General features: G+C 69.5%; 56 protein-coding genes and 1 pseudogene (1 of these 57 running past the window's edge). 24 read left to right on the top strand and 33 right to left on the bottom strand.

Annotation, left to right across the window (positions count from 1 at the left end; genetic code table 11):
* From ACWEMY_RS14260 to ACWEMY_RS14225, 8 genes are all read left to right on the top strand, one after another.
* On the top strand, positions 1 to 1,140 hold the 3' portion of the coding sequence (locus tag ACWEMY_RS14260; RefSeq protein ID WP_452390371.1) for a FadD3 family acyl-CoA ligase. Its footprint begins 501 nt before the window's first position; only the last 1,140 of its 1,641 coding nucleotides appear in the window; the start codon falls outside the window, past its left edge; the stop codon is at positions 1,138 to 1,140.
* Positions 1,137 to 1,985: an enoyl-CoA hydratase gene (locus ACWEMY_RS14255; RefSeq protein WP_452390370.1), complete on the top strand. Its 849-nt coding sequence runs from the start codon at positions 1,137 to 1,139 to the stop codon at positions 1,983 to 1,985. The genes ACWEMY_RS14260 and ACWEMY_RS14255 overlap by 4 nt, the downstream gene beginning before the upstream one ends.
* Positions 1,982 to 3,124: an acyl-CoA dehydrogenase family protein gene (locus tag ACWEMY_RS14250; protein WP_452390369.1), complete on the top strand. Its 1,143-nt coding sequence runs from the start codon at positions 1,982 to 1,984 to the stop codon at positions 3,122 to 3,124. Before ACWEMY_RS14255 ends, ACWEMY_RS14250 begins: the two co-directional genes overlap by 4 nt.
* A gap of 97 nt (positions 3,125 to 3,221) precedes the next feature.
* Positions 3,222 to 4,229, top strand: a complete 1,008-nt coding sequence (locus ACWEMY_RS14245) for an acyl-CoA dehydrogenase family protein (protein WP_452390368.1) — start codon at positions 3,222 to 3,224, stop codon at positions 4,227 to 4,229.
* A 54-nt stretch (positions 4,230 to 4,283) separates the two neighbouring features.
* The gene (locus tag ACWEMY_RS14240) at positions 4,284 to 5,333 is read left to right on the top strand and encodes an acyl-CoA dehydrogenase family protein (RefSeq protein ID WP_452390367.1); all 1,050 of its coding nucleotides are present in this window, start codon (positions 4,284 to 4,286) and stop codon (positions 5,331 to 5,333) included.
* Positions 5,334 to 5,447: 114 nt separating this feature from the next.
* Positions 5,448 to 5,900 carry a MarR family winged helix-turn-helix transcriptional regulator gene (locus ACWEMY_RS14235; RefSeq protein ID WP_375933304.1) on the top strand — a complete coding sequence of 151 codons (453 nt, stop codon included), beginning with the start codon at positions 5,448 to 5,450 and terminating at the stop codon, positions 5,898 to 5,900.
* A gap of 18 nt (positions 5,901 to 5,918) precedes the next feature.
* Positions 5,919 to 7,172, top strand: coding sequence for an MFS transporter (locus ACWEMY_RS14230; RefSeq protein ID WP_452390366.1), 1,254 nt, complete (start codon positions 5,919 to 5,921; stop codon positions 7,170 to 7,172).
* A gap of 229 nt (positions 7,173 to 7,401) precedes the next feature.
* Entirely contained in the window at positions 7,402 to 8,151 is a 750-nt protein-coding gene (locus tag ACWEMY_RS14225; protein WP_452390365.1) for a DUF427 domain-containing protein, read from the top strand.
* Here ACWEMY_RS14225 and ACWEMY_RS14220 read toward each other — a convergent pair whose 3' ends face one another.
* A complete protein-coding gene (locus ACWEMY_RS14220; RefSeq protein WP_452390364.1) occupies positions 8,152 to 8,424 on the bottom strand; it encodes a hypothetical protein in 273 nt (90 codons plus the stop codon). It lies immediately after the preceding gene.
* Between the two features lie 119 nt (positions 8,425 to 8,543).
* Positions 8,544 to 9,719 (bottom strand): Rieske 2Fe-2S domain-containing protein, encoded by a 1,176-nt coding sequence (locus ACWEMY_RS14215; protein WP_375933284.1) that lies wholly within the window; start codon positions 9,717 to 9,719, stop codon positions 8,544 to 8,546.
* A gap of 194 nt (positions 9,720 to 9,913) precedes the next feature.
* Between ACWEMY_RS14215 and hsaA the strand changes: the two genes are divergently transcribed.
* The 4 genes from hsaA to hsaB are packed head-to-tail and all read left to right on the top strand — an operon-like array spanning position 9,914 to position 13,424.
* Positions 9,914 to 11,077 (top strand): 3-hydroxy-9,10-secoandrosta-1,3,5(10)-triene-9,17-dione monooxygenase oxygenase subunit, encoded by a 1,164-nt coding sequence (gene hsaA, locus ACWEMY_RS14210; protein ID WP_452390363.1) that lies wholly within the window; start codon positions 9,914 to 9,916, stop codon positions 11,075 to 11,077.
* Positions 11,078 to 11,080: 3 nt separating this feature from the next.
* Positions 11,081 to 11,950, top strand: a complete 870-nt coding sequence (hsaD, locus tag ACWEMY_RS14205; RefSeq protein WP_452390362.1) for a 4,5:9,10-diseco-3-hydroxy-5,9,17-trioxoandrosta-1(10),2-diene-4-oate hydrolase — start codon at positions 11,081 to 11,083, stop codon at positions 11,948 to 11,950.
* A complete protein-coding gene (gene hsaC / locus ACWEMY_RS14200) occupies positions 11,947 to 12,852 on the top strand; it encodes an iron-dependent extradiol dioxygenase HsaC (RefSeq protein WP_375935654.1) in 906 nt (301 codons plus the stop codon). The genes hsaD and hsaC overlap by 4 nt, the downstream gene beginning before the upstream one ends.
* On the top strand, positions 12,849 to 13,424 hold the full coding sequence (gene hsaB / locus ACWEMY_RS14195; protein WP_375933276.1) for a 3-hydroxy-9,10-secoandrosta-1,3,5(10)-triene-9,17-dione monooxygenase reductase subunit: 576 nt from the start codon (positions 12,849 to 12,851) through the stop codon (positions 13,422 to 13,424). The genes hsaC and hsaB overlap by 4 nt, the downstream gene beginning before the upstream one ends.
* A gap of 54 nt (positions 13,425 to 13,478) precedes the next feature.
* Here hsaB and ACWEMY_RS14190 read toward each other — a convergent pair whose 3' ends face one another.
* Entirely contained in the window at positions 13,479 to 14,561 is a 1,083-nt protein-coding gene (locus ACWEMY_RS14190; RefSeq protein WP_452390361.1) for a saccharopine dehydrogenase NADP-binding domain-containing protein, read from the bottom strand.
* A gap of 38 nt (positions 14,562 to 14,599) precedes the next feature.
* Between ACWEMY_RS14190 and ACWEMY_RS14185 the strand changes: the two genes are divergently transcribed.
* Both ACWEMY_RS14185 and ACWEMY_RS14180 read left to right on the top strand, forming a co-directional pair.
* On the top strand, positions 14,600 to 15,193 hold the full coding sequence (locus tag ACWEMY_RS14185) for a TetR/AcrR family transcriptional regulator (protein WP_452390360.1): 594 nt from the start codon (positions 14,600 to 14,602) through the stop codon (positions 15,191 to 15,193).
* Positions 15,194 to 15,247: 54 nt separating this feature from the next.
* The gene (locus tag ACWEMY_RS14180) at positions 15,248 to 15,817 is read left to right on the top strand and encodes a YdeI/OmpD-associated family protein (protein ID WP_452390359.1); all 570 of its coding nucleotides are present in this window, start codon (positions 15,248 to 15,250) and stop codon (positions 15,815 to 15,817) included.
* On the opposite strand, the gene ACWEMY_RS14175 is transcribed toward ACWEMY_RS14180, so the two are convergent.
* From ACWEMY_RS14175 to ACWEMY_RS14150, 6 genes are all read right to left on the bottom strand, one after another.
* Entirely contained in the window at positions 15,804 to 16,625 is an 822-nt protein-coding gene (locus tag ACWEMY_RS14175) for a GNAT family N-acetyltransferase (protein ID WP_452390392.1), read from the bottom strand. The two genes, ACWEMY_RS14180 and ACWEMY_RS14175, sit on opposite strands and share 14 nt — an antisense overlap.
* Before the next feature lie 63 nt (positions 16,626 to 16,688).
* On the bottom strand, positions 16,689 to 16,982 hold the full coding sequence (locus ACWEMY_RS14170) for a helix-turn-helix domain-containing protein (RefSeq protein WP_452390358.1): 294 nt from the start codon (positions 16,980 to 16,982) through the stop codon (positions 16,689 to 16,691).
* A complete protein-coding gene (locus ACWEMY_RS14165) occupies positions 16,969 to 17,292 on the bottom strand; it encodes a type II toxin-antitoxin system RelE/ParE family toxin (protein ID WP_452390357.1) in 324 nt (107 codons plus the stop codon). Before ACWEMY_RS14165 ends, ACWEMY_RS14170 begins: the two co-directional genes overlap by 14 nt.
* Positions 17,293 to 17,377: 85 nt before the next feature.
* A complete protein-coding gene (gene dmpG, locus ACWEMY_RS14160; protein ID WP_452390356.1) occupies positions 17,378 to 18,424 on the bottom strand; it encodes a 4-hydroxy-2-oxovalerate aldolase in 1,047 nt (348 codons plus the stop codon).
* A gap of 12 nt (positions 18,425 to 18,436) precedes the next feature.
* Positions 18,437 to 19,342, bottom strand: a complete 906-nt coding sequence (locus ACWEMY_RS14155; protein ID WP_375933259.1) for an acetaldehyde dehydrogenase (acetylating) — start codon at positions 19,340 to 19,342, stop codon at positions 18,437 to 18,439.
* Positions 19,343 to 19,365: 23 nt separating this feature from the next.
* Positions 19,366 to 20,151, bottom strand: a complete 786-nt coding sequence (locus ACWEMY_RS14150; RefSeq protein WP_452390355.1) for a 2-keto-4-pentenoate hydratase — start codon at positions 20,149 to 20,151, stop codon at positions 19,366 to 19,368.
* 129 nt (positions 20,152 to 20,280) lie between these two features.
* Between ACWEMY_RS14150 and kstD the strand changes: the two genes are divergently transcribed.
* From kstD to ACWEMY_RS14135, 3 genes are all read left to right on the top strand, one after another.
* Positions 20,281 to 21,969, top strand: coding sequence for a 3-oxosteroid 1-dehydrogenase (kstD, locus tag ACWEMY_RS14145; RefSeq protein ID WP_375933253.1), 1,689 nt, complete (start codon positions 20,281 to 20,283; stop codon positions 21,967 to 21,969).
* A 10-nt stretch (positions 21,970 to 21,979) separates the two neighbouring features.
* On the top strand, positions 21,980 to 22,840 hold the full coding sequence (locus tag ACWEMY_RS14140; protein WP_452390354.1) for a MaoC/PaaZ C-terminal domain-containing protein: 861 nt from the start codon (positions 21,980 to 21,982) through the stop codon (positions 22,838 to 22,840).
* 100 nt (positions 22,841 to 22,940) lie between these two features.
* On the top strand, positions 22,941 to 23,357 hold the full coding sequence (locus ACWEMY_RS14135) for a pyridoxamine 5'-phosphate oxidase family protein (RefSeq protein WP_375933247.1): 417 nt from the start codon (positions 22,941 to 22,943) through the stop codon (positions 23,355 to 23,357).
* Here ACWEMY_RS14135 and ACWEMY_RS14130 read toward each other — a convergent pair.
* From ACWEMY_RS14130 to zapE, 6 genes are all read right to left on the bottom strand, one after another.
* Positions 23,347 to 23,793: a hypothetical protein gene (locus ACWEMY_RS14130; protein WP_452390353.1), complete on the bottom strand. Its 447-nt coding sequence runs from the start codon at positions 23,791 to 23,793 to the stop codon at positions 23,347 to 23,349. The genes ACWEMY_RS14135 and ACWEMY_RS14130 overlap by 11 nt on opposite strands.
* The gene (locus tag ACWEMY_RS14125; protein ID WP_452390352.1) at positions 23,790 to 25,064 is read right to left on the bottom strand and encodes a DUF58 domain-containing protein; all 1,275 of its coding nucleotides are present in this window, start codon (positions 25,062 to 25,064) and stop codon (positions 23,790 to 23,792) included. The genes ACWEMY_RS14130 and ACWEMY_RS14125 overlap by 4 nt, the downstream gene beginning before the upstream one ends.
* The gene (locus ACWEMY_RS14120; RefSeq protein WP_278260457.1) at positions 25,061 to 26,023 is read right to left on the bottom strand and encodes an AAA family ATPase; all 963 of its coding nucleotides are present in this window, start codon (positions 26,021 to 26,023) and stop codon (positions 25,061 to 25,063) included. The genes ACWEMY_RS14125 and ACWEMY_RS14120 overlap by 4 nt, the downstream gene beginning before the upstream one ends.
* Positions 26,024 to 26,040: 17 nt before the next feature.
* A complete protein-coding gene (locus ACWEMY_RS14115) occupies positions 26,041 to 26,535 on the bottom strand; it encodes a hypothetical protein (protein WP_375933238.1) in 495 nt (164 codons plus the stop codon).
* 23 nt (positions 26,536 to 26,558) lie between these two features.
* Complete coding sequence (locus tag ACWEMY_RS14110) at positions 26,559 to 27,464, bottom strand: DUF4129 domain-containing protein (protein ID WP_375933235.1); 906 nt, start codon at positions 27,462 to 27,464, stop codon at positions 26,559 to 26,561.
* A gap of 156 nt (positions 27,465 to 27,620) precedes the next feature.
* On the bottom strand, positions 27,621 to 28,592 hold the full coding sequence (gene zapE, locus ACWEMY_RS14105; RefSeq protein ID WP_452390351.1) for a cell division protein ZapE: 972 nt from the start codon (positions 28,590 to 28,592) through the stop codon (positions 27,621 to 27,623).
* Positions 28,593 to 28,655: 63 nt separating this feature from the next.
* Here zapE and ACWEMY_RS14100 point away from each other — a divergent pair, with 63 nt between their 5' ends.
* Complete coding sequence (locus tag ACWEMY_RS14100) at positions 28,656 to 29,267, top strand: TetR/AcrR family transcriptional regulator (RefSeq protein WP_452390350.1); 612 nt, start codon at positions 28,656 to 28,658, stop codon at positions 29,265 to 29,267.
* Here the strand turns inward: ACWEMY_RS14100 and ACWEMY_RS14095 are convergent.
* A complete protein-coding gene (locus tag ACWEMY_RS14095; protein ID WP_452390349.1) occupies positions 29,243 to 29,677 on the bottom strand; it encodes an NUDIX hydrolase in 435 nt (144 codons plus the stop codon). The two genes, ACWEMY_RS14100 and ACWEMY_RS14095, sit on opposite strands and share 25 nt — an antisense overlap.
* 50 nt (positions 29,678 to 29,727) lie before the next feature.
* On the opposite strand from ACWEMY_RS14095, the gene ACWEMY_RS14090 reads away from it, so the two are divergent.
* Positions 29,728 to 30,306, top strand: coding sequence for a DapH/DapD/GlmU-related protein (locus ACWEMY_RS14090; RefSeq protein ID WP_452390348.1), 579 nt, complete (start codon positions 29,728 to 29,730; stop codon positions 30,304 to 30,306).
* Positions 30,307 to 30,316: 10 nt separating this feature from the next.
* Here ACWEMY_RS14090 and ACWEMY_RS14085 read toward each other — a convergent pair whose 3' ends face one another.
* The 6 genes from ACWEMY_RS14085 to ACWEMY_RS14060 all read right to left on the bottom strand — a co-directional run bounded on the left by ACWEMY_RS14085 (position 30,317) and on the right by ACWEMY_RS14060 (position 37,371).
* Positions 30,317 to 31,498, bottom strand: coding sequence for a lipid-transfer protein (locus tag ACWEMY_RS14085; RefSeq protein ID WP_375933220.1), 1,182 nt, complete (start codon positions 31,496 to 31,498; stop codon positions 30,317 to 30,319).
* Positions 31,495 to 31,917, bottom strand: a complete 423-nt coding sequence (locus tag ACWEMY_RS14080) for a MaoC family dehydratase (RefSeq protein ID WP_452390347.1) — start codon at positions 31,915 to 31,917, stop codon at positions 31,495 to 31,497. The genes ACWEMY_RS14085 and ACWEMY_RS14080 overlap by 4 nt, the downstream gene beginning before the upstream one ends.
* Before the next feature lie 127 nt (positions 31,918 to 32,044).
* On the bottom strand, positions 32,045 to 33,016 hold the full coding sequence (locus tag ACWEMY_RS14075; RefSeq protein ID WP_452390346.1) for a bifunctional MaoC family dehydratase N-terminal/OB-fold nucleic acid binding domain-containing protein: 972 nt from the start codon (positions 33,014 to 33,016) through the stop codon (positions 32,045 to 32,047).
* Entirely contained in the window at positions 33,013 to 34,176 is a 1,164-nt protein-coding gene (locus ACWEMY_RS14070) for an acyl-CoA dehydrogenase family protein (protein ID WP_452390345.1), read from the bottom strand. Before ACWEMY_RS14070 ends, ACWEMY_RS14075 begins: the two co-directional genes overlap by 4 nt.
* Positions 34,161 to 35,240: an acyl-CoA dehydrogenase family protein gene (locus ACWEMY_RS14065; protein WP_452390344.1), complete on the bottom strand. Its 1,080-nt coding sequence runs from the start codon at positions 35,238 to 35,240 to the stop codon at positions 34,161 to 34,163. Before ACWEMY_RS14065 ends, ACWEMY_RS14070 begins: the two co-directional genes overlap by 16 nt.
* A gap of 4 nt (positions 35,241 to 35,244) precedes the next feature.
* Positions 35,245 to 37,371, bottom strand: coding sequence for an acyl-CoA dehydrogenase family protein (locus ACWEMY_RS14060; protein WP_452390343.1), 2,127 nt, complete (start codon positions 37,369 to 37,371; stop codon positions 35,245 to 35,247).
* Positions 37,372 to 37,526: 155 nt separating this feature from the next.
* Here ACWEMY_RS14060 and kstR point away from each other — a divergent pair, with 155 nt between their 5' ends.
* The 5 genes from kstR to ACWEMY_RS14035 all read left to right on the top strand — a co-directional run bounded on the left by kstR (position 37,527) and on the right by ACWEMY_RS14035 (position 43,787).
* Positions 37,527 to 38,141 carry a cholesterol catabolism transcriptional regulator KstR gene (gene kstR, locus ACWEMY_RS14055; RefSeq protein WP_278260470.1) on the top strand — a complete coding sequence of 205 codons (615 nt, stop codon included), beginning with the start codon at positions 37,527 to 37,529 and terminating at the stop codon, positions 38,139 to 38,141.
* 309 nt (positions 38,142 to 38,450) lie between these two features.
* Positions 38,451 to 41,021, top strand: coding sequence for a trehalose-phosphatase (otsB, locus tag ACWEMY_RS14050; protein WP_452390342.1), 2,571 nt, complete (start codon positions 38,451 to 38,453; stop codon positions 41,019 to 41,021).
* A gap of 158 nt (positions 41,022 to 41,179) precedes the next feature.
* Complete coding sequence (locus ACWEMY_RS14045) at positions 41,180 to 42,064, top strand: metal ABC transporter solute-binding protein, Zn/Mn family (protein WP_452390341.1); 885 nt, start codon at positions 41,180 to 41,182, stop codon at positions 42,062 to 42,064.
* An 11-nt stretch (positions 42,065 to 42,075) separates the two neighbouring features.
* Positions 42,076 to 42,921 (top strand): metal ABC transporter ATP-binding protein, encoded by an 846-nt coding sequence (locus tag ACWEMY_RS14040; protein WP_452390340.1) that lies wholly within the window; start codon positions 42,076 to 42,078, stop codon positions 42,919 to 42,921.
* Positions 42,921 to 43,787, top strand: coding sequence for a metal ABC transporter permease (locus ACWEMY_RS14035; protein WP_452390339.1), 867 nt, complete (start codon positions 42,921 to 42,923; stop codon positions 43,785 to 43,787). Before ACWEMY_RS14040 ends, ACWEMY_RS14035 begins: the two co-directional genes overlap by 1 nt.
* 25 nt (positions 43,788 to 43,812) lie before the next feature.
* Here the strand turns inward: ACWEMY_RS14035 and ACWEMY_RS14030 are convergent, their stop codons facing one another.
* The 11 genes and pseudogenes from ACWEMY_RS14030 to ACWEMY_RS13980 all read right to left on the bottom strand — a co-directional run bounded on the left by ACWEMY_RS14030 (position 43,813) and on the right by ACWEMY_RS13980 (position 55,651).
* A complete protein-coding gene (locus tag ACWEMY_RS14030) occupies positions 43,813 to 44,817 on the bottom strand; it encodes an Rpn family recombination-promoting nuclease/putative transposase (protein ID WP_452390338.1) in 1,005 nt (334 codons plus the stop codon).
* 127 nt (positions 44,818 to 44,944) lie between these two features.
* The gene (locus ACWEMY_RS14025) at positions 44,945 to 46,408 is read right to left on the bottom strand and encodes an MFS transporter (RefSeq protein ID WP_452390337.1); all 1,464 of its coding nucleotides are present in this window, start codon (positions 46,406 to 46,408) and stop codon (positions 44,945 to 44,947) included.
* Between the two features lie 19 nt (positions 46,409 to 46,427).
* The gene (locus tag ACWEMY_RS14020; protein ID WP_452390336.1) at positions 46,428 to 47,357 is read right to left on the bottom strand and encodes a 3-oxoacyl-ACP synthase III family protein; all 930 of its coding nucleotides are present in this window, start codon (positions 47,355 to 47,357) and stop codon (positions 46,428 to 46,430) included.
* The gene (locus ACWEMY_RS14015) at positions 47,354 to 47,515 is read right to left on the bottom strand and encodes a hypothetical protein (protein WP_452390335.1); all 162 of its coding nucleotides are present in this window, start codon (positions 47,513 to 47,515) and stop codon (positions 47,354 to 47,356) included. Before ACWEMY_RS14015 ends, ACWEMY_RS14020 begins: the two co-directional genes overlap by 4 nt.
* Positions 47,516 to 47,530: 15 nt before the next feature.
* Positions 47,531 to 48,040, bottom strand: a complete 510-nt coding sequence (locus tag ACWEMY_RS14010) for a nitroreductase/quinone reductase family protein (RefSeq protein ID WP_452390391.1) — start codon at positions 48,038 to 48,040, stop codon at positions 47,531 to 47,533.
* A gap of 105 nt (positions 48,041 to 48,145) precedes the next feature.
* Positions 48,146 to 48,499, bottom strand: a pseudogene (locus ACWEMY_RS14005) (SRPBCC family protein); the annotation flags it as partial.
* A gap of 33 nt (positions 48,500 to 48,532) precedes the next feature.
* A complete protein-coding gene (gene fgd, locus ACWEMY_RS14000; RefSeq protein WP_452390334.1) occupies positions 48,533 to 49,543 on the bottom strand; it encodes a glucose-6-phosphate dehydrogenase (coenzyme-F420) in 1,011 nt (336 codons plus the stop codon).
* 31 nt (positions 49,544 to 49,574) lie between these two features.
* Entirely contained in the window at positions 49,575 to 51,080 is a 1,506-nt protein-coding gene (locus ACWEMY_RS13995; RefSeq protein ID WP_452390333.1) for a prenyltransferase/squalene oxidase repeat-containing protein, read from the bottom strand.
* Positions 51,081 to 51,104: 24 nt separating this feature from the next.
* Entirely contained in the window at positions 51,105 to 52,172 is a 1,068-nt protein-coding gene (locus ACWEMY_RS13990; protein ID WP_452390332.1) for a polyprenyl synthetase family protein, read from the bottom strand.
* Between the two features lie 96 nt (positions 52,173 to 52,268).
* Positions 52,269 to 54,533, bottom strand: a complete 2,265-nt coding sequence (locus ACWEMY_RS13985; RefSeq protein ID WP_452390331.1) for an ATP-binding protein — start codon at positions 54,531 to 54,533, stop codon at positions 52,269 to 52,271.
* On the bottom strand, positions 54,530 to 55,651 hold the full coding sequence (locus ACWEMY_RS13980) for a 3-deoxy-7-phosphoheptulonate synthase (RefSeq protein WP_452390330.1): 1,122 nt from the start codon (positions 55,649 to 55,651) through the stop codon (positions 54,530 to 54,532). Before ACWEMY_RS13980 ends, ACWEMY_RS13985 begins: the two co-directional genes overlap by 4 nt.
* Positions 55,652 to 55,979: the final 328 nt, after the last annotated feature.

The raw sequence follows: 55,979 nt of genomic DNA, 5'->3' as shown, positions 1-55,979 counted from the left end.
GGCCGCGACGCCGATCCACGAACGCCCCAGGTGACGCTGAGCTGGGAAGAACTGCTCGCCCAGGCCGCGACCGTGCCCGAGGCGGTCGGCGAACAGCGGGCCGACGAGGTCTCCCCCGACGACATCGCCGACATCCTGTTCACCTCCGGCACCACCGGCCGCAGCAAGGGCACCCTGGTCGCGCACCGGCAGGCGCTGGGTGTGGTGCGCGGCTGGGTCGAGTGCTCCACCCTGCGCGCCGACGACCGCTACCTGATCATCCCGCCGTTCTTCCACAACTTCGGGTACAAGGCGGGCATCCTCGCCTGCCTGGTCACCGGGGCCGCGATCGTTCCCCAGGCGACCTTCGACGTGCCTGCCGCGCTCGCGCTCATCGAGTCCGAGCGCATCACCGTGCTCACCGGTCCGCCGACCATCTACCAGACCATCCTCGAGCATCCCCAGCGCGCCGAACGCGATCTGAGCTCGCTGCGGGTGGCGGTGACCGGCGCGGCGACCGTGCCGGTGGTGCTGATCGAGCGGATGCGCGACGACCTCGACTTCGAGGTGGTCATCACCGCCTACGGCCTGTCCGAGTCGGCCGGTTTCGGCACCATGTGCCGCCCCGAGGACGACGCGAAGACCATCGCCAACACCTGCGGCGGCCCGATCGCCGATTTCGAACTGCGCCTGTCCGAGGCCGGCGAGGTGCTGCTGCGCGGTCCCAATGTCATGCTCGGCTACCTCGACGATCCGGAGGCCACCGCCGAGGCCATCGACGCCGAGGGCTGGCTGCACACCGGCGATATCGGTGTCGTCGACGAGCGCGGCTATCTGAAGATCACCGACCGGCTCAAGGACATGTACATCACCGGCGGATTCAACGTCTATCCCGCCGAGATCGAACAGACCCTGGCCCGCCTCGACGGCGTCGCCGAATCGGCGGTGATCGGGGTGCCCGACGAGCGGATGGGTGAGGTCGGCAAGGCCGTCGTGGTCCGCAAGGCCGGATCGAGTCTGACCGAAGCCGACGTGATCGCCTTCGCCACCGGTGAATTGGCCAATTTCAAAGTGCCCCGGCTCGTGGAGTTCCGCGACCAGCTGCCCTACAGCGCGGCGGGCAAGGTGCTCAAGCGTGAGCTACGTGAGGAGAAGTCGTGAGTCCCGAATCCGAAACCGACGTCGTCACCTATGAGGTGCGCGGGCCGGTCGCCGTCGTCACCATGAACCGGCCCGATTTCCGCAATGCGCAGAACTCGAAGATGACCTACGCCCTCGACGCCGCCTTCGTGCGCGCGGTCGAGGACCCGGAGGTCAAGGTGATCGTGCTGGCGGGCAACGGGAAACACTTCAGCGCGGGCCACGATATCGGCACCCCGGGCCGCGACCACCATGTGCGCTACGAGAACAAGGCCGCGCTGTGGTGGGACCATGTGGACCGCCCCGGCGGCGATCAGCGTTTCGCCCGCGAGACCGAGGTCTACCTGGGCATGTGCAGGCGCTGGCGGGAGATCCCCAAGCCCACCATCGCCATGGTGCAGGGCGCGTGCATCGCGGGCGGGCTGATGCTGGCCTGGGTGTGCGATCTGATCGTCTGCTCCGACGACGCGTTCTTCTCCGATCCCGTTGTCCGGATGGGCATTCCGGGTGTGGAGTATTTCGCGCATCCGTGGGTGATGGGTCCGCGCGCGGCCAAGGAATTCCTGTTCACCGGTGACCGGTTCGGCGCCGCCCAGGCCAAGGAATGGGGCATGGTCAACCGGGTCGTGCCGCGTGACGATCTCGAATCCGAGGTGCTGGCCCTCGCCGAAAAGATCTCGGCCATGCCGCAATTCGGGCTCGCGCTCACCAAGAAGGCGGTCAACCAGGCCGAAGACCTGATGGGAATGCGCAGCGGCATGGATTCGGTCTTCGGGCTGCACCATTTCGCACACGCCCACAATGCCGAAGTCGGCGCCGATTCGCTGGGCGGAATGAACGCCCGCTCGATGAAGGACAAAGCGTGAATCTCGAGATCGACCCGGCAGCCCAGGCTTTCCAGCTGGAGGTGCGCGAATTCCTCGCGACCCACGTTCCGCGAAAGCCGTTGCCGTCCATGGACACCGCCGAGGGTTTCGAGGCGCACCGCGAATGGGAGGCGACCCTGGCGGGCGCGCGCCTGTCGGCGGTGTCGTGGCCGCGGGAATACGGTGGCCGCGACGCTTCCATCCTGGAGTGGGTGCTCTTCGAGCAGGAGTACTACGCGGCGGGCGCGCCCGGCCGCGTCGCCCAGAACGGCATCTTCCTGCTCGCACCGACCCTGTTCGAGCACGGCACCGAAGAACAGCTCGCGCGCATCCTGCCGCGCATGGCCCGCGGTGCCGACATCTGGGCGCAAGCCTGGTCCGAGCCCGAGGCGGGCAGCGATCTGGCGAGCCTGCGCTCGACCGCGCGCCGCACCGAGGGCGGCTGGATTCTCAACGGCCAGAAGACCTGGAGCTCGCGCGCGTCCTTCGCCGACTGGGCCTTCGGCCTGTTCCGCAGCGACCCCGACGCCCAGCGTCACCACGGCCTCACCTACGTGATGTTCCCGCTCACCGCCGAGGGAGTGAGCGTGCGCCCGATCCCGCAGCTCGACGGCGAACCCGGCTTCGCCGAGATCTTCCTCGACGACGTCTTCGTCCCCGACACCGACGTGATCGGCGCCCCCAACGAGGGCTGGCGCGTGGCCATGGCCACCTCGAGCAACGAACGCGGCCTGTCGCTGCGCAGCCCCGGCCGCTTCAGCGCCACCGCCCAGCGGCTGATCGACCTGTGGCAGGAGTCCACCGACCCGGCCGACACCGCCGCCCGCAACGCCGTGGTGGACGCCTGGCTCGGCGCCGAGGCCTACCGCCTGCACACCTTCGGCACCGTCACCCGGCTCACCGACGGTGGCCAGCTCGGCGCGGAGTCCTCGATCACCAAGGTGTTCTGGTCCGAACTCGACATCGCCATGCACGAGACCGCCCTGGATCTGCTCGGGTCGGCCGCCGAACAGCAGAGCAGGTGGACCGACGGCTATCTGTTCTCGCTGTCGGGCCCGATCTACGCCGGTACCAACGAGATCCAGCGCAACATCATCGCCGAGCGCATCCTCGGCCTGCCCCGTGAGAGCAAGCGGTGAGCGCGCCGTCGCGCGTGCGTGCGACCGCCATGGCACTGCCCGACCGGGCGGACACGGCCGCGCGCCGCACCGCCCGTCCCAGCACAGGAGGTCAGCGATGAGATTCGCCCTCAGCACCGAACAACTCGATTTCGCCGCCGAGTTGCGCAAGATCCTCGACGCCGGTCAGGTGCCCGCCGCCGTGCGGGCCTGGTCCGACGGTGACACCGTCAAGGGTCGGGCGCTGCTGCGGCAGCTCGCCGAGATGGGTGTCTTCGGGTTGATCGTCGACGAGCGGTACGACGGTGCCGACGCGACGCCGGTCGACCTGGTGGTCGCGTTGATCGAGGCGGGGCGCGCGGCGCTGCCCGGTCCGGTGATCGAGTCGGCGGCGGTGATTCCCACGCTGCTGCAACGTCTTCCGGATTCCACGGTCGCCCAGCGGTTCCTGCCCGCGCTCGCGTCCGGAGAACAGCTCGGCACCATCGCCTTCGACGACCCGCAGCGTGGGATCGCGCTCGACGCGGACACCGCCGATCTGGTGCTGGTCGCTGCCGGGAGTCGCGTCACCACCGGCACGAAGTCCACGGGGGTGGCGGCTTCGGTCGACCCGGCCCGCAAGCTCTCTCAGCTCGCCGCCGATGCCCTGATCGCCGAGGGACCCGAGGTCGAGGCCGCCATCGCCTACGCCTTCGACCTCGGTGTCCTCGCCTGCGCCGCACAGCTGCTCGGCGCCGGGCGCGCGATTCTCGAGCAGACCACGGCCTATGCCAAGCAGCGCAAGCAGTTCGGTCGCGCGATCGGCGAATTCCAGGCGGTGAAGCAGCAACTCGCCGATGTGCTGATCGCCCTGGACCTGGCCGAACCGCTGCTCTACCGCGCGGCGCTGACGCTGGACTCCGACGATCGCGCCCGCGACGTGTCGGCCGCCCTGGTGACCTGCGCCGACGCCGCCCACCGCGCCGCCCGCGCGGGCCTGCAGGTGCACGGCGCCATCGGCTACACCGCCGAATGCGACCTGTCGCTGTGGCTCACCAAGGTCACCGCGCTGCGCACCGCCTGGGGCACCGCCGATTTCCACCGTGCCCGCATCGCCGCGGCGCTACGCACGGAAGCAGCGAGCTGATGGGCTCGCAGCGCACCGCAACGGTGCCGATCCCTGACCATCGCGAGGAGTCCCATGTCGTCGAATGAACTCATCGAATTCCGTGATTCGGTGCGCGCCCTGCTGGACAAGCACGCGAACTCCGCCGCCCTGCGCACCGCCATCGACACCGATCTCGGCTACGACCCGAAGCTGTGGGCGATGCTGTGCGAGCAGGTCGGCGTCGCCGCGCTGGCCGTCCCCGAGGAGTGGGGCGGCGCGGGGGCCGGGCTGGTCGAATCACTGATGGTGGTGGGCGAATTGGGCCGGGTACTCGGGTCGGTGCCGATGCTCGGGTCGGCGGTGCTCGGCGTGCAGGCCATCCTCCTCGCCGAGGACGACCGGGCCGGCGCGCGACTCCTCCCCGACCTTGCCGACGGATCGCGCACAGCCGCACTGTGCTGGGCCGACGCCGAGGGATGGGATCATCCGGGCGTCACCGCCACCGACGGAAAGCTCCATGGCACAGCGCATTACGTGCTGCACGGCGCTCAGGCCGACCTGCTGCTGGTACTCACCGACGCGGGACTGTTCGAGACCACCGTTGACGCGTCCGGCGTCACCGTCACCCCGACGCCCGCGCTCGACCCCACCCGCCGACTCGCCACCATCACCTTCAGCGGCACCCCCGCCACCCGCATCGGCAGCGGCGACCCGGCGGCCCTGCGTGCCCGGCTGCGCGATATCGCCTGGGCCGCCCTCGCGGCCGAGCAGGTCGGCGCGGCGCGCCGGTGTCTGGAACTGACCGTCGACTACACCGCCTCGCGCGTGCAGTTCGGTCGTCCCATCGGCAGTTTCCAGGCCCTCAAGCACCGCATGGCCGACATGTACGTGCTGGTGGAGTCAGCGGATTCGGCCGCGCAGGCCGCCGTGCAGGCGGTCGCCGAGAACGCGCCGTCGGCCGCCGAGGACGTCTGGGTCGCCCGCGAGCACTGCACCGAGACCTTCTCCACCGTGGCTGCTGAGACCATCCAGCTGCACGGCGGCATCGCCATCACCTGGGAGCACGACGCGCACCTCTACTTCAAGCGCGCCCACGCCACGAGCGAACTCTTCGGCACCGGCAAACGCCCGACAGCCGCCTGACCGCGCCGCGAAAGCCCTGGCTGCCCGCCCGCAGCCAGGGCTTTCCGCTGTCGTGCGCCATCTCACCGCTACACCCCTCGATTTAGATAGTTAGCTTATGTAATAATGTGAGGCGTGCAGCAGAACGAGCAGCCCTCCGCAGACGACATCGTGGTCGACCTGTTGGTCACTGCCGGTCGGCTCACCCGGTTGGCCGGGGCGATCAGCGAGGACGAGGTGCCCCGGGCGGTCCTGCGGGCCCTCGCCGTGCTCGACGAGCACGGGGGAATCCGCGTCAGCGAATTCGCCCGGATCGATCGATGTTCACAACCGGCGGCAACGGCGCTGCTGGGACGACTCGTCACCGACGGACTCGCCACCCGCACCAAGGACCCGCACGATTCGCGGGCGGTGCTGGTGGAGCTCACCCCGGCCGGCCGGACCCGCCTGGCCACCGCGCGGCGCGCCTTCGCCGCCGCCATGGCACCCGGACTCGCCGACTTCCCGCTGGATCGGCTGATCCGGCTCGACACCGACATGAACGACCTGCTGACAGCCCTGCGCGCGGTTGCCCGCGGTCGACAGTGAAGCAACCAGGAGCTCTGTATGAGTAGCAGCCCCGTGTTGACTCGCGACGACAACGCCGCGGCCACCACCCCGTCGACCGGGCAGCCCAAGGCTGTCTGGGCCGTCGCCTTCGCCAGCGTGATCGCGTTCATGGGCATCGGCCTGGTCGACCCCATTCTCAAGCCGATCGGCGAACAACTGCACGCGAGCCCGTCGCAGGTTTCGCTGTTGTTCACCAGCTATATGGCCGTCACCGGCGTCGCGATGCTGATCACCGGTGTCATTTCCAGCCGGTTCGGAGCGAAGAAGACGCTGCTGTCGGGTCTTGCGATCATCGTGGTGTTCGCGGCGCTGGCGGGGATGTCGTCCACGATCGGCGAGATCATCGGCTTCCGCGCGGGCTGGGGTCTGGGCAACGCGCTGTTCATCGCGACGGCGCTGGCCACCATCGTCGGCGCGGCCACCGGCGGCGTCGCCAAGGCGATCATCCTCTACGAGGCCGCGCTCGGCATCGGCATCGCGACCGGACCGCTGCTGGGCGGGCTGCTCGGCGGCATCAGCTGGCGCGGACCGTTCTTCGGCGTGTCGGTGCTGATGGCCATCGCCTTCATCGCCATCGTCGTGCTCCTGCCCGACATGCCCAAGCCCGCCAAGCCGACCTCGATCACCGCACCCTTCAAGGCGCTGCGCCACCGCGGGCTGCTCACCGTCAGCATCACCGCGCTGCTCTACAACTTCGGCTTCTTCACCTTGCTCGCCTACACCCCGTTCCCGCTGGACATGGGCACCTACGCGATCGGCTTCATCTTCTGCGGCTGGGGCATCCTGCTCGCCCTGGCCTCGGTCTTCCTGGCCCCGAAACTCCAGGCCCGCTTCGGCACCCTGCCGATGATGGCGCTGTCACTGGGCCTGTTCGCCGCCGATCTGGCCGTCATGGCCCTGTTCACCGAACACAAGATCGTGCTGATCGTCGGTGTCGTCATCGCCGGCCTGTTCCTCGGCGTGAACAACACCCTGATCACCGAGGCCGTCATGATCTCGGCCCCCGTCGAACGCTCCACCGCCTCCGCCGCCTACAGCTTCGTCCGCTTCGCCGGCGGCGCGGCCGCCCCCTGGGTAGCGGGCAAGCTCGGCGAACACAGCATCTCCCTCCCCTTCTGGCTGGGCGCCACCTTCACCGCCGCCGCCGTAGCCGTCCTACTCCTCGGCCGCTCCGCCCTCTCCCACATCGACGCCCACGACCCCGCACCCCACAGCGTGGAAGAAGCCCAAGCCCTCACCGTCGCCGACTGACCCGCAGCGCAGCCGAGCTTTCACCGCTCGGCTGCGCTGTCCACGAAGGCCACTGCGCCATACTCGTATTCCGCTTGCCTGATCGCAGAAGCGACATCGTCGTGATAGGTGTCGGTGATGCAGCCGTCGAACCGGCTCCCGATGCCTATGTGTGGGGGCAGTAGGTCCGCCCCTCGGGGGACGCGCCGCGAGCGGCGGGACCGGTGATCGCGGGCGTACCGTCGAGAAGGTGACTGATACCCAGCGGTGGCGGGGGCGGATTGCGGGGAGTTCCAAGCGGGTGCGGGTGTATCTGCGGGGGCGGTTGGTGGGTGATACTTTGCGGCCGTTGTTGGTGTGGGAGGTTCCGTACTATCCGACGTATTACGTGCCGTTGGTCGATATCTGTGCGGATCTGGAGCCGAACGGGGGTAGTGAGCATCATGACGGGCGGGGTACCGCTACGGGGTACGACGTGGTCGTGGATGGGTTGCGGGCCGAGGGGGCGGCGGTGCGGTATGCGGATTCGCCGTATCCGGATCTGAAAGACGCTGTGCGGCTGGAGTTCGGCGCGTTCGACTGGTTCGAGGAGGACGAGCCGATCTTCGTGCATCCGCGTGATCCGTATTCGCGGGTCGATATTCTCGCCAGTTCGCGGAATGTGCGGGTGGAGGTCGACGGGGTGACCGTGGCCGATTCCTCTTCGCCGCGGATTCTGTACGAAACCGGGCTGCCCGCACGGTATTACCTGCCGCTGCCCGATGTGCGGATGGATCTGCTGACGCCCTCCGACACCCACAGCAGCTGCCCGTACAAGGGGACCGCCGACTACTGGCATGTGGAGGTGGAGGGCGCCGAGCATCGCGACATCGTGTGGATCTACCGGACGCCGCTGCCGGAGAGCCAGAAGATCGCGGGGCTGGCCTGCTTCTACAACGAGAAGGTCGACATCTTCGTCGACGGGGTGTTGCAGGAGCGGCCGGACACACCGTTCAGCTGATCACTCGGGGATCTCGAGCACGCCCTCGTCGACCGCCCATTTGATGGACTTCTCCAGCGACGGGCACGATTCCGGCCTGCCGGGACGGGCGCCGTGCGCGCTGAGCTGGGCGAAGACGGGGCAGTGCGTGTCGGGTCGTTCGGTCCACTGCACCGAGGTCTGGTGCGCGCTGGATTTGCGCACCAAGACCTGGGCCTGGCAGGCCTGACACCGCAGCGGTGTCAGGCCGTTGTCCAGGTAATGCTGCTTGTCGACTGTGGTCTGGGCACGCACCGCCGCTTGCCGCGCGGGCTGATCGGCGAAGTCGGGCGCTTTGGCCCAGGTCGGTGAAATCGACGCGCGGTGCGTCGAATCCGGTGCACGATGCGGACTGCCAGACCCCGGGGACATACCTACACGCCCGCCTCTTCGGACTCGGCCTTGCGGCGCAGGTTCTCCGCCACCTCGGCCTCCCAGGCCTGGTTGGCCTTGGTGGTGTCGACCTCGAACTCGAAGCGCTGGGTCATCTTCTCGGTGACGTCGGCGGCATCGACATAGAACTGCTCGTACCAGCGGCGCAGCTGATAGACCGGGCCGTCCTCCTCGCACAGCAGCGGATTCTCGACCTTGGACTTGTGCTTCCAGATCTCCACGTCCTGCAGGAAGCCGTCGCCGAAGAACTCGGTCATCGAGGCGGCCAGCTTCTCTGCGGTGGCGTCGTCGATGCCCTTGGGCTTCTCCACGGCCAGGCCGTACTGCAGCACGAAGGCGTCCTGGCTGACCGGGTAGTGGCAGTTGATCAGCACGACCTTGATCTCGTATCCGCCGTAGATGTTGATCAGCGGATTGACCATGTACGACGGCCCGAAGTACGAGGCCTCCGACTTCAGCAGCGTCTCGCCGCCGTACTTGGCGGCCATGCCGATGTCGGGGCGGCCCTTGGTCTCGAGGAACTGCGTGGCCACATGCCCTTCGAAGACGTTCTTGAAGTACGTCGGGAAGGCATAGTGGATGTAGAAGAAGTGCGCCATGTCCACGACGTTGTCGATGATCTCGCGGCAGTTGGAGCCCTCGATGTGCATCGTGTTCCAGGTCCACGGCGTCCAGCCGCTGTCATGAACCTCGCTGGGGTTGCCCTCGGTGTCGGTGTAGGGGCCCTCGATGTGCGGGATCGTGACGTCGGCGGGCGGCTCGTTGCCCTCGTGGTCGTGCCAGATGAACAGCTGACCGTTACGTTCGAGCGTGGTCCACTTCCTGGTGCGGGCCAGCGGCGGAACGCGGCGCGCGTACGGAATCGAGGTGCACTTGCCGCTGGCGCCCCAGCGCCAGTCGTGGAACGGGCAGGCGATGTCGTCGCCCTTGACCGTGCCCATGCTCAGGTCGCCGCCCATGTGCCTGCAGTAGGCGTCGAGCACGCGGATCTCGTCGTTGGTGTCGGTCCACACCACGAGCTTGGTGCCGAAGATCTCGATCGCGTGCGGCTTGCCGTCGCGGTAGGTCTTCGCGAGACCGACACAGTGCCAGCCGCGCGCGAACCTGGTCGGCGTGGTGCCGACGTCGAGTTCCCTCACCTTGGGGTTGACTGCCATCCCGAACCCTCCTTGTTCACTAGAACACGTTACAAAATGAGGGCGCTTCACGCCAGTTGTCCAGCGAACTTCGCTCCACGCCCCTGTTATATCCGAGGTAGGGCCATCTTCTCGACAGAAATGAGAACCTGTTCTAATCTCAGAGTCGAACAAGAACCGGTTGTCGATCCGACAAGGCAGGAGCGGGCTCCGAAATGACGCAAGAAGTGACCGAACGGGTCGAGGCACTGCTGCCGACACTGCGTGAACGCGCGCAGGAGGCCGAGGACCTGCGCCGCATTCCCGAGGAATCCATGAAGGCGCTGCAGGAGACCGGCTTCTTCCGGCTGCTCCAGCCCACCCAGTGGGGCGGGCACGCCGCCGACCCGGTCGTCTTCTACGACACCGTGCGCCGCATCGCCAGCGCCTGCGGGTCCACCGGCTGGGTGGCGGGCATCATCGGCGTGCACAACTGGCACCTCGCGCTGTTCGATCAGCAGGCCCAGCAGGACGTCTGGGGCGAGGACACCGACGTGCGGATCTCCTCCTCCTACGCCCCGATGGGCGCCGGTCAGGCGGTCGAGGGCGGCTACATCGTGCGCGGCTCGTGGGCCTGGTCCTCGGGCTCGGATCACGCCACCTGGGCGGTGCTGGGCGGTCCGGTGATCAAGAACGGCAAGCCGGTCGACTTCGGCTCGTTCCTCATCCCGCGCTCGGATTACCGCATCGACGACGTGTGGAATGTCGTCGGCCTGCGCGGCACCGGTTCCAACACCGTGGTGGTCGAGGACATCTTCGTCCCCACCCATCGCTTTCTGAGCTTCCGCGCGATGAGCGAGGGCCGCGCGCCCGGCCTCGCGCAGAACCCCGACGCGGTCTACAAGATGCCGTGGGGCACCATCCACCCCACCACCATCTCCGCGCCGATCGTCGGCATGGGCTACGGCGCCTACGAGGCGCACGTCGAGCACCAGGGCAAGCGCGTGCGCGCGGCCTACGCCGGCGAGAACGCCAAGGACGACCCGTTCGCCAAGGTCCGCGTGGCCGAGGCGGCCAGCGATATCGACGCCGCCTGGCGGCAGCTCTCGGGCAATGTGGCCGAGGAGTACGCACTGTTGCAGGCGGGTCAGGAAGTGCCCTTCGACCTGCGCGTGCGCGCCCGCCGCGACCAGGTGCGCGCCACCGGCCGGGTGATCGCCTCGATCGACAAGCTCTTCGAGTCCTCCGGTGCCACCGCCCTGGCCAACGGCACCCCGCTGCAGCGTTTCTGGCGTGACGCGCACGCCGGGCGTGTGCACGCGGCCAACGATCCCGAGCGCGCCTACGTCATGTACGGCACGCACGAGTTCGGTCTGCCCGTCACCGACGCCATGGTGTAGCCGATGACCCAGACCGCTGAACTCACCTACGAATCGACCTCCCGGTTCGCGCAGGTCACCCCCGACCTGAAGCTGCACTATCACGAGGCGGGCGTCGGCAACGGCCCCACGATCGTGCTGCTGCACGGCGGCGGGCCCGGCGCCTCGGCGTGGTCGAACTTCGCCCGCAACATCCCGGTGCTGGCGCAGCACTATCACGTGATCGCGCCCGACCAGCCCGGCTACGGCAAGTCCGACAAGCCGGTGGACCACCCGCAGTACTTCGTGCACAGCTCGAACGCGCTGCTGGCCCTGCTCGATCACCTCGACATCACCGAGCGCGTGCACCTGCTCGGCAATTCCCTCGGCGGCGGCGCCTCGGTGCGTTTCGCCCTGGATCACCCCACCCGCGCGGGCAAACTCGTGCTGATGGGTCCCGGCGGGCTGAGCACCAACCTGTTCGCGCCCGACCCGACCGAGGGCGTCAAGCTGCTCTCGAAGTTCACCTACGAACCGACCAGGGACAACCTGGAGAAGTTCCTGCGGATCATGGTGTTCGATCAGTCGCTGGTCACCGAGGAGCTCATCGACGAGCGCTTCGCCCTGGCCAACACCCCCGAGTCGCTGGCGGCCATGAAGGCGATGGGCAAGTCCTTCGCCAGTGCCGACTTCGAGAAGGGCATGCTGTGGCGTGACGCCTACAAACTGCGTCAGCCGGTGCTGCTCATCTGGGGCCGGGAAGACCGGGTGAACCCGCTCGACGGCGCGCTCGTGGCCACCAAGGTGATCCCGCGCGTGCAGCTGCACGTGTTCGGCGGCTGCGGGCACTGGGCGCAGCTGGAGAAGTTCGACGAGTTCAACCGGCTCACCATCGATTTCCTCGGAGACAAGTGATGAGTATCCGCGCACTCGGCTACATGCGCATCGAGGCCACCGACATGGCGGCCTGGCGCGAATACGGCCTCAAGGTCCTCGGCATGATGGAGGGCACCGGACCGAACCCCGACGCCCTCTACCTGCGCATGGACGATTTCGCCGCCCGCCTGGTGATCGTGCCCGGCGAGCGCGACCGGCTGCTCGTCTCGGGCTGGGAGGTCGCCGACGCCCGCGGACTCCAGCAGCTGCGCGAGACCCTCGACAAGGCCGGGGTCTCCTTCACCGAGGGCACCAAGGAAGAACTCGACGAGCGGCGCGTCGAGGGCATGATCCGGTTCCAGGACCCCTCCGACAACACCCTCGAGGCGTTCTACGGCGCGCAGTACCTGGGCCGCCGCTTCGTGAGCCCGTACGGCCACAAGTTCGTCACGGCCGAACAGGGGCTGGGTCACGTGGTGCTCACCTGCACCGACGACGCCGCCGCCCAGGCGTTCTACCAGGACATCCTCGGTTTCCGGTTGCGCGACTCCATGCGGCTGCCCCCGCAGATGGTGGGTCGTCCCGCCGACGGCGACCCCGCCTGGCTGCGCTTCTACGGCTGCAACCCGCGTCATCACGCGCTGGCGTTCCTGCCGCTGCCCAACCCCACCGGCATCGTGCACCTCATGGTCGAGGTGGAGAACTCCGACGACGTCGGCCTCTGCCTCGACCGCGCGCTGCGCAAGAAGGTGAAGATGTCGGCCACGCTCGGGCGGCACATCAACGACAAGATGCTGTCGTTCTACATGAAGACGCCCGGCGGGTTCGACATCGAATTCGGCTGTGAGGGACTGGAAGTCGACGACCACGACTGGATCGCCCGCGAATCCACCGCGGTGAGCCTGTGGGGTCACGACTTCAGCGTCGGGTTCCGGCCATGACCGAACAGACCCCGGCGATCGACGGCCGGCAATTCCGTAATGTGCTGGGGCAGTTCTGCACCGGCATCACCGTGATCACCGCGCTCGACCCCGACGGTGCCCCGATCGGTTTCGCCTGCCAGTCCTTCGCCGCGCTGTCGCTCGATCCGCCGCTGGTGCTGTTCTGCCCGACCAAGGGCTCGCGGTCCTGGGCGGCGATCGAGGCGGCGGGCCGGTTCTGTGTGAACGTGCTGGCCGAGGAGCAGCAGCCGACCTGCGCGCGCTTCGGCTCCCGCGAGACCGACAAGTTCGCCGGAGTCGACTGGCGCACTTCCGAATTCGGGGTGCCGGTGCTGGCCGACTCGCTGGCCACCATCGAGTGCACGGTCGATTCCGTGGTCGACGGCGGTGACCATTACATCGTCATCGGCCGGGTCCACGCACTGGCCGAATCGGAGACCACCGGTGGGCGGCCGCTGCTGTTCTACCGGGGTCAGTACACCGGCATCGAGCCGGACAAGACCACGCCCGCACCGTGGCGCGCGGATCTGGATCACTTCCTCACCACCACCAGTCTCGACACCTGGTTGTGAATGTCGCTGCCGCCCCGCTCATCACGCGATGAGCGGGGCGGTTCGCATGTGCACTCAGCGTGCGGCGACCAGCGCGGTGAGCAGCGTCGCGGACAGTGCCGCGGCATTGGTCTCGGGTCCGTCCCAGTCGCGGGTGGTGACCGTCATCGCCGCGGGGTCCGGTGCGCCGATGCAGTGCCGCGCGAACGCGGCGAAGAAGCGGTCCGGGTCGAGCAGGGTCTCGGGGGCGTGGACACCCGGCCTCGGCTCCTCGGCCAGGAGCAGGGCGCCGACGGCGAGTGGTACGCCGGTGTTCTCGGCCATGGACAGGCCGGGGACCTGGGACAGCGCGGTGGCCACCGTCGCGGGTGAGTCGTGACGCAGGCCGGTCGCGATCGCGAACAGCGGCGGGAGGCCACCTGCCGCGACGAGGGTGGCCGGGTCGGCGGGGAGCAGGTGTTCGGCGCGGGCGGCGAGGCGGGCGGCGAGGCGGGCGGCGCGGGCGAGGGTCAGCAGGCGGCGGTCGATGGCCCAGCGCAGGGCCTGGAGGGCGGTCGTGGTCGTCCGGTCGCCGACGACCACCGAGGTGGCGGCGCGGAGGCCGGGGAAGGCCAGCGGCAAGGTGATGGCCTCCGGGTGGCCGAAGCTGCGGCCCTCGCCGGTGCCGAGTCCGGGATAGTCGAGGCGGAAGCGTTCCAGCGCGGGGCGTTCGGTGCGGGGCCCGGCCCGGGTGACCGGAATGTCGCCGCTGATCTGGCGCATGCCGTGGACCACAGCCGCGGTCGGTCCGGCTGCCCGCCCAGCGCGCTGCCCGGCTGCCTCGGTGGCGGGTTCGGTATGGGCCGAGTGGATGTTCCAGCCGGTGACCACCTCATCGACCCGGTCGAGTGCGGCGGCCGCGCGCACCGCGAGCAGATTGGCGACGCCGGGGCTGGCCCCCATGCCGAGTAGCGCGGTGACGCCGGCGGCCTTCGCCCGTGCGTCCAGTTCCAGCATCTCGATGGTGGGCTGTGGGTCGTCGCAGATGTCGATGTAGTCGCAGCCCGCGGCGATGGCGGCGGCCAGGATCGGCGGGCCGAAACGGAAGTACGGGCCGACGGTGTTCACAACGAGATCGGCCGCGCGCAGGGCCGAGTCCAGCGCCGGACCGTCGGTCACATCCAGACCCAGGGCCTCGACGCCCAGTTCCGCGGCGAATGCCCTGGCCGCCGCCTCATCCCCGCCCGAGCAAGGCCAAGGAGCGGATCGCCGAGATCCTGCGGGCGGCGCGTTCGGTGGTGGCCGCGGAGGGTTTCTCCGCGACGACGCTGTCGCGGGTGGCCACGGCGGCGGGCGTGCAGCGCACCCTGGTCCTGCACTATTTCGGCAATCGCGACGGGCTCATGCAGGCGTTCATCACCGATGCGGTGGCGGCCTACGGCGATGCGATGCTGCGGCTGGGTGCCGACGAGCCGATCGAGCGGCGGGTGAGGCTCATGTTCGAGCCGGGCGCGTACGAGAGTCGCGACGATCTGGTGGTGTGGTGCGAGCTGGTCGCGCTCTCGGCCAGGGAAAGCGTTGTGCGCGAACGTCTTCGAGAGCTCTGGAGCGAGCGGTGGCTGCCCGGGCTCGAGCAGCAGCTCGCCGTCGCCTATCCGGCCGCGTCACCGGACCAGGTGGCCACCACGGCGTACGCCCTGGCCTGCCTGTTCGAGGCGCACTGGGCATTCCACCTGCAAGGTGTGGACAGTCCGGAGCGCACCGCTCAGGCGCAGCGGGCCGCGCGAACCCTCCTCACCGCACTGGCCTAGATCGCCGGTAAAACTGCTCATTCGGTGAGCACTTTGTGGAGCAGGATGGTTCTCATGAACCGGATCGAATTCCTCACCTGCGCCGACGCCGACGAATGGGATGCCTGGCTGGCGGCCAATCACGCGACCGTGAACGAGGTCTGGGTCCGCATCGCCAAGAAGGGCGCCCCCGAACCCTCGGTGACGATCACCGAAACCCTCGACGGCGCCCTCTGCTACGGCTGGATCGACAGTCACCGCCGCCGCCTCGACGACCACCACTACCTCCAGCGCTACTCGCCCCGGCGCGCCCGCAGCCCGTGGTCGCAGGTCAATGTGGCCAAGACCGAGGCGCTCATCGCCGCGGGCCGGATGCGGCCTGCCGGTCTCGCCACCATCGAGGAGGCCGTCGCCGACGGCCGCTGGTCCCGCGCCTACGAACGCCAGAGCACGGCCGATACCCCCGCCGACCTGCTCACCGCCCTCGCAGCGCATCCCACAGCCCACACCGCCTACGCCGCCCTCGGCCGCTCCGACCGGTACCGACTGTTCCTGCCGGTCCTCAAAGCGACGAGTCCCACCGCCCGGGCGAGCCGAATCGCCCAGGTCGTCGAGGCACTCACAGCCTCGGTCAGACCTCTTTGACCAGCACCGCACGCGTGTAGAGCAGCGAGAATCCCCGACCCTGCGCATTCCGCTGGGAGGTGGACCCGGGCTGGGTGGTGATCACCGCCAGCTCACACCCCGCCGCTTCGGCCTCGGCCAGCCGCGCGGACAGCAGTGCCGTCTGCACGCCGCGCCGCCGATGCGCGGGCAATGTCGCCGCCCCCGCGAGCGCCGCCACCCCGCCCCCGGTCCGCATACTCGCCCCACCGGCGGGCACACCATCGCGAAACGCGAGATACCGACGAGTGTTGTTGGTGGAAGCCATATCCCGCATCACTGCCGCGATCGCCTCGCGCGGAAACTCCTCGTGCGAAGCGACACCCTCGTCATCGGCCTGCGCGAACCCCTCCACCACCACATCCAGCCACGTCCCCATCTCCGCACCCTCGTCCCTGCGCACCTCCACCCCGCCCGGCGCCACCCAACTCCGCCCACCGAGCTCCACCCCGAGCACATCCTCGAACGACACCAACCGATACCCCCGCCCGGTCAGCTCCGCCCCGATCCGCGGATCCGCCAGATGCGCCAACTCCACCTGCACCGGCACCCCCACCGCCGCATACGCCCGCTCGACTTCCTCCCACTCCCCCACCGAAGGCACCCCACCGAACCCCACCCCCACCACCTTGTTCAACGGCGACCCCACCCCCGCGAAACAAGCAGCCCCACCCCCGAACCCCCGCACAAACCGCGCCCCCTCCCGCCCCGCGGCCACCTCCGCCGCCCCGGCAATAGCCGCAGCCTCCAACCCCTCGACCCGAGCCGCCAACTCCACCCCACAGAACAATGTCCCGACAGATTCGCCCATGAGCCAGTTATAAACACCCTGTCCAGCGAGTTTCGTAGGGAATCAGGCGACGCGCGGGCGCACCTGTACGACCAGGTCCGCATCGAGGGCGCGAGCCAGCCGCTCGAGCACCGGCAGACTGGGAACGGTCCCACCGGCTTCGAACCGCGCGACCGCCGACTGCGTCATATCCGCCGCGGCCGCGAGTGTGGACTGACTCCAGCCACGATCTTCCCGCATCCCGCGAATGGTTCGACCCAGCTCGAACGCCAGCCGCGCGGCATCATAGGCCTCAGCGGCCCCCGGCTCCTTCATCCGCTGATCTCGCAGGTCATCCCACCCGCTACGCTCTGCCATCGCCATCCTCCTCCAGCACATGCCGCTCGGCTTCGCATCGACGCATCGCACCGCGCGCTCGAGCGACCTCACGCCGCTCGACCATCCGCGTCTTGACGAAGACCGTCAACAGAACGATCTTGCGCCCCGACGCTATCCAGTACGTGACACGCACGGCTTCCGATCCCAGATAGAAACGAAGCTCTCGCAACTTCCTGTCGAGTTGCCGCGTGTACGGCTCGCCCAGCAACGGCCCGTTGTCCTGAAGCAGGTCGAACGCTACCCCAACCCATAGCGTTGATGCTATAGACGTGCACGAGTTGTCATGCATGAATCGAATAAGTCGCTTCGGACGCGGGTGCGCGAACGGCGTGGCCCGGGGGTGCCGGGTCACGCCGTTCGGTTGAGGTGGTGGGTCAGGCTTTGGTGGATTCGCGTTGGAGTTCGAGGGCGATGTCGATGAGTTGGTCTTCCTGGCCGCCGACGAGTTTGCGTTGGCCTGCGCGGACGAGCATTTCGGCGGCGGAGACGCCGTAGCGTTCGGCCTGGCGTTCGGCGTGGCGCAGGAAGCTGGAGTAGACGCCGGCGTAGCCCATCATGAGGGCCTGGCGGTCGAGGAGGCATTCGGTGGGCATGGCGGGGCGGACGACGTCTTCGGCGGCGTCGGTGACGGCGAAGAAGTCGACGCCGGTCTTGATGCCGAGTTTGTCGCAGACGCCGATGAAGGCTTCGACCGGCAGGTTGCCCGCGCCGGCACCGAAACGGCGGGCGGAGCCGTCGATCTGGGTGGCGCCCGCGCGCACGGCGTAGACGGAGTTGGCGACGGCGAGGCCGAGGTTCTCGTGGCCGTGGAAGCCGACCTGGGCGTCGTCGCCGAGCTCGGCGACCAGCGCTGAGACGCGGTCGGAGACCTGCTCGAGCACGAGGGCGCCCGCGGAATCGACGACGTAGACGCACTGGCAACCCGCGTCGGCCATGATGCGGGCCTGCTTCGCCAGCTTCTCCGGGGTGGTGGAGTGGGCCATCATGAGGAACCCGACGGTCTCCAGGCCGAGTTCGCGCGCCAGGCCGAAATGCTGGATGGAGACATCGGCCTCGGTGCAGTGGGTGGCGATGCGGCAGATGGAGGCGCCGTTGTCCTGGGAGATCTTGATGTCTTCCTTGACCCCGACACCCGGCAGCATCAGGAAGGCGATCTTGGCCTGCCTGGCGGTCTCGGCGGCGGCCTTGATGAGTTCCTGCTCAGGGGTTTTCGAGAATCCGTAGTTGAACGAGGAGCCGCCGAGGCCGTCGCCGTGGGTCACCTCGATGACGGGCACACCCGAACTGTCCAGGGCAGCGACGATATTACGCACCTCGTCGACGGTGAACTGGTGGCGCTTGTGGTGCGAGCCGTCACGCAGCGAGGTGTCGGTGACGCGGACGTCGAGTTCACCCGAGAAGGGCTTCAGGATATTGCTCATGGTCGAATCTCCTTACACCCGAGCCGAGATGATCTGGTCGGCCAGCACATCGCCCACGCGGGTCGCGGCGGCGGTCATGATGTCGAGGTTGCCCGCGTACGGCGGTAGGAAGTCGCCCGCGCCCTCGACCTCGACGAAGATCGAGACCTTCGCCATGCCACCGGAGATCACCGAGGGATCGTCGAACTGCGGGTCGTTGAGCAGGCGGTAGCCGGGCACGTACTCCTGGATCGACTTCTCCATGCCGAAGATGCTCTCGGCGATGGCGTCCCGGTCGGCGTCCTCGGGGATGGCACAGAAGATGGTGTCGCGCATGATCATCGGCGGTTCGGCGGGGTTCAGGATGATGATGGCCTTGCCGCGCTGCGCGCCACCGATGGTCTCCACACCCTTGGAGGTGGTCTTGGTGAACTCGTCGATATTGGCGCGCGTGCCCGGCCCGGCCGACACCGAGGACACCGACGCCACGATCTCGGCGTAGGCGACCGGCACGACGCGGGACACGGCCGCCACCATGGGGATCGTGGCCTGACCACCGCAGGTGATCATGTTGACGTTCGGGGCGTCGCGCAGCGAGTCCAGGTTCACCGGCGGGATCACCGCGGGGCCGACCGCGGCCGGGGTGAGGTCGACCGAACGGATTCCCGCGGCCTCGTATTTCGGCGCGTAGGCGCGGTGCACATAGGCGGAGGTGGCCTCGAACAGCAGGTCCGGCTTCTCGTCGAGGGCCAGCAGCCAGTCGGCGCCCTCGGCGGAGGTTTCCAGACCCAGCCCGCGCGCCCGCTTCAGCCCCTCCGACTCCGGGTCGATGCCGATCATCCAGCGCGGCTCGATCTTGTCCGAGCGCAGCAGCTTGTACAGCAGATCGGTGCTGATATTGCCGGACCCCACGATCGCGGCGGTGACTTTGCTGGTCACGGTGTACTCCTAGGAAAGTCTGGTCAGCTGAAACGCAAACGGACAGAACCGAGTCCGGTGAACTCGGCGAGGAAGTCGTCACCGGGACGGGCGTCGATGGCGCGGGTGCAGGAACCGGGCAGCACGATGTCGCCGGCCTTCAACCGCACCCCGAAGCTCGCGACCTTGCGGGCCAGCCAGGCGACCGCGATCAGCGGATCACCGAGCACCGCGTCGGAGCGGCCCTCGGCCACGACCTCGCCGTTGCGGGTGAGCACGGCGTCGATGGCGGTGATGTCGATGTCGCCGGGCGCGACGCGTTCGCGGCCGAGCACGAAACCGGCCGAGGAGGCGTTGTCGGAGATGGTGTCGGCCAGGCCGATCTTCCAGTCCTCGATGCGCGAATCGATCAGCTCGATCGCGGGGGCGAAGGCGACGGTCGCGGCGAGCACGTCGGCCTCGGTGCAGTCGGCGCCGGGCAGGTCGGCGCCGAGCACGAAACCGACCTCGACCTCGACGCGCGGCAGCAGGTACTTCGAAGTGTCGACGGGGACGTCCTCGAAGACCTCCATCTCACCGAGCAGGTGCCCGTAGTCGGGCTCGTCGACGCCCATCATCTGCTGCATGGCCTTGGACGACAGGCCGACCTTGTGGCCGACGACCTTGGCGCCGGACTTGAGCCGGCGTTGGATATTGAGCAGCTGGATCTCGTAGGCGTCGACGACGTCGATCTCGGGGAACCGGCCGACCAGCGGCGAGACGGCGACCCGCTCGTCCTCGGCACGGGCCAGTTCGTCGGCGAGTCGGGTTCGTACCGCGTCGGGCAGCACGCGGACCTCCTTGGCAGCACGGGCGGAAGCTTGTGGACTTGAAAACTGTAACCGGTTTCCCGGACAACCATCAGCCCTTCTTCCAGACAACATAGCGGAAATAGGGTCTCATTCTATAACGTGTTCTACATGAGTGAGGAATATGATGTGGTGGTCGTGGGTAGCGGCGCCGCTGGGATGACCGCCGCCCTCGCCGCGGCTCACAAGGGACTGAGCGTCGTGCTGCTGGAGAAGGCCGCGCACTACGGCGGGTCCACGGCCCGATCCGGCGGTGGCGTCTGGATTCCGGGCAACAAGGCGCTGAAAGCCTCGGGCCGTCCCGACGACCGCGACGACGCGCGGACCTACCTGCACAGCATCATCGGCGATGCGGTGCCCGCCGAGAAGATCGACACCTACCTCGATCGCGGTGCCGAGGCCTTCGACTTCGTCCTCGACCACACGCCGCTGAAGATGAAGTGGGTTCCCGGCTATTCCGACTACTACCCGGAGGCGCCGGGCGGGCTGGGCGAGGGCCGCTCGTGCGAGCCGACACCGTTCAACGGCAAGGTCCTGGGCGCCGAGCTGGCCAATCTGGAGCCGCCCTATGCCAAGGCGCCGCTGAACGTGGTCGTCATGCAGGCCGACTTCGTGCGGCTCAACCTGATCAAGCGTCATCCCAAGGGCATGATGCGGGCCATGCGGGTCGGCGCGCGCACCTACTGGGCCAAGGCCACCGGCAAGCACCTGCTGGGGATGGGTCAGGCGATCATCGCCGCCATGCGCAAGGGCCTGCTCGACGCGGGTGTTCCGGTGCTGCTCGACACCCCGCTCACCGATCTGGTGGTCACCGACGGCCGGGTCACCGGCGTGCAGGCCACCGTCGACGGGAAGCCGACGACCTTCACCGCCCGCTACGGCGTGGTGCTGGGCACCGGCGGTTTCGAGCACAACGCCGACATGCGGGCCAAGTACCAGCGTCAGCCGATAACCACTGAGTGGACAACCGGTGCCGCGGCCAACACCGGCGATGGCATCGTCGCGGGTATGGCAGCGGGTGGCACGGTGGATCTCATGGAGGACGCGTGGTGGGGTCCGACGATCTTCAAGGGCGGCAAGCCCTGGTTCGCGCTGGCCGAGCGCAATCTGCCGGGCACCATCATGGTCAACGACCGGGGTGAGCGCTTCGGCAACGAGTCCGCGCCCTATGTCGAGGCGGTGCACACCATGTACGGCGGCGAGTACGGGCAGGGGCCGGGGCCCGGCGCGAACATCCCGGCCTGGCTGGTGTTCGACCAGCGCTACCGCAACCGCTACATCTTCGCCGGGTTGCAGCCGGGGCAGCGTTTCCCGTCGCGCTGGCTGGAGAACGACTACATCGTCAAGGCCGACAGCATCGCCGAGCTGGCCGAACGCATCGGTGTGCCCGCCGACAGCCTCACCACCACGGTCGAACGGTTCAACGGCTTCGCCATCACCGGCAAGGACGTGGACTTCGGCCGCGGCAACAGCCACTACGACCGCTACTACGGCGATCCCACCGTCAAGCCCAATCCGTGCCTGGCCGAGATCTCGCAGGGCCCGTTCTACGCGGCCAAGATCGTGCCGGGCGACCTGGGCACCAAGGGTGGCCTGGTCACCGACACCTCCGGACGCGTGCTGCGCGAGGACGATTCGGTGATCGAGGGCCTCTACGCCTCGGGCAACACCAGCGCGCCCGTGATGGGCCACACCTACGCGGGCCCCGGCGCCACCATCGGTCCCGCGATCACCTTCGCCTACCTCGCGGTGCTCGATATCGCCGCCGCCAAGGCGGCCGCGGCCGCCCCGACCTCCTAGGAGTCAGTCGATGCCGATCGATCTGCAGACCGCGCTCGGCGCGGAGCTGCCCGCCAGGGAGTTCAGCTGGACCTCCACCGACGTGCAGCTCTACCACCTGGGCCTGGGCGCGGGCGCGCGCTACACCGAGCCCGCCGAACTGCGCTACCTCACCGACGGCACCCCACAGGTGCTGCCCACCTTCGCCACCGTCGCGCCCACCCTGGGCGAGACCGATCCGCCGCGGGTGAGTTTCCCCGGCATCGAGATCGACCTGGCCAAGGTGGTGCACGGGCATCAGGAAATCGAGGTGCACCGGCCGATCCCCGCCACGGGCAAGGCGACCAGCACCGGCCGGATCAGCGAGATCTGGGACAAGGGCGCCAACGCGGTGATCGTGCAGGAACACACCGTGACCGGCTCCGACGGCGCGCCGCTGTGGACGGCGCGCTCGTCGATCTTCGCCAGGGGCGAGGGCGGTTTCGGTGGCGAGCGTGGACCGGGCGCCAAGACCGCGCTGCCGGAACGCGCACCCGACGCGGAGCTGCTGACGCCGACGCTGCCACAACAGGCCCTGCTCTACCGGCTCTGCGGTGACCGCAATCCGCTGCACTCGGACCCCGAATTCGCCAAGGGCGCCGGGTTTCCCGCACCGATCCTGCACGGGCTCTGCACCTACGGCACGGTCTGCAAGGCCATCACCGACGCGCTGCTCGACAGCGACGCGGCGCGGGTGGCCGGTTTCCGCGCCAAGTTCGCCGGCGTGCTCTATCCCGGCGAGACGCTGCGCATCAAGGTCTGGCGCGAGGACGATCAGCTCATCGGAGTGGTCACCGTCGCCGAACGCGACGACGCGCCCGTGCTGAGCGACGTCGCCCTGCGCATCGCCTGAGCCGAACACCCCGGTGGCGGTGCGGGATTCGCCGTCACCGTCACCGGGGTGCCCGCCGCGGGGCGGGTCGGGTGTCGGTGGGTGGTGCGATCATCCGGAGATGGCACTCACACAGACGGAAAAGCAAGAGTTTCTCGCGCGACCGCATGTGGCCGCGCTGTCGGTCGGGCTCCCCGATCGCGGACCGTTGACCGTTCCCATCTGGTATGCCTACGAGCCCGGTGGACGGCCCTGGATCACCACCCTGCCGGGGTCGACGAAGATGGCGGCGATCACCGCCGCCGGGCGCTTCGGGCTCATGGTCGACACGGTGGAACCCGAGGTGAAGTACGTCTCGGTGGAGGGCCCGGTCGCACGGGTCCAGACCTCCACCCCCGCTCAGGTGGAGGAGATGGCCGCCCGCTATCTGAGCGGCGACGCGCTCACGCAGTACCTGGCGTTCGCGCACGACCAGCTGGGCGAACACGTCACGGTGTGGCTGGAGCCCGAGCACTGGCTGGGCGCGCTCATCGGGTAGCGGACGTCCCGGCGTGCGGTCGTGCGGTGACGCCACCGACGAGCAGGGCGTAGATCAGCACGATGAGAATCGGCGCGGCCAGCGGCGCCCAGACGAGCTGGACCGGCACCAGCGCGGCGGTGGCCGCGGCGATGGTGAACAGGATGGCCCCGCCCACCGAGGGGATGGTGGTCGGCACCACGCCATCGGGGGCGTGCAGCACGGCCGCGTTCAGCAGGTATGTCGTGGCGACCAGGCCGGTGGCGGCCGCCGCGATGACACCGATGTCGGCGAAGGCCAGCACGCCGATCACCACCAGGACCGCGCCGATCGAGGCCGGGCGCCACCACCAGCTCGCGATGACCAGCGCCAGCGCGGCCAGCCCGGCCGGTGGATTGATCAGCGCGACGGCGGCCACGAGCAGCAGGCCGGCGAGCAGGGCGAGGAAACGGGTCATCGGCGCACCCGGACCGTGCGGCGGTGCTGGGGCAGCAGGCGCATGGCCTGGTCGAGCCGGGTCTCCTCCGGCCAGGCGATGATGTCGACACCGATGGTGCCCATGTCGCGATACATCGAGGTGCGCTCGAGCTGCCACATCTTGGCCATGGTCGGGTCGAGTCCCTCCTCGAACGGGGTGCCGCGCAACACGTCCACCGCGACGACGACGTGGCCGCGCTTGCGCAGGTCGATCAGCGCGAGCGCGAACTGGGTGTCGAGCAGGGTGGAGAACGCGACGACGATCGCGCCGATCGGCACCGCGGCGTGCGGGGCCAGGGTGCCGGTGGTGTCGACGTGTTCGTCGCCGACGCCCAGAACGGTGTCGACGATGCGATAGAACTGCCTGCGGCCGATATCGGGCCGCAGCCAGCGCGGCGAATCACCCAGGCACACCACGGCGGTACGGTCACCGGCCTGCAAGGTGGACTGCACGACCTGGGCCGCGCCGCGCACCGACAGTTCCAGCGAGGCGCTGGCCGGGCCGGGTGCCTGCTGGGAGGTGTCGACCAGCACCACCACATCGGCGGAACGGTTGGTGAACCGTTCGGTGACGTAGAGCCTGCCGCGTCGCGCGCTCACCGGCCAGTTCACCGTGCGCAGCTGATCACCCGGCGCGTAGGCGCGAATGTCGGCGTATTCCACGCCGGGACCGTGCTTGCGGGTCAGGTGGGTGCCGATGCGGTCGGGAAGTTCGGTGCGCGGCAAGCGCATCCGCTGCGGGTCGGCGATCGGGTACACGTACAGATTCGCGGCGGGCAACTCGGCGGTGGCGACCGCTAGCCCGGCCGGGCTCAGCGCGGAGACCTTGACCTGCACCGGATACCGGCCCCAGCGCGCGGCCGAGAGCGACAGTTCCAGACCGGCGGGCGCCCCACCGGAGTCGTGGGCTTCCTCCACCTCGAGGTTCAGGCCGTCCAGCGGCAGCGGGGTCATCCGCAGCAGCGCGTGCCCGCTCTCGACGAAAGCCGCCGCGTTGCAGCCGATCACCTCGTTCTCGAAGCAGCGCACGGTGCCGCTGCCGTCGACCTGGATGCGGGTGCGGCCCTGCTGCCAGGGCGCGGTCGCGAGCACGCCGAGCATCGGCGCGGCGAAGACCACGAGTTGCCACTGGCCGCGCAGCACCGCGACGACCAGCGCCGCGGCGGCACAACCCGCCAGGATGAACACCAGCGGCGCGGGCCGCCAGCGCAGGTCGACCTCGACGGTCCTGGATTCGTCGCGGTGCTTCATGTGCTGGTGGCGCGGGGCACCGGTAGCCGGCGCAGCAGCTCGGTGATGACGTCCTCACCCCTGATCCGGCGCACCCACATCTCCGGGCGCAGCGTGATCCGGTGCGCCATCGCGGGCACCGCCAGCGCCTTCACATCCTCGGGGATCACATAGTCGCGCCCGAGCAGCAGCGCCCTGGCCCGCGACATCTGCACCAGATCGAGTTCGGCGCGCGGGCTGGCCCCGACCTCCACCTGCGGATGACTGCGGGTGGCCGAGGCCAGCGCGACCACATAGTTCACGACATCGGGATGCACGGTGACGAACTCGACCGACTGACGCATCTCCATCAGCCCGTGCGCGTCGACCACCTGGCCCACCTGCGGTGGGGTGGAACCGCGTTCGAGCCTGCGCCGGATCATCTGGGTCTCGTCCTGCTCGGACAGGTACCCCAGCCGCAGCTGGATGGCGAAGCGGTCGAGCTGGGCCTCGGGCAGCGGGTAGGTGCCCTCGTACTCGATCGGGTTGTCGGTGGCCAGCACGATGAACGGCTGTGGCAACAGGAAGGTCTCGCCGTCGATGCTGACCTGGCCCTCGGCCATGGCCTCGAGCAGCGCGGCCTGGGTCTTGGGCGGGGTGCGGTTGATCTCGTCGGCGAGCAGGACATTGGTGAAGACCGGACCGCGACGGAAGTTGAATCGGCCCGAGGACATGTCGTAGATCGTCGAACCGAGCAGGTCGGCGGGCAGTAAATCGGGCGTGAACTGCACGCGGGTGAAATCCAGGCCGAGCGCGGCCGCGAAGGACCGCGCGATCAGCGTCTTGCCCAGACCTGGCAGGTCCTCGATGAGGATGTGTCCTCCGGACAGCACGGCGATCATGATGAGCTGCATCTCATCTCGCTTGCCGACCACGACTCGGCCCAGCTCACGCAGTACGGCGTCGGAGCGCTGGACGGTCACGTTCAACGGCATTGTCATCGGTGGCCTCTAACCCCTCACATCGTCTGCAATCGGCGCAGGATCTCGTCCAGCGCCTCCCTACCCGGTGCGCGACCGGTCTGGTCGCGCAATGCCGAGTTCGCCGGATCGACCCAGCGCCACAGTTCAGGACCGAACTGCAGCTGACCGGCGGCTTCGGTGGCTCTGCGGTTCTTGGCGACACGCAGGCCGGTGGACAGTTCGAACTCCTTGGCCAGCAGGGGGCGCAGGTGGCGGTCCCAGTCGGCGCGGGTGCCGTCGGCGCGGGCGGTGAGCATCTCCGCGCGCGCGTGCCAACGGCCCAGCATCTCGGCCGGGCCGTTGTCGATGTACTCGGTCAGCGGTTCCTCGCGCACCACGCGATGTCGCAGCGACCAGACCAGCATGCCCAGCGCGACGGCCACCGGCAGGGCCACGGCCAGCAGCACGAAGTCGCGTTCCAGTCGCACGAGCGCGATCTCGATCACCACCACGGCCACCACGGCGGTGGCGATCACCGAAGAACGCCCCATCCCCTGACTTCCCTGCTCGAGCGTCATGCCGGCACCAGCCTTCGCTGTAGATCGGTGAGCACGATGCGCAGCAGCTGCTCGGCGCGCATGCGCTGCCATTCGAGCATCGAGTGCGGGCTGAAGCGCGCCTCCTCGAACAGGGCGACCAGCTCGCGGGCCGAAGCGTCGTGCAGCACACCGCTTTCGAAGGCGCGGGCGAGCACTTCCATCGGGGTGTCGGAGGCTTTCGGCCGGGCGGCGAGGTCGCTGGACAGGCCGCGTTCCATCGCCACGTAACAGGCGATGATGGCGGTGCGCGGGTCCTGACCGGGCGCGTTCATCGCGGCCAGGCCCATCTCGGCGGCGCGGGTGAGCGAATCCACCTCGCTGGGCGTGGGTTCGGGCGCGGCGGCGGTGGGCGGCGGGATCTCCCGGCGCGCGGCCACCGCGACGACCACCAGACCGACCAGCGCGACCCCGATCAGCACCACGGCCAGCACGATCGCGATCAGCATCGCGGTGCCGGTGAGGTCGTGGGCGCCGGTGGTCGGGTCGGGCGCGGGCGCGTCGGTGGGGGTGGGAACCGGGCCGGAACCCTCGGGCAGGGTCTCGGAGGCGGGCCGCATCGGGCGTGCGCCCGGCAGCAGGAACAGCGCGGTGACGCCCCCGGCGAACACCAGCGCCACCACCGCGATGGCGATCGGCGCGAGCACCGCCATCCGGCGCCACCGGAAGCGGGGCAGGGCCTCGCGTTCGTGTTGCGGCATGGCCAGCGGCAGACGATGCTGACTGGCGATCACCCCGGCGACCAGGATGACGATGGACACCAGCAACAGCACCGGCATCACCGCGACCAGCAGCGGATTCGGCGGGCCGGACGTGCTGTCGCCGCCCGCCTCCGGCAGATAGCCCTGTAGTGCGATGGTCGCGCCGGCTACCAGTGCGATCACGACGATCGCCCGCGGTATGGGCTGATTCACCCCGATCACAGCTGTACCACCAAACCCCAGTGCCTGCACAAAACAGCCACATAGTTACATGCCGAGTGGTTCGCTCGGGAGGAAATCGGTTCTTTTGGATTACCTCCCCTTTATTGTCCTCCCGCACTAGGGCGTTTGGTGAGCGGAACAAACGACCCTCGGCAACTGCCCGAGCCTGCTCGCCGTGCGCGCGAGCTCCGTGACACCGGGTACACCCGATGTCAATTCGTCCGCTGGTTCAGCGGCGTGCACGGTGCACGGGATATCGGCGTCGTAGAGCACGTCGACGAGGTTCACCAGCCGCATGGCCCAGTCCGCGGGGACCTCCCGCAGCGGGGGGACCGCGCACAGTGTCCACCGCCGGAAGCACCTGGTCAGGGCGAGATAGTCGGCAGCGCCGGTCGGGACGCCGCACAGCTGCGTGAATCCGAAGGTCACCGCGTCGCCGTCGACGGCCCGCGCGCGGACCGTGCGGCCGTTCCCCAGCTCGATGACGACACCGTCCGCTCCACGGTCGACGAACTCCGTGTCGAGGACATAGGCGCCCGCTACGAATCCGGTGTCGCCGTGGCCGCCGAGAGTGCGGTAGTCGAGCGGGCCGTCGAGGGTGACGACGTCGAGATTGTCGAGGATGCGCGCGATGGTGGGCACGAACCGGTCGTGGAACAGCGGATTGGGCAGCAGCTCGCCGGGCGCGTAGTTCGAGGTGACCACCAGGGTGCGGCACTGGGCGAACAGGGTGTCGAGCAGTCGCGTGACCAGCATGGCGTCGCCGATGTCGTTGACGTGGAACTCGTCGAAGCACACCAGATCCGCGTCGGCCAGCAGGGCCGCGACGGCGCGTTCGATCGACCCGAGTTCGTGGTTGGCCGCGTGCAGGGCGGCGAAGAAGCTGTGGAAGTGGAAGCGGCGGGTGCGCTCGGAGCGCACGCCGGCGAGGAAGCGGTCCATCATCATCGTCTTGCCACGCCCCGGCCTGCCGTGCAGGTAGAGGCCCCGATGCCGCTTGCGCGGCCTGCCGTGGCGGTCGAGCAGGGCGGCGAGCGCGTCGCCCACCGCCACCTGGGCCGGATCGAGAATCACCGTGTCGGTACCCATTGCCACCTCCTGGTCCTCTACAGTTGTAGAGGACCAGCCGACGGCCGACCAGCGAAGGTGACGATGTCCACAGACCGGCGCAGCCAGATCGTGCGCGGCGCGATCGATCTCATCGCCACGCGCGGTATCCGCGCCCTCACCCACCGCGCCGTCGATACCCACCTCGAGCTGCCGCCCGGCTCGACCTCGTACTACTTCCGCACCAGGAACGCCCTGATCGAAGCGGTCGCCGACGGCATCACCGCCCGCTCCCGCACCGATTTCGCGGCGGCGCGCGCGCTGTCGGCACTGCCGGGCGAGGCCGCGATCGGCGATCCGGTGCAGGTCGCGCGCGATATCGCCGCCTGGCTGACCGAGCTGCTCACCGACCGCCGCAACGATCTCGTGGCCCGGCACGCGCTGCTCATCGAGGTGCGCTCCGACCCCGGCCTGCACGCGCGCCTGGCGGGCAGCCTGTTCTCCCTCGACCGCGCGACCGAGCTGTTCACCGCGCTGGGCGCCCCCCACCCCGCCCGCGCGGCGGGAGACTTCCTGGCCCTGCTCGAGGGGCTGGTCTTCGACCGCTTCGCGGGCCTGCGCGCGGACCGCCCGGTCACCGTCGCCGAGCTGACCGGTCCAGTCTCACAGTTTCTGACAACCGCGAATAGTGACTATTCCCAACCATATTCCGAATAGGGTTCGGCGGAATCGAGCGCGGCAATTCCGAGAGCCGAATATTCGATCAGATCGGCCGGAAGATCGTGCAGCGTAAACCACTGCAGCGCATAGCATTTTTCGGGTTCCCGATTGAAAGGCTCGCCCTGCCAGCGTTCGGTCCGGAAGAACAGCCCGAGCCGCGAATCCCGGCCCGGCGCGGTGACATGGGCGACATGCACCAGCCGCAGATCGGCGGGATCGATCGCCACCCCCACCTCCTCGGCCGCCTCGCGCGCCGCCCCCACCCGCGCGGACTCCCCCGCCTCCAGCTTGCCCGAGGGCAGATGCCAGCGATTGTCGTACTTGTCGCCGCTACGACGCAGGCTCAACAGAATCCGATCCCCCCGGATCAGCAGGAGATGGGCATCGACGACATGGCGTGTGATCACCCCACCGAGCCTACGAACCCGCCGAGCGCGCGGTAGGCGAGAATCGCTCGATGGCAAGCGATCCCCTCATGCTGATCCACGATCCCGAACGTCTCGCCCAGGGTGAACGGGTGCTCGGCGCCGAGTTCTCCGCGATGCACCAGCGCGTTCTGGCGGTCACCGCGCTCACCGCCCGTCTCAATGCCACGCCCTTCGACGACGAACCGGCCAAGGCCGCGCTGTTCGAGCAGATCCTGGGCCGCCCGCTCCCGGCGGGCGTCACCATCTACCCGCCCTTCTACACCGACCACGGCCTCAACCTGGACCTGGCCGAGCGGGTGTTCGTCAACCAGGGCTGCACGTTCCTCGACTATGCGGGCATCCGGCTCGGGCGCGGCGTGATGATCGGTCCCAAGGCCACCTTCATCACCATGGGCCATCCCGTGGACCCCGAAGAACGCCGCCGCGTCCTCACCGGCGCCCCGATCGATGTCGCCGAGAATGTCTGGATCGGCGCGGGCGCCACCATCCTGCCCGGCGTCAGTATCGGGCGCGATGCCGTGATCGCCGCGGGTGCCGTCGTGGCCGACGACGTGCCCGCGGCGAGTCTGGTGACCGGGCCCAAGGCCGCGGTCAACCGCACCTGGTAGCCGGCCACGCCTATGCGGTGAGGACCAGGCCGGAGGTGGGGACGCCGGTGCCCGCGGTGACGAGGATGCGCTCTAGGGCGTCGACCTGGTTGACCGAGGTGCCGCGGATCTGGCGGACCGCCTCGGCGATTCCGTTCATGCCGTGGATGTAGGCCTCGCCGAGCTGGCCGCCGTGGGTGTTGAGCGGGAGGCGGCCGCCGAGTTCGATGGCGCCGTCGGCGATGAAGTCCTTGGCCTCGCCACGAGCACAGAAACCCAGTTCCTCGAGCTGCATGAGGACGAAGGGGGTGAAGTGGTCGTAGAGGATGGCCGCTTGCATGTCGGCGGCGGTCAAGCCGCTCTGGGCCCATAGCTGGTCACCGACCAGGCCCATTTCCGGCAGGCCGGTCATGGCGTCGCGGTAGTAGCTGGTCATCACGTACTGGTCGGCGCCGCTGCCCTGCGCGGCGGCGGCGATGATCGCCGGACGCTGCGGAAGATCCTTGGCGCGTTCGGCGCTGGTGACCACGATGGCCACGCCGCCGTCGGATTCCTGGCAGCAGTCCAGCAGGTGCAGCGGTTCGGCGATCCAGCGCGATTGCTGGTGCTGTTCCAGGGTGATCGGCTTGCCGTGGAAGAAGGCGTTCGGGTTCACCGCGGCGTGCTTGCGGTCGGCCACCGCCACGGCGCCGAAGTCGGCACTGGTCGCCCCGGTGACGTGCATGTACCGGCGCGCGACCATGGCCACCTGCGCGGCCGGAGTGCCGAGACCCTGCGGATAGGCCCAGCCCGCGTCGATGCCCGACGAGGTGGGCGCGGCGGCCAGCGCGGGCGAGAACTGCCCGAACCGGGCCCCGGAGCGCTCGTTGAACGCGCGGTAGGCCACCACCACATCGGCCACCCCGGTGGCCACCGCCATCGCCGCCTGCTGCACGGTGGCGCAGGCCGCGCCACCGCCGTAGCCGATGTGGCTGAAGAACTTCAGGCTCGGGATACCGACGGCCCTGGCCACGGCGGCCTGGGTGTTGGTGTCCATGGTGAAGGTGGTCAGGCCGTCGACATCGGCGGGGGTGAGTCCGGCGTCGGCGAGGGCGGCGCTGACGGCCTCCGCGGCCAGGCGCAGCTCACTGCGGCCGGAGTCCTTGGAGAAGTCGGTGGCCCCGATCCCCACGATCGCCGCATGTCCGGACAGTCCCGGCGTGGTACCACTCATTTCGCCTCCAGTGCGGGAATGTCGATGACGGCGGTGGCGGTGATGTGCTCACCGAGGCTGTCGCGGCCCCGCACGTCGAGGGTGATCCGGGTGCCGTCGATCTCGGTGACAGTGCCCGAAAGGGTCAGCGTGTCACCGGAATACAGCGGCACCCCCAACCGCAGCGCGATCGACTTCACCAGCGCGGCCTGCCCCGCCCAGTCGGTGACGAAGCGCTGCACCAGGCCGGTGTCGGTGAGGATGTTGACGAAGATGTCACTGGACCCACGCTCGACCGCCTTGTCACGGTCGTGGTGCACGTCCTGGAAGTCCCTGGTGGCCAGGGCGGTGCTGATCACGAAGGTGGGATCGGCGTGGATCACCAGCTCCGGTAACGAGGTACCCACCGCCAGGGCGGTGAGATCGACGGTGGAGGTCATCGTGGCGTCCTTTCCGGACGGCGGCGCGCTGCGCGCGAGACGGCGCGGCGAGCTACGGGCAGGCTGGTCGATCGCGTGGGCGGCCCCGCACAGCGGTGGCGGGCGGATAGCGGGCCGGCGTCCGCGCTCATCCGGCTGCCCGCCAGTACGGGAGCACCGTGCCGTCGGGCAGCCGCTCGAAGGCCGCCCGCACCGGTGTCCCGATGGTCACCTCGGCGGGATCGATGCCGCGCAGCTCACCGAGCATGCGCACGCCCTCGTCGAGTTCGACCAGCGCCACCACGAACGGCAGGTCGCGGCCGGGCACCTTGGGCGCGTGGTGCACGACGAAGCTGAACACCTCACCGGTGCCCGCGGCGACGACGTAGTCGGTGGTCTCGGCCTTGTCCTGCCACAGCGCGGGCACCGGCGGATGACGCAGCGAGCCGTCGGGCAGACGCTGGATGCGCAGCTCACCGAGTTCGGTACCGGCCCAGAAGAATTCGGTGTCCCTGGAGATCACCGGACCCACCCGGCCCTCGGCGGCGAGCGGGATGTCGCCGGTCGCGGGCGCGTCCTTGGCGGCGGGCGCGAATTTCAGGATGCGGAACAGCATCTCGGTGACCACTTCGTCACCGACCGACCAGGTGGTGGTGAAGGTGAGGAACCAGCCGTCGCCGAGCCCGGTCCGCTTGGGGCCCTTGAACTCCGAGAGCCTGCTGGTGACGGTCACCTCCTCGCCGGGGCGCAGATAGCGGTGGTAGGTCTGCTCGCAGTTGGTGCCGACCACCGAGGTGTAGCCCGCGTCGTCGAGCAGCTGGGTGGCCAGGCCGAGCGGGTCGTCGGCGGTGCGCACGCCGTGCAGGCCGTTCATCGTCCACACCTGCGCCATGGCGGGCGGGGCGACGATGCCGGGGTGACCGGCAGCCTTGGCCGCGGCCTCGTCGACGTAGATCGGGTTGGTGTCGCCGATCGCCTCGACCCAGTTGTTGATCATCGGCTGGTTCACCGGATCGCGGCCGGCGCGCGGCGCGGATTCCCCCGCGGCGGCCAGCTCGGCCAGCGCCTCGGGGATGTCTTCGGGGGCGATGCTGTCCGGCACGCGCGGCTCCTTGCTCATCGGGGAACGCGCGGCAGTTCCAGGCCGGCCGAGGCCACCAGTTCGCGCATGATCTCGTTGACGCCGCCGCCGAAGGTGACGACGAGGTTCTGCTTGGTCCGCCGGTCCAGCCAGTCCAGCAGCTCGGCGGTGCCCGGCTCGGCCGGGTCGCCGTAGCGGCCAACGATCTCCTCGACGATCCGGCCCGCGTCCTGCAGCGCCTCGGTGGAGAAGATCTTGGTGGCCGAGGCGTCGGCGATCACGGTGTTCTGCGCGGCGGCCGGGTCGGCGGCGGCGACCTGCCAGTTCAGTAATTCATTGAGCCGCACCATGGTCCGCACGCGACCCAGCGCGCGCCGGACCTCCGGTTCGCCGAGCAGATCGTGTTCGGCCGACCAGTCCTCGAGCCGGTCGTAGAGCTGCTCGATCTTGCCCGAGGGGCCCAGGCTCACGCGCTCGTGATTGAGCTGGGTGGTGATCAGCCGCCAGCCGCGGTTCTCCTCGCCGACCAGCATCTGCGCCGGAACCCGCACATCGTCGAAGTAGGTGGCGTTGGTGTGGTGGGCGCCGTCGCAGGTGATGATCGGTGTCCAGGAGTAGCCGGGCTGCTTCGTGTCGACGATGAGGATCGTGATGCCGCGGTGGCGCGATTCGACGGTGCCGGTGCGGCAGGCCAGCCAGACGTAGTCGGCCTCGTGCGCGCCGGTGGTGAAGATCTTCTGCCCGTTGACGATCCAGTCGCCGTCGCCGTCGCGCACCGCGGTGGTGCGCAGCGCGGCCAGGTCGGTGCCCGCCTCCGGTTCGGAGTAGCCGATGGCGAAATGGATGTCACCGGAGAGGATTCCGGGCAGGAACTTGCGCTTCTGTTCGTCGGTGCCGTATTTCTGCAGCGTCGGACCGACGGTCAGCAGGGTCACCAGGGGCAGCGGCACATCGGCACGCACAGCCTCGTTGAAGAAGATCTGCTGTTCCATCGGGCCGAAACCCTGGCCGCCGAACTCCTTCGGCCAGCCCACACCGAGCCAGCCGTCGCGGCCCATCCGGCGCACCACCTCGCGGTAGGCGTCGCCGTGCCGGTTGATCGCCATCTCGGCGTGTTCGGCCGGGGTGACCAGATCGGCGAAATAGGAACGCAATTCTTCGCGCAACCGCCGCTGTTCGGCGGTCAGATCGATGAACATCTTGCTCCCAGAAGGTCGAGGCGCAGCCCCGCACCGCCGAGCAGACGGGCGAGATCCTTGGCCTGTGAGTAGTACCGGTGCATCGGGTGGGTGATATCCACACCGAGCCCACCGTGGAGGTGATGACATTTCTGCATAGCGCGCGGGACTTCCGCGGCCGCCCAATACGCCAGCACATCGAGGTCCTCGTCGATGCGCTGACGCCGCTCGGGCGACGAATCATCCTGTGCCAGCGCCCAGCACGCCGATTCGGCCGCCACGTGCAGGGTGCGCGAGACGACGTAGAGATCGGCGATCTGCTGGGCGACCGCCTGGAACTCGGCCAGCGGCCTGCCGAACTGCTCGCGGGTGCGCACATGTTCGGCGGTGAGCGTGAGCGCGCCCTTGAGCAGGCCGTCCGCGACGGCACCGATGGTCGCCAGGGCGTGGCGGTGCAGGGTGGGCAGCGCGTCGGGCAGCAGCTGGTCGGCGGGGATCTCGACCTCGTCGAGCACCAGCGTCGCCTCCGGGATACCGGCCGACCCGGCGACCGGGATGATCTCCAGTCCCGGCGCCACCGAATCCACCAGCGCCACACCGAGATCGGTGGGTACCAGAATCCAGCGGGCCTGTTCGGCATAGATCACCCCGACCTTGCGGCCGGTGATCCGCACGGTGTCGTCGGTGCGCACGGCCTTGGTGGTCGGCGCGGTGGTGAACGGCGCGCCCGCCTCATTGAGCGCGGCGGTCAGCACGGTGCCCTTGCCGACCTCGGCGAGCACGCGTTCGGCCACCTCGTCGGACAGCTGCGACACCAGCGGCAGCACACCGAACCCGAAGGTCGGCAGCGCGGGCACCGCGACGGCGTCGGTGGCCAGCTCCATGAGCAGCGCCGACACCTCCAGCAGGCCCATGCCGTCGCCACCGAAACGCTCGGGCACGGGGACCGCGAGCAGGCCGGAGTCGATCAGGCTGGGCCACAATTCCATATCGCGCGCCTGCTCACGTTCGAGCAGGCTCACGACCACCTCGGCTACTGCGTCGGCGCTTTCGTCGCGGGTGAAGTCCACGGCGTCCTCCCTCATCGAGCTAACTGTCCGCATCGCGCGGCAGGCCGAGAATCCGTTCGGCGGCCACGGTCAGCAGAATCTGCTCGGTCCCGCCGGCGATCGAGAGACAGCGTGTGAGCAAGAATTCTTTCAGAGCGTCACTGTCCAGGGAACCTTCTTCGCCGGAAAGTTCGAGCGCGTACTCGGCCAGATCCTGCCGATGCCGGACGCCGACGAGCTTGCGGACGCTGGCTTGCGCGCCCGCGTCGACACCGGCCATCGTCGCCACCGCGATCCGTTGCTCCAGCAACGAACCCGCGACCGACGAGGTGATCAGGGCCCCGAAACGGTCCTCGCGCAGTTCTGTTCCCCAGCCGCCGGCCGGGAAACGGTCGAGCAGCGCCTCGAGCGCACCGCCGATTCCGCCGCCGCCCATGGCGACCCGTTCGGCCGACAGCGTGGTGCGCGCGATCTTCCAGCCGTTGTTCAAGTCACCGACCAGGCAGTCGTCGGGCACGAACACGTCGTCGAGGAAGACCTCGCTGAAGCGGTCCTCGCCGGTGATCTGCACCAGCGGGCGCACCTGCACGCCGGGCGCGCGCATGTCGACCAGGAAGTAGCTGATGCCGCGATGCTTGGCGGCACCCGGGTCGGTGCGGGCCAGGCAGATTCCCCAGTTGGCCAGCGAGCCCAGCGAGGTCCACACCTTCTGGCCGCGCAACCGCCAGCCGCCGTCGACGCGTTCGGCGGTGGTGCGCAGCGCGGCCAGATCGGAACCGGCGCCGGGTTCGCTGAACAGCTGACACCAGGTGACCTCGCCGTGCAGGGTCGGCCAGACGAAGCGCTCGATCTGCTCGGGGGTGCCGAAGCGCAGCAGAGTGGGTACGGCCCAGCCCGCGACCGCGAGGTCCGGGGTCGCCAGCTCGGCGCGGCGCAGTTGTTCGGCGATCTGCAGGCAGGCCATCGGGTCGGCGCCGCGGCCGTAGGGGGCGGGCCAGTGCGGCATGACCAGGCCCGCCTCGACCAGGGCGCGCGGCTGTTCGGCGGCGTCCAGGGCGGCGATGGCGGCGATCTCGGCGGCCAGCGCGGAATCGCCGGTGTCGTCACCGAGCACCCGCTCGGCGCCGGTGGTGCGGCGCTGACCGGCGCGCGTGAGCTCGGTGACGCGGGCCCGCCAGCGCGCGGAGCCGCCGAGCAGCTGGCGCAGGGCGGCGGCCCGGCGCAGGTAGAAGTGCGCGTCGTGTTCCCAGGTGAAGCCGATGCCGCCGAGTACCTGGATGGCGTCCTTGGCGGTGTCGACCGCGGCGTCGAGGGCGGCCGCGGCGGCCACGGCGGCGGCGATCGGCAGTTCGGCACCGCCCTCGTCGATCGCGGCGGCCGCGTCGGCGGCGACGGCGCGGATCAGCTCGGTGCGGCACAGCATCCAGGCGCAGATGTGCTTGATCGCCTGGAAGCTGCCGATCGGCTTGCCGAATTGCTCACGGACACGGGCATATTCGACCGCGGTGCGCAGGCACCAGCCCGCGACACCGGCCAGCTCGGCCACCGCGAGGGTGACGAACAGGTCGGTGACATCGGCCTCGGGCGCGAAGCCACGCTCGGCGGGGACGGCCACCTCGGTGGCGGCGACCCGGGCCAGCGGCACGCTGTGGTCGCCGTGGATCAGCGGGATGACGCTCACCGCCTCGGGGGCGATCAGCAGCCAGCGGGTGCCGTCGACGGTGTTGGCGGGCACCAGGATCTGGGTCTCGGTGTCGGCGCCGTAGACGAAATCCCATGCGCCGGTGACGATCCAGCCGTCTTCGTCGGTGCCGGACGCCTTGGCGGCCTGTTCGTCGGCGGGCACCGCGACCGCGCACGGGGTGCCCTCGACCAGGGCACCACCGGTGATGAGCCCGGCCAGCGCGGTGGCCAGCACCGGGCCGCCGACCAGGTCGGCGCCGGTCTGCTCCAGCATCACGGCCAGGTCGGCGACCGTGCCGCCGAGACCGCCATTGTCCTCGTCGAGGGCGACCGCGAACAGCCCGAACTCGCTCAGCGCGGGCCAGTACCCGCGCCAGGCGCCCGTGCCGCCGGCCCGCATTGTTGCAATCGGCGGATGCGAACTCGCCCAGCCCCGCAGCGACTCGGCGGCGGCTTTCTGCTCGTCAGTGGTGGCGATGGTCACAAGAAAATCCGCCCTTCCGGCGTGGTTCCCACTCCTAGAACATGTTCTAATATCTGAGCCGGGTATAAGTCAAGACACCTACACTCGGCGATGTTCCAGCGCACAGCGGCGTGCGGCACCACGACGAGAATGCACTCAGCGAAAGGGTTTCCACGATGGACAGTCCCGCCCCCACGCCCACCGTGACGACACTGTCCGAGGACGAGCTGAGTTCCAACGCGCAGCGTGAGCGCCGCAAGCGCATCCTCGACGCCACCCTGGCGCTGGCCTCCAAGGGCGGCTACGACGCCGTGCAGATGCGCGCGGTCGCCGAGCGCGCCGATGTGGCCGTCGGCACCCTGTACCGCTACTTCCCGTCCAAGGTCCACCTGCTCGTTTCCGCCCTGGCCAGGGAGTTCGAGCAGTTCGAGGGCAAGCGCAGGCCCCTACCCGGGGACGGCCCGTCCGAGCGCATGCACGGCCTGCTCACCCAGATCACCCGGATGATGCAGCGCGACCCGCTGCTCACCGAGGCCATGACCCGCGCGTTCATGTTCGCCGACGCTTCCGCCGCCGCCGAGGTGGACCGGGTCGGCAAGGTGATGGACCGCGTCTTCGCCCGCGCGATGAGCGACGGCGAGCCCGACGACCGCCAGCTCGCCATCGCCCGCGTCATCTCGGATGTGTGGCTGTCGAACCTGGTGGCCTGGCTCACCCGGCGGGCCTCGGCGACCGATGTCACAGAACGGCTCGAGCTCACCGTCGACCTGTTGCTGGGTGATCGCGGGTAACGCCGCAAGACCGTCACAAATCGTCCACACCTGTTGACAGGGTCGGCTGTGCCGTTTCCAGTAGGAAGATGCATAGCCGACCCCGCATATGCAAAACATCGCATCTACCGGGCGAACGCGCCTCGCCGCAGGTGACGCGCGCGCACTGATCCCGGCCGTGCCGACCCCGGCGGGCGGTGCCGATCCGGATTTGCGGCGTGGTCGCGAGCGAGCGCCCGCACAACCCGCCGCGCCGCCCGCGCGCCAGAATTGACCCAGTATTGTTCTCGGCGACCCCTGATCAACTCCCCCGATCACTAGGTTGGATGCGTGAGCGCACAGGATCTGCCCTTGGATGTCCGCCGTGCACTGGCGTCGGTTGCACGCGTGCCACGGCTCTTGGTTGCTTCGGACTACGACGGGACAATCGCCCCGATCGTGTCCGACCCGGCGAAGGCCTTCCCGCATCGGGAATCGGTGAGCGCGCTACGCGCCCTGGCGGGGCTGCCCAACACCACCGCCGCGGTGATCTCCGGCCGAGCCCTACGTGACCTGGCGGCGCTGTCGCGCCTGCCGGTCGAGGTGCAGCTGATCGGCAGCCACGGCTCGGAGTTCGACGTGGGCTTCGTGCACGCCATCGACAACGACGCGCGCCAGCTGCTGGCCGAGATCCAGTCGGCCTTCGCCAAGATCGCCGCGGAGAACCCCGGCGTGACGGTGGAGACCAAACCCGCCAGCGCCGCCCTGCACGTGCGCAATGCCAGCCCCGAGATCGGCAGGCGCGCACTGACTTCGGTGCGTCAGGGCCCGGCCTGCTGGGTGGGCGTGCAGGTCACCGAGGGCAAGGCGGTGATCGAACTCGCCGTGGTCCCGACCGACAAGGGCACGGCGCTGGACACCATCCGGCATCAGGAAAGCGCCTCGGCCGCGGTGTTCTTCGGTGACGACGTCACCGACGAGAAGGCTTTCCGGGTGCTGTCGGGTCCCGATGTGGGCATCAAGGTCGGCGAGGGCGAGAGCCTGGCCAAGCTGCGGGTGGACTCCACCGAGGCCGTCGCGCGGGCCCTGGCCTTCCTGGTCGAGGAGCGCCGCACCTGGCTGGCCGGGGCCAGCGCCCCGCGCATCGAGCGGCTGACCATGCTGGCCAGCCCGCGCTCGGTCGCGCTGCTGACCCCCGACGCCACCGTCACCTGGTTCTGCCACCCCGAGCCGGATTCGGCGGCGGTGTTCGCCCACCTGCTCGGCGGCGCGGCGGCCGGGCACTTCACCATCGAACCCGAACGCGCGGGCCTGCCGCTGTCGCAGCGCTACGTGGACGGCACGATGACCGTCGAAACCCGCTGGGCCAGTTTGCAAGTGGTCGACTACCTGCCGCACGACGTGGCGCCCGACCGCACCGACCTGACGCGCGTGATCAGCGGTGACGCCAAGGCCGTGGTGACCTTCGCGCCGCGTCCGGAATTCGGCCAAGTGCCGGTGCGCATCGAGGCGGTGCCGGGCGGGCTGCGGGTCAGCGGCACCAACGAGCCGATGGTGTTGCGCTCCAACGGAGTTCAGTGGGAGATCGTCTCCGACGGGATCTCCGAATCGGCGCGCGCGGTGGTCGATCCGTCGGGTGCGCCGGTGGTGCTCGAATTGCGCTGCGGGACCGCCGATCTGGCGCCCTCGATGACGCCGGAACCGCAGCGTCGTCAGCTCGCCGAACAGTACTGGTCGCAGTGGGCGGCCGGATTGCAGCTGCCGCCGCTGAAGCCGGATCTGATGAAGCGCTCGGCGCTGACGCTGCGCGGGCTGGTGCACCGTCCGTCGGGTTCGATCCTGGCCGCCGCCACCACCTCGCTGCCCGAGGACATCGGCGGCGTGCGCAACTGGGACTACCGCTACTGCTGGCTGCGCGACGCGTCGCTGACCGCGCAGGCGCTGGTCACCCTGGGTTCGCTCACCGAGGCCGAGGAGTTCCTGGACTGGGTGCACAAGGTGCTGGCCACCCTGCCCGGGCCCGAGCGTCTGCACCCGCTGTACACGATCTACGGCGAGACGCTGCCGCCGGAAGCCGTCATCGACCTGCTGCCCGGCTACGCGGGCTCGCGGCCGGTGCGCGTGGGCAACGCGGCCAATATGCAGGTGCAGCTGGATGTGTTCGGGCCGATCGTCGACCTGATCACCTCCATGGCGCACGAGCGTGAGCGTCAAGGTGCCACCGCCCCGGCCAAGGCGCTGCCGGATGCCGATTGGGAGCTCGTGCACGCCATGGTCTCGGCGGTGCAGCGGCGCTGGACCGAACCCGACCACGGCATCTGGGAGATCCGCGGCAACCCGCGTCACCACGTCTACTCCAAGGTGATGGGCTGGCTGACCATCGACCGCGCGCTCACCCTGGCCGAGCGCTTCGACCGGCGGCCCGACCCGGAGTGGGCGCAGCTGCGCGAGGTCATCGCCGAGGAGGTGAAGGCCAAGGGCTGGAACGAGCAGGTGCAGTCCTACACCGCCGCCTACGACGGCACCGACCTCGACGCCGCCACCCTGCACATCGGCCTGAGCGGCCTGATCGACCCGGCCGACCCGCGCTTCGCGGCCACCGTCGTCGCCACCGAAGCCGAGCTGCGCAGCGGCGCCACGGTCTACCGCTACCACCACGACGACGGGCTCCCCGGCGGCGAGGGCGGCTTCCACCTCTGCGCCGCCTGGCTCGTCGAGGCATACCTCCTCATCGGCCGCCGCTCCGACGCCGAGGCCCTGTTCGCCCAGCTCGTCGCCGCCGCGGGCCCCACCGGCCTGCTCAGCGAGGAGTACGACCCGGTCGCCGAACGCTCCCTGGGCAACCACCCCCAGGCCTACAGCCACCTGGGCCTGCTCCGCTGCGCCCAACTGCTGAGCCAGCCGGCGAACGTGCTCGTCTGACGATCGCCGAAAAGCCGGGTCCGGAAATCCGGGCCCGGCTTTTCGGTGTGGTTAGTGGTGGGTACCGGTGCCTGCTAATCTAAAACGGTAACGATTTCCATTATGATCTGGGGCACAGTGTCGGCGTGCCTGGATATGAGCACGGCCAGGAGTTCCGCGTGAAGAGTCGATTCGCCCGTTTGTGTGCCGGGGTCACGGTGGGGATCGTGGCGGGGGTTGTGCTCAGCGCGTGTGGTTCCGGTGGTGAGGACGACGGGAGCGTGTCGGTCGTGGCGTCCACGAATGTGTGGGGGTCGATCGCGAGTGCGGTGGCGGGGCCGGATGTGCGGGTGACCTCGATCATCAGTGATCCCGCCGCCGATCCGCATTCGTTCGAGACCTCCGCCACCGATACCGCCAAGATCAGAGACGCGGATCTGGTCGTGTTCAACGGTGGGCACTACGACGAGTTCATCGAGAAGGCGATCTCCGGTAAGGACAAGCGGACCGTCGAGGCGTTCGCGCAGCGTCCGGACAAGGGCGACGACAACGAGCACGTCTGGTACGACGTGCGCACCGTCGCCGCGGTCGCCGACAGCATCGCCGCCCAGCTCGGCGAGATCGACGGCGCCAACGCGGCCGGATACACCGAGCGGGCCACCACCTTCAAGAACCAGCTGATCGGCGTCAGCACCATCACCGGGACCATCGCGACCCAGCATCCGAACGCGCCGGTCGCGCAGTCCGAGCCGCTCGCGCACTACCTGCTGGTGGCCGCGACCGCGCAGGACAAGACCCCGCACGAGTTCCAGGAAGCGATCGAGCAGGAGACCGACCCGGCGCCCGCCGCCGTGGCCGCGACCCGCGACCTGATCAGCGGCAAGCAGGTCAAAGCCCTGATCTACAACATTCAGACCCAGGACAAGATCACCCAGGACCTGCGCGCCACCGCCCAGTCCGCGGGCATCCCGGTCGTCGAGGTGACCGAGACGCTGCCCGAGGGTGTCGACTACATCCAGTGGCAGACCGCCAACGCCAAGGCGCTCGCCGCGGCCCTGCGCTGAGGAGTGCGCCGATGACCGAGGGAGCAGCCCTGCCCGAGACCACCGTCGCGCCCGCCGTCACCGCCGAGGCGGCCATCCGGCTGCGCGCGGCGACGCTGTCCTTCGGTGACCGGACGCTGTGGCGCGACCTCGATCTCACCGTCGCCCCGGGCGAGTTCATCGCGGTGCTCGGGCCCAACGGGTCCGGCAAGACCTCGCTGCTGCGGGTATTGCTGGGCAGTCTCGGGCTGAGTTCCGGTGACGCGCAGGTCGCGGGCAGGCAGGCCGGGCTCGGTAATCCGGGCATCGGGTACGTGCCGCAGCAGAAGACGATCGACGCCGGGGTGCAGTTGCGCGGGGTCGACCTGGTCGGGCTCGGCGTCGACGGGCATCGCTGGGGACTGGGCTGGCGGACCCGCCGCGAGCGGGACCGCAAGGTGGCGGCGGCGGTCGCCGCGGTCGGCGCGCAGGCGTTCGCGCACGCACCGCTGGAGAGCATGTCCGGTGGCGAGCAGCAGCGGCTGCGGGTGGCGCAGGCGCTGGTCGGTGACCCGTCGGTGCTGCTGTGCGACGAGCCGCTGCTGAGCCTGGACCTGGCCAACCAGCGGCTGGTCGCCGAACTGGTCGACAAGCGCAGGCGCGAGCACGACACCGCGGTGCTGTTCGTGACCCACGAGATCAATCCGATCCTGCCGCTGGTCGACCGGGTGCTGTACCTGGTCGACGGCGAGTTCCGGATCGGCACGCCCGCGGAGGTGATGACCTCGGCCACGCTCTCGGAGCTCTACCGCACCGAGGTCGAGGTGCTGCGGGTGCGCGACCGGCTGGTGGTCGTCGGCACCGGTGACGACATGGACGCGCTGGGCGGGACCGCCTGATGGACAAACTCACCAAGGTGCTCGAGCAGATGTTCGACTTCGGCACCACCGCCGACCTGCTCACCTACGACTTCGTGCAGCAGGCGCTGCTGGCCTCGGCGCTGCTCGGGCTGCTGGCCGGGCTGATCGGGCCGCTGATCGTGGCCAGGCAGATGTCGTTCGCGGTGCACGGCACCAGCGAGCTCTCGCTGACCGGCGCGTCGGCGGCGCTGCTGGTCGGGGTGGGTGTCGGGTTCGGTGCCATCGCCGGTTCGGTGGTGGCGGCAGTCTTGTTCGGCTGGCTGGGTTCGCGTGCGCGGGAACGCGATTCGGTGATCGCGGTGGTGCTCTCGTTCGGGCTGGGCCTGTCGGTGCTGTTCCTGTGGCTGGCGCCCGACCGGGCCGGATCGAAGTTCTCGCTGCTCACCGGGCAGGTGGCCAGTGTCGGCTACGACGGGCTGGCCCTGCTGCTCACCTGCACCGCCGCCGTGCTGGCCGTGCTCGCGGTGGTCTACCGCCCGCTGCTGTTCGCCAGCGCCGATCCGGAAGTGGCCATCGCCCGCGGTGTCCCGGTGCGCGCCCTGTCGGTGGTCTTCGCCGTCCTGCTCGGCATCACCGCCGCCTTCGGCGTCCAGATCGTCGGCGCCCTGCTGGTCCTGGCCCTGCTCATCACCCCCGCCGCGGCCGCCGCCCAGCTCACCTCGAGCCCCCTGCGAGCCACCGTCCTCGCCGTCGTCTTCGCCGAGGTCTCCGCCGTCGGCGGCCTGCTGCTGTCCCTGGCCCCGGGCGTCCCCGTCTCCACCTTCGTCACGGCGATCTCGTTCACGATCTATCTGGTGTGCCGGGTGGTGGGCCACCGATCGCGCGCCCTGACGACCGCCCGCTGAGACCGCGATCGGCGAAGCGCCAAGGTCAGCTGAGAACCTCGTCGACGGTGCTCGCCGTCAGAACTCGACCGATCCACCGATCCAGCTCGGCCGCCGTCGCCGCCTCCACCCGCACAGCGACCGACTCCGCGACATCATCGAACTTCAGACTCAGCAGCTGAAGTAACGCCTGACGCTTCCCGATCACCTCGCCCCTTGCCTCGCCGCGAGCCTCGCCGAGGGCCGCACCGCGAGCCATGAACTTTTCAAGAGTCGTCACAACAGCCTCCCTCACCCGAGGTTCCAACCGGTCCAGCAACGGATCGAACTTCTCCGGCTCGACATCACTGACACCACCAATGTACGTCATGACCGCGGTCAGATCACCACGGCCATTCGGGCGGGTGAACATTGCCGATAGGTCGTCTACCAGCGAGTACAAGTGCTCGACGACGTCCTCGCGACTCGCCACCTGCAACGCGTACAACGTCACCAACGCCGCTGGCGTCAACGATCGCTTCCTCAGCTCGGTCAGGTCGACAGCACCGACATCGTCAATGATGTACCGAACACGCGGAACCAGCTCTCCCAGCGATTCACGGACCTCCGCCGAGATCTCGAACAACTCCGAAAGATCCGTCGGAGCCCTCCACTTCCGCCCTTTCGGATGTGCGTGCACCACCAACGGGATGATCATCGGCAATGTCCCGGACTCCGGGTGGTCTCGGGCGTACCGGGTCCAGATGTTCACCATGTACTCGGTCAGCCGCAACGCCATCAGTTTGTCGGGGCGGCTCTGATGCTCGATCAGGCAGTAGATGAATGCCGTCTGCCCTTCGACTCGCGCCGAAAACAGTAGATCGCCGTAGCGCGGTCGTAGGTGCGTCGAGACGTACCCCGAGGGCAGCAATGTCAAAGTCGACCAGTCGACCTGCGCGACGAACGACTCCGGCAGTTGAGAGCACAACTCCGACGCGGCGTTTTCCGGGCAGGAGAAGACGTGGCGGCACACCGCGTCATGAGGAGCACTCCATTCATCCGCTATAGCCATAACGGATGAATACCATATCGGTGTGACTGCTGTTGTGGGCCATTGGATCTCGGGCAGAAACCAGGCCCGAAGCGGGGCTGATGCTGCGCTTCGGGCCTGGTTGCGGGGTGCTGCGGCGGGGGTCGGGTCAGGCGGGGATCTTCTCGAGTTGGGTTGTCGGGGTGGGGGATTCGCCTCGGGTGTTGACGGTGCGGAGGGCGGTGAGGACGCCGGCGAGGGCTATGCAGGCGGCTACCAGGAGGGCCTGGCGGAAGCCTGCGGTGGTGGCGTCGAGGGGGGCGGTTCCTGCGGCTAGTTCGGTGGTGGTGTGGGAGATGGAGACCGCGGTGAGGATGGCTACGCCGAGGGCTACGCCGATCTGGGCGGAGGTGTTGATGAGGGCGGCGGCCAGGCCGGCCTTGGCGGGTGGGACGCCCGCGTTGGCGGCGGCGGTGTTGGCGACGAAGACCGCGGCGGCACCCGCGGCGGTCACCATCAGGCCGGGGAGCAGGTCGGACAGGTAGGCACCGTCGGTGGGGATGCGCGACAGCAGCAGGATGCCGAGGCCGGTGACGGCGGCACCGGTGACGGTGACGGGCTTGGTGCCGGTGATCGGGACGATCTTGGAGGCGATGCCGGACACCACGATCACGGTGAGGCTGAAGGGGATGTAGGCGCAGCCCGCCTTGATCTCGCCGTAGCCGAGCACGGTCTGCGCGTAGAGGGTGATGAAGAAGAACAGCGACATCATGCCCGCCGCGACGAACAGGTGGGTGAGGTTGGCGGCGGCCAGCCCGCGGATGCGGAAGATCGACAGCGGCACCAGCGGGTTGTCGATCTTGGCCTCGTTGATCACGAACGCGACCAGCATCGCCACGGCCAGGCCGAGCTGCCACAGCGTGCGGGTGCTGCCCCAGCCGTGCTCGGGTGCCTGCACCAGGCCGTAGACCAGCAGCATCAGGCCGCCGGTGGCCAGTGCGGTGCCGAGGAAGTCGAAGCCCTTGCGGGTCTCGTCGCCCCGGTCGGCGGGGATCACCGCGGGCAGGGCGATCAGCAGCAGCAGGCAGACGGGGCTGTTGATGTAGAACACCCAGCGCCAGCCGAACTGTTCGGTGATCACCCCACCGAGCACCAGGCCCGCGGCCGCGCCGAGACCGGAGACACCACCCCAGACGCCGAGCGCGGTGCTGCGGTCGGTGCCCTCGCGGAAACTCGTGGTGAGGATCGACAGGGCGGCGGGCAGCATGAGCGCCGCGCCGATGCCCTGGGCGAACCGGGCGCCGACCAGCAGTTCGGCATTGCTCGCCAGACCGCCCGCGGCCGAGGAGATCCCGATGATGACCAGGCCGGTCATCAGCACCCGGCGCCGGCCCAGCAGATCGGCGAGGCGACCGCCGAGCAGCATCAGGCCGCCGTAGGTGAGCAGATACCCGGTGGTCACCCACTGCAGGGTCGAGACCGACAGGCCCAGCTCGCGCTGGATCGCGGGCAGTGCCAGGTTGACGATCGAACTGTCGACGAAGTCGAGGAACGCGCCCGCGCACAGCAGCGCGAGCGTGAACTTCCCGCGCCGGGTCGCCAGGAACGACGGTGTCTCTGTAGCGATACTCACTAGCTTCTCTCTTTCCCTGTCACCACTCGAGCAGCGTGAGCCCGACCGACATACCCCCGCCGAAGCCGGCGAGCAGGACTTTGTCCCCCGGGTGCAGAAGTCCTGTGCGGCAAGCGCTGTCGAGGGTGATCGGTATCGATGCCGCGCCGGTGTTGCCGAGCTCGGTGACTGTCGTGTGCGCCGTTGCCTTCGACAGCCCGAGTTCGGTCACCAGCTGGGCCACCAGGTTTCCGTTGGCCTGGTGCGGAATCAGATGGGTGATCTCCTCCGGTGCGACCGCCGCGTCGTGCAGGAACTGCTTGACGATCAGCGGCAACCGGGTGGTGACGAACTCGCGGACACCGCGGCCGTCCATGGTGAAATAGCCTCCGGCAGGCACCCCGATCATCGAGGTGAGCTCGCCGAAGGTGTGCAGGGCCGATCGCTGGATGCCACCGGCCGCCGCCGGGCCGACGACCACCGCGCCCGCACCGTCCCCGAACAGGATGACCGTGCGCCGGTCGGCCGGATCGAGGATGCGCGAATAGATGTCGGCCCCGATGACCAGGCCGTAGCCGCCGTCTCTGGCGACCGCGGCCTCCACCGTGGACAGCGCGAACACGAAACCCGAGCACACCGCGTTCACGTCGAAGGCCGAGGCGTGATGCGCGCCCAGGTTGTGCTGCACGAACGCCGCGGTGGGCGGCTGCTGCTGATCGGGCGTGGAGGTGGCGACCACGATGGTGGTCAGGTCGGTCGCGGCGATGCCCGCCGCGGCCAGGGCGGCGGCGCCGGCGCGGGTGGCCAGATCGGAGGTGGCGAGGCCGGGTTCGGCCCAGCGGCGGGCGCGGATCGCGGTCTTGCCGCGAATCCACGCGTCGTCGACTCCGGCGGCGGCGCCTGCCTCCTGATTGGTGACCACCCGATCCGGCACCGACGCGCCGGTGCCGAGCACCGCGATCCGGTTCATTTCGTCTCCCTGGTGGGCGCGGCGCTCGAGTACTCCGCGGTGACACAGCCGCAGTAGCAGCCTTCGTCGTCGGTGGTGTCCGTGGGCGCCAGATGTTCGGCCGGCGCGACGGAGACCAGCTGGTTGTGCAGGATGCGCACAAGCTGTTCGTCGGTCATGATTCGTCCCGGTGCTCAGCCCACGGAGTCCGCGGTCGAGAGTTCGGCGACGGGCGCGGGAGCGGCGGGCCGCTCACAGATGACGACGGGGATATCGCGGTCGGTGCGGGTCTGGTAGACCGCGAAACCGTGGAACGCCTTGACGATGCGCGGCCACAGCTCGGCCTTCTCCTCGGCGTTCGCGGTGCGCGCCACCCACGGCTCGGTGACGCCGTCGATGGTCAGTTCCACCTCCGGCGTGGCGACCAGGTTGCGGTACCACTCGGGATCGCGGTCGTCGCCTTCCTTGGAGGCCACCAGGATCACCCGGTCGGGTTCCATCACCGGCACCCACAGCACCGCCGTGCGCCGGGCGCCGGACTTGCGGCCGATCACGTGCAGTTCGATGGCGGCCATGCCGTACTGGCGGTTGCCCCACTTGCCGCCGCTGACCTTCAGGATGAAGTGGTGGGTGTTGCGCACACCCTTGAGGAACTGGTCGAACAGGTAGTCGCGCGGCTTGGCGAAGGGGCCCTGCCGGGTGATCTGCCTGGCCTTGCGCGGGGAGGTCAGCGCGACGTCGGCGGTCTTGAACACACTGCGCATGCCCGCCGCGATGGCCGGGAAACCGAAAGCGCGGGTGGCGAAGTCGGCGCCGATCGGGGTGACGGCCTCGACCTCGGAGGTCCACACGATGTGGGTGCCGCCGCGCACCTCGGAGAAGGTCATCTCGGCGCCGTTGTGCTTGATCTGCGGGACGCCCTCCTCGATGACCCAGGCGAAGCGGTAGGGCGCCTCGTTGGCGGTGACGCGTTCTGTGTAGCTGCCGAACAGCCAGGTCATCTTGCGGATGGCGCCCTCGCCGTAGGGGGTGTCGGCGGCGGGCTCGAGCAGTTCGCTGCCCAGCACCGCGAAGGAGGCGGTGAAGTTCGCGGAATCGGTGAGCCAGGCGTAGACCTTCTCGATCGGCGCGGCGATGGTGTATTCGAGCCTCAGTGTCTGCATCGGAAATCCTGTCGTTACGGGTGGATCGTGGAGCTAGCCGAGCGCGCGCAGGCGCGGGGCGAGGTCGCGGGCGAACAGCTCGTGGAAACGGGCCTGGTCGTGGCCGGGAGCGTGGAAGACCAGGTGGCGCATGCCCGCCGCGAGGTACGGCTCGATCGCGGCGACGACCTCGTCGGGGTCGGTGCCGACGATCCAGCGCTTGGCGATCTGCTCGATCGGCAGCGCGTCGGCGGCGGCCTCCATCTCGATGGGATCGGAGATGCTGTGCTTCTGCTCGGGCGTCAGCGACAGCGGCGCCCAGAACCGCGTGTTCTCCAGGGCGAGTTCGGCATCGGTCTCGTAGGACAGCTTGATCTCGATCATGGTGTCGACCGACTCGACCGAGCGGCCTGCCTTCTGCGCGCCCTCGGTGACGGCGGGCATCAGCTTCTCGGTGTAGAGGTCCATGCCCTTGCCGGAGGTGCAGATGAAGCCGTCACCGACCCGGCCGGCATAGCGCGCGACCAGCGGACCACCCGCGGCGATGTAGATCGGGATGCCCTCGGCGGGCACGTCGTAGATCGAGGCACCGACGGTGCGGTAGTACTGGCCCTCGAAGTCGACGCGCTTGCCGGTCCACAGCTCGCGCATGAGCTCGATGGACTCGCGCAGCCTGCCGTAGCGCTCCTTGAATTCCGGCCACTCGCCGGTGAATCCGGTGGCGATCTCGTTGAGCGCCTCGCCACTGCCGACACCGAGCATGACGCGGCCCGGGTAGAGGCAGCCGAAGGTGGCGAACGCCTGCGCGATGACCGCCGGGTTGTAGCGGAAGGTGGGGGTGAGCACCGAGGTGCCGATCTGGATGCGCCGCGTGCGCTCGCCGACGGCGGCCAGCCAGGCCAGCGAGAACGGGGCGTGGCCGCCGTTGTAGCGCCAGGGCTGGAAGTGGTCGCTGATCATCGCGCTGTCGAAGCCGTGCTCCTCGGCCGAGACCGAGAGTTCCACCAGCTCACGCGGGCCGAACTGCTCGGCCGACGCCTTGTATCCCAGACGAAGTTCGGGCACTGTCTTGTCCTCCATGGTCGATGTGGCGGGTTCAGGCGCGGCGGTAGCGGGCCATCAGCCCGAAGACGGTCACCGCGTGGCTCTCCAGCGGGACGTAGCTCAGCAGCGGGCGCGGGCCGAGCAGCTCCGGCGGGCCCGGCCAGGTGCCGTCGGCGCGCTGGGTGGTGTCGAGGTAGCGCACCGCGCGGTCGAGGGCGGCCTCGTCGCCGAGTCCGGTGTGCACCAGCAGACCCAGGGCCGCGCCGGTTGCGCTGGCGCAGCTGCTCTCCCCCGCCCGCTGGCCCCAGCCGCCGTCGGGGTTCTGCGCGGCGAGTACCTCGCGGGTCGCGGCGTGCACGGCGGGGTGGTCGTAGCCGATGGCGGCGCCGATGGTGTCGACGGTGTAGGGCCGGTTGCGGTAGACGCAGAGGAATTCCTCACCGCGCGCGAACCTTTCGGCCAGCCAGCGCCTGGTCTCCGTGGTGGCGGGGGTGTCGGCGTCCGGGAACAGGCTCAGCGCGCTGACGATGTGCGCGACGCAGTCGTCGGTCGGCACGTCCTTGGCGTAGTAGTAGGTGTTCCACAGGCTGTCGGGGCGCTGGTGCTCGCGGTAGAGGCGCAGGGAACGCTCGATCACCTCGTCGGAGGTGAGGCCGGCCAGCGCGTGCAGGGCCGCGGCGGTGCTGTCGAGGTCGGGTTGCAGCACGATGGCGTAGGGGAAACCGCCGTCCTCGTGCTGGATCGACTCCAGGTAGCGCACCGCCCGCGGCAGGCACTTCTGCTGGAACAGCGGGTGCTCGCGGGCGGCCCACACCGTGACGATGGAATCCCAGTTCTCACAGGTGATCAGGCTCCAGCCGCCGTTGCCGTGCTGCTGGGCGAGCAGGTAGTCGCGGCCGCGGGCCACCGCGTCGCCCTCGGGCTCGGCGATGCCGAGGGCCAGCACCGCCATGGCCGTGCTGATCGGCATGGTGGCGATGGAGCCGTCGGCCGCCTGCACGCTCTTGATGGTCTCGGCGGCCTCGCGCACCGCGTCGGTGGCGCCGAAGTGCCCCTCCACGATGACGCGCGCCGCCGCGATCTCCACAATCGTCCACACCCGCAGGCGATCCCGGCGCGCGGTCTCGTACCGCTCGGCCAGCTCGCTACGCAGCTCGGCCAGGCGGGCGTCGCCGTCGGCGCCCCACACCTCGGTCCACTGGCCCGCGTGCAGGGCCAGCGCCTGCAACAGCGCGGTGCGCCAGCGCAGCACCGGATTGGCCAGCTCGGGACGGTCGAGATCGAGTTCGACCGTCTTGGACAGGGCGAAGTCGCGCATGGCGTTCTCGGTCATCAACGCGATCGGATCGTGTTGCAGCGAGGTGGAATTCAGGGCCAGCCAGGTGCGGCCGCGCACCACGGCGGCGTCGGCCCTGCCTGCCACGGCCAGCGCGTAGGTGGCGAAACCGGTTTCCAGGATGCGCGGCTCCGGCGGGACGGTCCAGCTGCCGACCTCGTCCTGGGTGTCGACGAGATGGGTGACGGCGCGGTCGAGGACGCGCGCGAGGATGTCTTGCACAGCGATATTCCTTTGCGATCGTGTTCAGCGGGAGCGTTCGAGGACCGAGCGGGCCAGCACGCGCAGTTCGCCCGCGCCCGCGTCGCGGGGCTGGGCGCGGTCGAGGGCGGCCAGCGCGGCTTCGGCACAGGCGGTGGCCTCGGTGCGGGTGGTCTCGCGGCCGCCCGCCTGCTCGACGAGATCGGCGACGGTGGCGATCTCGGTGTCGGAGAACGGTTCCGGCCTGCGGTAGAGCTCGATCAGGCGGGTGCTCGCGGCGGTGCCGGACTGCATGGCCGTGACCACCGGGAAGGACTTCTTGCGCGATTGCAGGTCGGAGCCCTGCGGCTTGCCGGTGACCTCGGACGGTCCCCAGATGCCCATCAGGTCGTCGATCAGCTGGAAAGCCAGCCCGAGCTGACGGCCGAAGTCGCGGTAGTGCCGGGCGACCGCGGGATCGGCGCCTGCGGCCAGCGCGCCCAGCTCGCACGAGACACCCAGCAGCGCACCGGTTTTGCCCTCGATCATCGACAGGCACTGCGCGGGGGTGACCTCCATGCTCTGCTCGAAGGCCAGGTCGTTGGACTGGCCCGCGTAGAGCTCGAGGGTGGCGTGGGCCAGCACGGCGGTCATCGGGCCGCACTGGGCGTCGTCGGCGAGCAGGCTGTGCGCGAGGGTCAGCAGGGCGTCACCGACCAGGATCGCCTGGCCGCTGCCGAAGACGGTCCAGGCGGCGGGGCGGCCGCGGCGCCGGTGGTCACCGTCCATCACGTCGTCGTGGATGAGGGTGAAGTCGTGCAGGAGTTCGACGGCCACCGCGGCATTGAGCACGGTGGCGCGTCCGGCGGCGGCGTCACCGCCGACCGCGCGGGCCGAGGACACCGTGAAGGCGGGGCGGAACGCCTTGCCCGCCGCGTCGGTGGGCTGGCCCTTCGCGTCCCACCAGCCGATGTGATAGCCGGCCATGTGCCGCATCGAGGGGGCGAGTTCGTCGACGGCGCCGCGATGGGTGGGGGCGATCGCGCCCCGGACCGCGCCCACGATATTCGCGGCGGCCTGCCGGTTGGATTCCGCGGTGTCCACCGCACCGCCGAGGGTGATGCTGTGCGTCACAATTATTCCCCTGACAAATCTGGATCGGGTCGTGCATTGCTTCAAAAAGTAATGCCGGAAATGCGCCGCTCAAATAGCAAGGCATTGCCAGGCTTGTTATTGCGAGAATTCATTTCCGCCTTTGACGACCAGCGCGACGTGCAATCGGGACGGGCAATTCAGCTTGGCCATCACCTGGCGCAGATGATTGATCACGGTCCATTCGGCGATACCGAGGCGGCTGGCGATCATGCGATTGGTCATGCCGTCGGCGACCAGGTCGGCGATCTCGCGTTGCCGTTTGGTGAGCACGGTCAGCGGGGACGCGGGCCGGGCCGGGATGGCGGGGCCCGACAGCGCCGTGGTGACGGCGTCGGCGAGGTCGACGGGGGTGGCCGAGCGCAGCAGCTGTGGTGGGCGGGAGTGCTCGGGCTCGGCGTCGTCGGGTTGGGGCAGCGCGTAGACCTCGCGCAGCCCGCGCACCTCGTCGGCCGCGGCGGTGGCGTTGGTGTCGAACTCCTCGCCCGCCAGCCGGTAGGCGGCCGCGCAGCCGGTCAGCGCGGTGAGGGTCTCGAGCGTGTGACCCCAGCCCTCGGGCAGCCGCAGCGTGCCGCGGTAGAGCTCGAGCGCGCGGTGGGCCGCGCCCCGGGTGAGCTGGGTGCGGGCCAGCGCGTTGCCCGCCCGCAGCCATTCGGTGTCGGCGTCCAGGCGCAGGACCCGGCGGACCAGGCCCGACCACCGCTCGTCGTCCGGGTCGCCGGGCGCGAGCGCGTCCAGGTAGAGCTCGACCACCTCGCGTAGCCGGGCACCGGGGTGCACCGGGCTGCGCTGAGCGAGAGCGAAACGTTCCCTGGCCTGCACCGGGCTGTCCGCCTCGACGTGTGCCGCGCCCAGCCGGACACACGCCCGGTAGGCGCCCTCGGCGTCGCCGAGCCGGTCGTAGGCGGCGACGGCGTGCGCGTAGAGGTCCACCGCCCGGCTCGGTCTGCCCGAGCGGATCGCCCAGTCGGCCAGCAGTTCGGTGGCCTTCGGCACCGCCGGATCGGCCGACTCACCGGCCCGGTCGAGGAATCCGGTGAGCGTGTCCTCGACTGCGGCGAGCTCGCCCGAGCGCACCCACAGGTCCTCGAGCAGCCCGGCCAGCTGCACCGCGCGCACAGGCTGGTCGCGGTCGAGCAGCCGCTCGACGGTGCGATGGAATTCGCCCGCCTGTCCCACCGCGACGGCCCGCACGGCCGGGCCCCGGTCCGGGTCGGCCAGCTCGGCGGCCACCCGTAGGGCCAGTTCACAGCAGGTTTCCAGCTGCGCGCCCAGAATCCGGTCGCCGCGAGCGCGGTCGGCGGCCAGCAGGCGCAGGCAGTAGTCGCGGACCGTGGCGATCAGCTCGTAGCGGGGGCGGCCGGTGTCGGCCACCGACCGTTCCAGCAGGCTGTGGTCGAGCAGGGTGTCCACGCGGGCGCGGATGTCGTCGGACTCGGCCTCGGCCAGCGCGGCGACGGTGTCGGCGTCGACCGGGGAACTGCACAGCGCGAAGTGCAGCAGCACGTCGACGGTGCGGTCGTCGAGATCGCGCAGGCCCCAGGCGATCGCCTCGGACAGGCTGCGATGCCGGGCCGGCGCGTCGAGATAGGGCAGCGGCGCGAGCTCACCGCGCGAGCGGATCAGTTGCAGCGTGCGCGCCGAGCCGATCCGGTCGATGGTGGTGGCGGCCAGTTCCAGCGCCAGCGGCACACCGCCGAGTTCGCGCGCGATCTCGTCGAGCACCGGGCGGTTCTGCGCGGTGCGGTAGCGGCTGTCGATACCGGCCAGCAGCAGCCGCGCGGCAGGCGAGGACGCCAGACGCGAGGGGCCGGAATCGGCGCGGGTCGGCAGCGGGCGCACCGAGACCAGGTACTCCTGGCGCAGATTCAGCGAGACCCGGCTGGTGGCGACCACCAGCAGCCCCGGGCAGCGGCGCAGCAGGCGGGGCAGATCGGGGGCGATCAGCTCGGTGACGTGGTCGCAGTTGTCCAGCAGGAGAACGGCCCGGTCCGCACCGAGTTCGATGGCCAGCGGCTCGGGCGCGCTGCCCTGGCTCCCGGCCACGGCGAGCACGGCCGCCCACGCTTCGGCCCTGGTGCCCGCCTGCGCGAGATCGACGCTCAAGCAGCGCTCGGCAGGGAAGTCACCCAGGCCGAGCACCTCTTCGGCCAGCCTGCTCTTGCCGACGCCCGCGGGCCCGGTCAGCGTCAGCAGGCGGACCCCGGGGTCGGCGATCAGGCGCCGGATCTCGGCGATGTCGGTGTCGCGCCCGATCAGTGCGGGCAGGCGGAAACTGCCGATCTCGGCGTCGTTGCCGATCAGCTCCTCCCCCGCGTGCTGCCAGGTCAGCGGGGTGGTCACGGGGTGCTCCCGGCCGGGGGCCGCCGATGACCGGCCCGGCGCGCGGACACCGCGTTGGCCAGGCGTCGCAGCGCGCTCGCCGTGGTGGGCCAGTCCAGGCAGGCGTCGGTGATGGATTGCCCGTAGGTGAGCTCGCCTGCCCGGCCGAGGGTGAGGTCCTGGCGGCCGCCGACGAGGAAGCTCTCCAGCATCACCCCGACGACCGTGCGGTCACCGGCGGCGATACGGGCGGCGAGATCGTCGACGACCACGGCTTGGCGCTGGTGGTCCTTGGCGCTGTTGCCGTGGCTGGCGTCGACCACCAGCCGCGGTGGCAGGCCCGCGCGGGTCAGCCGCAGGCAGGCCCCGGCCACCGCGGCCGCGTCGTAGTTGGGTCCGCCGCTGCCACCCCGCAGGATGACGTGGCAGTCCGGATTGCCCGCGGTGTGGATGAGCGCCGAGCGCCCATCCAGGTCGATCCCGGGAAAGACGTGCTCGGCCGCGGCCGCCCGCACCCCGTCGACGGCCACCTGCACGTCCCCGTCGGTGCCGTTCTTGATCCCGACCGGCATCGACAGCGCGCTGGCCAGCTGCCGGTGCACCTGACTGGCCGCCGTGCGGGCGCCGATCGCGCCGTAGGACACCAGATCGGCCAGATACTGCGGGGTGATCGGGTCGAGGAACTCGCAGGCCACCGGCAGGCCGAGGCCGGTGATGTCGACGAGAAGGCCGCGGCCGACGCGCAGCCCGGTGTGGATGTCGAAGCTGCCGTCCAGGTGCGGGTCGTTGAGCAGCCCCTTCCAGCCAAGGCTGGTGCGCGGCTTCTCGAAGTACACCCGCATCACCACGTGCAGCCGGTCGGCCAGTTCGGCGGCGGCGCCCGCGAGCAGGCGCGCGTAGTCCATGGCGGCGGCCGGATCGTGCACCGAGCACGGGCCGACGACCACCATGAGCCGGTCGTCGGCGCCGTCGAGCACCGCGGCGGTGGCACGGCGGCCCGCCCGGACGACGGTGGCGGCGGTCTCGTCGACGGGATGGGCTCGCCGCAGTTCGGCGGGGGCGCGCAGCGGGCTGATGCTCAGCGTGCGCCGGTCGGTCAGGTCGGAATGCGCGGGCGCGGTGTCGGTGACGATACTCATTGCGAAAGCCCTTCGGCGATGGTGCGCATGCCTACTCCTTCGAGGAAAAGAATGGATCTCGCGATGCGCAGGACAGCCGGGGAAAGGCGGGAGAATGCGCACCGGCGCGAAATGGCGCGATCCGGATACGGGCACAGCGGTGCCGCCGGATCAGCGTGACACCCGGCACCATCGAGCCGCCTTCATTTCGCTATCGCCGGAAAACAGCGGAACCGGAAAAACGGCGGGGGGGGCCGGGGGGGGGGGGGGGCCCGGGGGGGGGGTGGGGGTGGGGGGGTGGGGTGTGGGTGGGGTGGTGGTGGTGGTGGAATGGGGGGGGGTTGTTTTA

Source organism: Nocardia sp. NPDC004415 (genome assembly GCF_053602435.1).
The sequence above is the reverse complement of the archived record's forward strand: the minus strand, read 5'-3'. Positions and strand labels throughout refer to the sequence as shown.

Coding starts and splice junctions, on each gene's coding strand:
- ACWEMY_RS14245 (WP_452390368.1), top strand. CDS start 3,222: ATGAGATTCGCCCTCAGCACCGAACAACTCGATTTCGCCGCCGAGTTG.
- ACWEMY_RS14240 (WP_452390367.1), top strand. CDS start 4,284: ATGTCGTCGAATGAACTCATCGAATTCCGTGATTCGGTGCGCGCCCTG.
- ACWEMY_RS14230 (WP_452390366.1), top strand. CDS start 5,919: ATGAGTAGCAGCCCCGTGTTGACTCGCGACGACAACGCCGCGGCCACC.
- ACWEMY_RS14215 (WP_375933284.1), bottom strand. CDS start 9,719: ATGGCAGTCAACCCCAAGGTGAGGGAACTCGACGTCGGCACCACGCCG.
- hsaA (WP_452390363.1), top strand. CDS start 9,914: ATGACGCAAGAAGTGACCGAACGGGTCGAGGCACTGCTGCCGACACTG.
- hsaD (WP_452390362.1), top strand. CDS start 11,081: ATGACCCAGACCGCTGAACTCACCTACGAATCGACCTCCCGGTTCGCG.
- hsaB (WP_375933276.1), top strand. CDS start 12,849: ATGACCGAACAGACCCCGGCGATCGACGGCCGGCAATTCCGTAATGTG.
- ACWEMY_RS14185 (WP_452390360.1), top strand. CDS start 14,600: ATGCCCTGGCCGCCGCCTCATCCCCGCCCGAGCAAGGCCAAGGAGCGG.
- ACWEMY_RS14180 (WP_452390359.1), top strand. CDS start 15,248: ATGAACCGGATCGAATTCCTCACCTGCGCCGACGCCGACGAATGGGAT.
- ACWEMY_RS14170 (WP_452390358.1), bottom strand. CDS start 16,982: ATGGCAGAGCGTAGCGGGTGGGATGACCTGCGAGATCAGCGGATGAAG.
- ACWEMY_RS14165 (WP_452390357.1), bottom strand. CDS start 17,292: ATGCATGACAACTCGTGCACGTCTATAGCATCAACGCTATGGGTTGGG.
- dmpG (WP_452390356.1), bottom strand. CDS start 18,424: ATGAGCAATATCCTGAAGCCCTTCTCGGGTGAACTCGACGTCCGCGTC.
- kstD (WP_375933253.1), top strand. CDS start 20,281: ATGAGTGAGGAATATGATGTGGTGGTCGTGGGTAGCGGCGCCGCTGGG.
- ACWEMY_RS14140 (WP_452390354.1), top strand. CDS start 21,980: ATGCCGATCGATCTGCAGACCGCGCTCGGCGCGGAGCTGCCCGCCAGG.
- ACWEMY_RS14135 (WP_375933247.1), top strand. CDS start 22,941: ATGGCACTCACACAGACGGAAAAGCAAGAGTTTCTCGCGCGACCGCAT.
- ACWEMY_RS14130 (WP_452390353.1), bottom strand. CDS start 23,793: ATGACCCGTTTCCTCGCCCTGCTCGCCGGCCTGCTGCTCGTGGCCGCC.
- ACWEMY_RS14125 (WP_452390352.1), bottom strand. CDS start 25,064: ATGAAGCACCGCGACGAATCCAGGACCGTCGAGGTCGACCTGCGCTGG.
- ACWEMY_RS14120 (WP_278260457.1), bottom strand. CDS start 26,023: ATGACAATGCCGTTGAACGTGACCGTCCAGCGCTCCGACGCCGTACTG.
- ACWEMY_RS14115 (WP_375933238.1), bottom strand. CDS start 26,535: ATGGGGCGTTCTTCGGTGATCGCCACCGCCGTGGTGGCCGTGGTGGTG.
- zapE (WP_452390351.1), bottom strand. CDS start 28,592: ATGGGTACCGACACGGTGATTCTCGATCCGGCCCAGGTGGCGGTGGGC.
- ACWEMY_RS14100 (WP_452390350.1), top strand. CDS start 28,656: ATGTCCACAGACCGGCGCAGCCAGATCGTGCGCGGCGCGATCGATCTC.
- ACWEMY_RS14090 (WP_452390348.1), top strand. CDS start 29,728: ATGGCAAGCGATCCCCTCATGCTGATCCACGATCCCGAACGTCTCGCC.
- ACWEMY_RS14085 (WP_375933220.1), bottom strand. CDS start 31,498: ATGAGTGGTACCACGCCGGGACTGTCCGGACATGCGGCGATCGTGGGG.
- ACWEMY_RS14080 (WP_452390347.1), bottom strand. CDS start 31,917: ATGACCTCCACCGTCGATCTCACCGCCCTGGCGGTGGGTACCTCGTTA.
- ACWEMY_RS14075 (WP_452390346.1), bottom strand. CDS start 33,016: ATGAGCAAGGAGCCGCGCGTGCCGGACAGCATCGCCCCCGAAGACATC.
- ACWEMY_RS14070 (WP_452390345.1), bottom strand. CDS start 34,176: ATGTTCATCGATCTGACCGCCGAACAGCGGCGGTTGCGCGAAGAATTG.
- ACWEMY_RS14065 (WP_452390344.1), bottom strand. CDS start 35,240: ATGAGGGAGGACGCCGTGGACTTCACCCGCGACGAAAGCGCCGACGCA.
- kstR (WP_278260470.1), top strand. CDS start 37,527: ATGGACAGTCCCGCCCCCACGCCCACCGTGACGACACTGTCCGAGGAC.
- ACWEMY_RS14040 (WP_452390340.1), top strand. CDS start 42,076: ATGACCGAGGGAGCAGCCCTGCCCGAGACCACCGTCGCGCCCGCCGTC.
- ACWEMY_RS14035 (WP_452390339.1), top strand. CDS start 42,921: ATGGACAAACTCACCAAGGTGCTCGAGCAGATGTTCGACTTCGGCACC.
- ACWEMY_RS14030 (WP_452390338.1), bottom strand. CDS start 44,817: ATGGCTATAGCGGATGAATGGAGTGCTCCTCATGACGCGGTGTGCCGC.
- ACWEMY_RS14020 (WP_452390336.1), bottom strand. CDS start 47,357: ATGAACCGGATCGCGGTGCTCGGCACCGGCGCGTCGGTGCCGGATCGG.
- ACWEMY_RS14015 (WP_452390335.1), bottom strand. CDS start 47,515: ATGACCGACGAACAGCTTGTGCGCATCCTGCACAACCAGCTGGTCTCC.
- ACWEMY_RS13980 (WP_452390330.1), bottom strand. CDS start 55,651: ATGAGTATCGTCACCGACACCGCGCCCGCGCATTCCGACCTGACCGAC.